The sequence below is a fragment of the Helicobacter sp. 16-1353 genome, assembly GCF_003288815.1.
Lineage (GTDB): Bacteria > Campylobacterota > Campylobacteria > Campylobacterales > Helicobacteraceae > NHYM01.
In genome coordinates this window covers 172,651-230,321 of sequence record NZ_NHYM01000001.1, presented here as the reverse complement: position 1 = coordinate 230,321, position 57,671 = coordinate 172,651, and the positions used below count along the sequence as shown (strand labels likewise).

Sequence of the window (57,671 nt, the reverse complement as noted above, 5' to 3'; positions counted from 1 at the left end):
GTCTCATCGGCGTCAAATAGGCTAATACTCGCATTTGGCAAGTCTCTTTTGAGTTTTGCGGCAAGTGAGATTCCCCCTAGTCCGGCTCCCATTATGGCGATATTTGCTTTGCTGTTTTCTATGCTTTCTGGCGTTTTATTTGTAGCGTTTTCATTCGCCAGATTTGCCGGATTTTCATTGCCTAAAGTCCCATTTGCCAGTAGCAAACTCGCTCCAGCCCCAAGTAATTTTATGGCATTTCGCCTTTTCATTGTGCCTCCTTTAAAATAAAAAGGACATCTTAGGTTAAAAGGCGGAATCTTATCTGTGATAATGTTACATTTGGGGGTTTTTATGGGGCGTTAAGGTGGAATTTAGCGGGATTTATGTGGGAATCTAAATGAGATTTTGCACGGAATCTAAAGCGGAATCTAGCTGGATTTATTGGGAATCTAAGCAAAATCTATGCGGAATCTAAGCACAAAAAATTAATCTTTAATAGTGATTTTGCTGCGTGAAATAGTGATTTTCCCAGCTTTTTCCATTTCTTTTAGGATTCGCGAAATCGCCTCGCGTGAGGAGCCTAGATTATTTGCGATTTCTTCATGCGTAAAGGCTACGATATTATTCTTTGCATTATCTCTTAAAAACTCCTCGATTCGCTCCGTTAGTGGGAGGAATAGGGCTTGTTGCATTATATTTATGCTTTGGGCGAATCTTTTTGAGAGGAGTTCTAGCGTGTAATTTGCCAGTTTGGGGTATTTCTCACGCATTTTGGAGAAAACTTCAGGAGGAATGGAGCAGATTTTTAGGCACTCCCGCACCTCTAAATTAATCTCCATTTGCAAGGAATCTGCCGTGCAAGTCGAGCATATAATGCACTCATCGCCCCTTTTTAGTGTGAAAATGGTGATTTCCTTGGCATTGGGGGAGAGCGTGTAGGCTCGAAGGACGCCATCAATGATTATGACAAATCCATAGCAAGATTTTTTGCTTTGATAAAGATTTTGCTTCGCTTCAAACTCGCTGTAGATGGCACTTTGGGAGAGCAACTCCAAGTCGCTTTTTTCCAAATCAAAGTGAGAAAATCTAGCCTTGATAATCGCCCCAATCTCGTCTTTTAACTCGCTTTTCAAAAAAATCCTTTGTGATTTAGTTACAGAAAATAAAGTTGGATTCTACATACAATTTCTAAAAATTTTCCAATTTCTAAAAATTTCTAAAGGCAAAAAATATATGAATAGACGAAATTTTATCAAATTTAGCGCAGTTGGATTCGCTAGTAGTGCGGTCGCTGAGGATTTAGCGAGTGTAGATTCGCGGAATCTAGATTCGCCAAATGCAGATTCCACGAAAATTATGAGTATCATAGACCTTGATTTATGCGATGGTTGCAAGGGGCTTGAAACTCCCTTGTGCGTGAGTGCGTGTAAGGAGAAAAATAAGGCTAATTTCCCCCAGCCAACGCACCCTATAATGGACTATTTCCCGCAAACTAAGCACGAGGATTACTCCAAAAATAAGGAGGATATAACTCGCCTAACGCCCTATAATTGGACTTATGTGGAGAGCGTGAAGGTCGCTAATAGGGAGGTTTTCGTGCCTAGGCGATGTATGCACTGCGACAATCCACCTTGCCAAAAGCTCTACCCCTTTGGCGTGATAAGCAAAAGTAAGGAGGGGGCAGTGGATATAGATAAGGACTTTTGCTTTGGTGGGGCGAAGTGTAGAGATGCGTGTCCGTGGGAGATTCCGCAGCGTCAAGCCGGAGTTGGAATCTACCTTAAAACCGCCCCAAAACTCGCTGGTGGCGGTGTGATGTATGAATGCGATATGCGTAAGGACTTGCTGGAGCGAGGGGAGAAGCCAGTTTGTGAGGTCAAATGCCCCAAAAATGCCATAAAATTTGGCAAGGAAAGCGAGATTTTAGAGCGAATCAAGCACGACAAACGCCATATTTACAGACTCGAAGAGAATGGTAGGACGGTGAGCGTGTATATTAGTAGCATAAAATTTGAGGATATAAACAAGGCGATTTTAGAAAAATATAACAACAAGCCCAAAATGGGGCGTCCACATATGGAAAAGGTGCGGAATCCACTGGAGAAGTCAGCAAATCTTGCCCTTGCTGTTACAATCGCCCCATTTGCGGCGTGCTTGGAGCGAGCTTTGCGGCGATAAAGAAAAAGGAGGGGGCAAAAAGGGGGAAATAAAGGGATTTGGGGGAATCTAGATTCTAGTGGGGTTTAAAAATGGCGTGGGATTTGGGCTTAAAATTGGCTAAAGAATTTGTGATGAAATGGCTTGTAAAAAGGGCGGTAGGCATTAAAAACTAATTATTAAAACTTGGGTTTAATAGTTCACAAAATAGGGGCGCTAGGCGGTAATATAGATTCGAGGGCGAAGCTTTCCAGCGAATAAAAACACTTAAGTTTTAAGTGAATCTAGATTTAAAAGGCAACGCCTTTATAAAATCATTTTTCCATAGAACCCCTGCTTTTCGTTTTTAAGCGTCTTGTTTAGTAAAAAAAAAGGGGGGGGGGGACAAGGGGGCTTGAATGATGAATTTGCCACTTCGTGGCAAAGGCGAAATCGCTCCCCTTATCCCCCCAATGCTAACGCACGGAGACTAAGAAATTTATGAAAAATTGCTTTAGCAATTTTTACAAATCTCGTGTGAGGCGTCAGCCTCACACATAAAAGGGTGGTGAGTGGGACAAAATAAAAATTATCCAAATTAATAAAAAACAGATTCGCTTAAAACTTAAGGCTTAAAAATACTGGAGGGCTTCGCCTTAATTTTACTTATCGCTTATATTTTGAGAGCATTACACTTTACAAATAAAGGAAAAAAATGAAAATAACTCGACAAAGCATTCAAAATCGAATAATCCACTGGGGCGTCGCCCTAAGTGTGGGCGGATTGGTCGTAAGCGGTATGTTCCAGCTCCCACTGGCAAAGCGATACAACATCGACAAGCTACTTGAGTGGAGCGGAGAGTATTTCGTGGGGTTGAGCGTGCATTATATTTTTGCGTTTTTGCTGGTATTTTTTGCGTTCTTTCACCTCGCCTACCACATTTTACGGGGCGAATTTGACATATTTCCCAAAAAAGGCGATATCAAAAATAGCTACCTTGTGATAAAGGCGATGATAACAGGCTCCAAAGAGCCTCCCTCAGGGAAATATCTCCCGGAGCAGAGGTTGGCATATCTTGCGATTGGCTTGACTTTGCTGTTACTAATTGTAACTGGGCTGGTTAAGACATATAAAAATCTTTTGGGTTTTGATATCCCAAATGGGCTGTATTTTTGGGCGGCACAACTGCATAATCTAGGGACGATTTTGATTATCGTGCTGGTTATTCTCCACCTTTTGGCGTTTATCCCAAAGGCAAATCGCAAGTTGCTCCCCGCGATGTTTGGCGGAAAAGTGGAAGCGGAGTATGCCCTAGAGCGACACTGCTTGTGGGAAGAATGCGTAAAAGAGGCGAGAAAGGGGGATTTTGGGGGAAATTTGGCGGAATCTAATAAAGCAGATTCGGTTGAATCCGTGCTAGATTCTAGGCAAGATTTGGCGGATTCTAGCAAACAGGATTCAGTAGATTCCGTGCGAGAATTTAGGCGAGATTCTAGCGATTCCAAAAAATAGATTCAGCAGATTCTACAAAAGATTCCGCGTAAGATTCTATGGCGGATTCCCCAGCAGATTCCACGAAAAGTGGAATTTTAAGCCAAATTGATAGAATCTAGTTTAAAAAAGATTTAGATTTTAGCATTTTAGCCCCCAAATAAGGGCAAAAAAAGATTAATAATTCACAAAAAAAGGAGCAAAAATTGAGTAAATTGGCAAATTTCCCCATAATGTTTTTTGCCGTAGTTATGGGGCTTGGCGGACTTGGCATAGCATATGGACGATTTAGCGAGTTAATGGGCTTTGGTGAGCTTGGCTTTATAATCTTGCGGGGCTTTATCTTGGCGGTTTTCGTGCTGATTTTGGCACTTTATTTAGCAAAAACAATCAAATATTTTAGCAAGGTAAAAGAGGAGTTTTCCCACCCAATCAAGGTCAATTTCTTTGCCACTATCCCCATTTCGCTCCTTATCTTGGCGAATCTATTCCAAAGCGGGAACGCCCTAATTTATGGCGTTTGCTTCTATCTTGGCGTAGTTTTGCAGACATATTTTAGCTTTCATGTAATCGCATTTTGGATAAATAATAATTTAGAGATAAAGCACTCAAATCCAGCGTGGTTTATCCCCATAGTGGGTAATCTCATCGTAGTCATCGCCGCGAAAAGCGTCGATTTTTGGCTTTGGTATTATTTTGCAATCGGCATGTTTTTTGGGTGGTTTTATTTAGCATAATTTTTTATAGGATTTTGTTCCACGACCAAATGCCAGCGAAATTTATGCCGACATTATTCATTATGATAGCCCCGCCGGCAGTGGGATTCTTGGACTATTTTAGACTCACAAATAGCCTTGATGCACTCGCCCTAAGTCTTTTAAACTTAAGCATATTTTTTAGCTTTTTGGTTATTTTTATGTATAGGAATTTTTTGAAATTGAAGTTTTTCTTGTCGTGGTGGGCTTTTACCTTCCCCACAGCAGCCGCAAGTATCGCATTTTTCAAAGCATATAACATCACAAATAGCACATTTTTCGCCACTCTTGCAATCGGCGCGTTTATAATTTTAATCTTAATGATATTTTTTATTTCACTCCATACGATTAAAAATATCCTAAATGGAGCAATTTTTATGGGTGATTAAAAAGCCCTAGAATCCAATCAAAGATAAAAGAATCTTATAGAATCCACTTTTTCTGCCCTATCTTTAAAATCTGGCGATATTTAGATTTTTTAGCTTATTTTAAAATAGAATCTAGATGCTTTTTCTCTCTTAATCTTGCATTTAGATTTGCTAAGCTCTCTACGCCAAAGGTGATAAATAAAGCTATCATAATCGAGGTTATTATCATAAAAAGCCAGATTTTATTGGAGTTTAGGCTTGTGTGCATTCGAAAAACATCACTAGATGCGATAGTTGCATATTCTGCTTGGGATTGGCGATTTTTATCTAGATAGATATAGTGCTTATTTACAGGACGCTTATCTAAAAATGTAAGAGTTGCATCCAGATTCCCCAAATGTGTGATAAAGCTCGTCGTGTCGCTTAGCATAGATTTTGCCACTGGATTTTCACGCATTTTATTTATAAATTCATCTATATCTATTTCATCTTCATAAAAAATCACATAGATATAATAGCCCGGATTATTCACATATAGCTTATAATCGCTAATCTCACTATCTTTAATCGCCCTTGCAAACATATCTCTAATGACATTATCCGGGATACTTTTTTGCACTTTTATTAGTGATGTTGGGAGATTTAGCTCTTTGTTTCGATTTGCTTCATTTGTCGCGATTGTGTTATTTATACTCTCTATTTGTTGCTTGGTTAGCATACTTCCACAAATAAGGCAAATCACTAAGCTTATTATAAATAGCTTTAGTCGCTTTTTTAGGACAAATAAAATGCTTAATTCATCATAATTTTTAAGATATTTTTTCATTATAAAACTCCTTGAAATAGATAGTAAAATGGATAAATGCCACTCTCTGGATACCAGAAAAAGAGATGAGTAGAAGTGTAATCTGTGGCTACATCAGGCGATATGAGCCATTTATACATTCTAAATATAAAATATGGGAAGAAAAAGAATAGCGTGAGATTAAAAAAACGCCTAAAGCTCACAAAAACCACGAAATAAAATAGCATATTAGTAAGCAAGAAAACCGAGCGAGACGGCAGAATATGTGTAAAATATATAAAAAAGCAAATTAGAATATACATCTTAAAATGCTTTAGAATCTTATCTTTTGGGCATAACATAAAGATAGAGAAAAGCACACATAGGCTTAAGATAAACTTCATAATTGGCATATACACGAAATAATAGGGCGTAAATCCTGCGTCATTTATATAATATGTAAAGTATGTGATGGCTTTATCTGGTAAAAATCCTTTTAGAAATAATGCTATGCCATTAATTGTAGCATTCACACTCGCGGAATCTTGCATAAAAAATAGCGTGAAACAAAGTAATAAAAATAGGCTAACTTTTGGAAAGTATTTAATAACATAAAACGTCGTAAATATAAATATCGCACTTATGTGAAAAATCATAGCAATAGCTAAAAATCCCACTCTACCACGCCAATCCTTGCTAGAAAATGCATATAATAAAAATATGGTGCTAAAACACTGCCTAGTCAGCCCGATAGTTTCCATAAAAATATCTAAGAACATACAAAATGCAACTAATGCGGCTCTCTGGTATGCCTTGAAATACTTTAAAATATACACTTCAAGCCAGATATAAAATAATAGACAAACGCTTAAAGCGGTAAAAAGTAGCACACTACTTGGGAGGAGTTTAGGGAACAATATGGATAGAATCTTATAAAACACTCCAAGCCCGATTTCAAATTCACCACCAAAATAAAACATTGCCCCGCTGATTCCATCATAAATATCAAGGTAGTTTTGATAATATCTAGTAAAATCATCATCGAAATCTAGCCCAACATGGAAACTTAACTTACTTGCATAGATAACTGCGATATTAAAAACTAGCGTTAGCCCAAGCAAAATCCTAAATTCTTTTGTGATAAATTTAGATAGCCCAATCATAACAAAAACGCAAGTGATATAGGCATAAAATGGCGAAAATGGCGTTAGGATAAGTGGAAGCAAAAATAGTGGATAAAGGATATGGTTTGGAGCTACTTTTTGGCGTGGCGTGGGGGAATTTGGATTGTGAGATTTATTTGAGTGGCGGGGATTTAAGAGATTTGATAGATTTAATAAAGTGGCTGGAATCCAACTCTTTATTTTGCTATAGAATCTAGAATCTTGCTTAGAATCTTGTGCCTTTTGGTGGGCTAGATTTAGAGTGGATTTTGCTTTACATTTTAGAGATTCTAGGACAGATTTTGCTCTAGATTCTAGAGTGTATTTTGGAGATTCTAGACTAGATTCTGCCCCCCCCCATAAACATTTTTACGAATATATTTTTTACTAAGTTTGCTAAAATTTTTGGTGTGTTTAATGAACTCCCAGCCCCATATTTCATTGTTTTCCCTCATCATATCTCTTTGTATTCTTTGCAAGTTATTTTTAAAAAGCATTTGAAAAAAAGTATAAACTCGAATTATAATCTTTTTGATATGTTTTTACAATAAAACCTAAGATAGATTTATGGGAGGAATAAAACTATTAAATATCACTCATTGTTGTTTTAAATAAGGAGAATCTGTGGCATATTCACTAATAGGCACTAGAATCCTGCTATACAAAGAAAAAATCAAGAGTAAATACAATGTAGATAATAAATATAATTTACTTATTTTGATATAATTTTGACAGATTTACTCTAGCGAAAAAGGAGAAATAATGCAACAAATAGCCACAGAAAAAAAGCTACAAAACCGATATAACAAATTGTTTGACGAAGCGAATAAGCTAGAAAACGAGATTGAATCAAAGAAAAAAAAATTGCTTTCAATTTTACAAGAACGTCAAAAAATCGCAGAGAGTTTAAACTTAATTTTAAAAGATGACATCGCAGAGAGATTGAGAAATGCTGAGACTATAGGCACTTATGATAATTTTGCAGAGTTTAGAAAAGAAATGGATAATGAATCTAACACTTAAAATCAAAAATACATTTAAAAAAGATTTTAAATCAGTTCAAAAGCAAGGTTGGGATTGTGAGGCGATTGACGAAGTAGTTTTCCAACTCCAAACTTGTGAGATTTTAGATTCTAAACTAAAAGACCATAAGCTTTTAGGCGAGTTTAAAGACTTTAGGGAGTGCCATATTAAGGGCGATTTAGTTATTATTTATAAGCGAGATGACAAATTTTTAGAGCTTTTCCACATAGGGCGTCATCAAGATTTATTTAAGGGCTATTAAATGGGAAACATTCAAAGCAAATGCTTCATTTCTTAGAGCAGAAACTCACACAAGATTCCAGCGTAGATTCCACAGAATCCACTTTCACAAAAGATTCCATAGAATCCACAAACCCTACAAAACCACGTAAACATGCTCTTTCTTGCAAACTCTTTTAACTTCTTTGTGTCAAATGACACATCTTAAGCAAACTTTAATAATTCAATTTTGATTTTCTTATAAACTTTTTCTGTTTTTTAAAATATTGAATAGAAAAAGGAGAATTACAATGAAAGTATTCTTAAAAATAGCACTTATGCTAGGCATTTTTGCGAGTTTTGGATTTGGGGCAAATGAGTTTAACGAAGCACAAACAATTATAAGCGGTGCAGATACAAATGCTAGGTCAGTATTAGGCACAGGCGTAAAATGGGCTTTTGCGGTGGCACTGCCTTTGATTTGTATCATTGCTGGAATGATTATGGGCTATTCCCAACAAAAGAAAAAAGCAGAGCAAGACACCAATAAAATCTACTTTGTAACTGCTATTGCTGGGATTGTAGGGGTTTTTGTGTATGTGATTATTGCGATGCTTATTAGTAGGGCATTATTTGGCGATACAAGCTATATTTTTAATGTGATTACTACATTTTGGAAAATTAAATATTTAGCGATTATTTCATACTTAAATGAATTACTTACTTTTTTTACGGAGATTGGGTTTTTAAGTGGCTTTTTAGGATTTATTTAGATTTGCATAATTTTAGAAATTCTCCAAAGAATCCGCAAATATTTTGTATAATTCCGTAAAAAATTTTATTATTTTCAATTATTTTAAGTATTTTAAGCAAAATTTAAAGGTAAAAAATGACAAACGGAATGATTGCCATTATGCTTGGTGTGTCCTTGTTGATAGGTCTGCTTGGGCTTATTGCATTTCTTTGGGGACTTAGGAGCGGGCAGTTTGATGATGAAAAGAAATTTACGCAAGGTCTGTTAATGGACGGTGTCGATGAGCTAAATGATGCTTATAAAAACGATTTAAAAACTAAGGAGTAATAATGAGTAAAATATACAATATCGCAATAATTGGTGGTGGTCCGGGCGGGATTGCATCTGCAGTTGAGAGCGTAATGCTTGGAATTAATGATGTTATTTTGCTTGAAAAAGGCGAAAACCACTCTACTACAATTAGGAAATTTTACAAGGATAATAAACGAGTTGATAAGGATTATAAAGGCAAGAAAATCGACCTAGAGGGCAATATCTACTTTATGGACGGCACGAAAGAAAGCACATTGGATTTGTTTGATAAGATTCTAGCGACTACAAATATCGATGCGAGATTTAACACAGAGGTTGAGAGTATCACTAAAGAGGGCGATATTTTCTGTGTTAGAACGGCTGGTAATGACGAGATAAAAGCAAAATATGCGGTGATTTCTATCGGCAAAATGGGTGTGCCAAATAAGCCCTCATATCCCATTCCCCCAGAGATTAAAAATCGGGTATTTTTCAACGCAAACTCAATCAATCAAAACGAAAAGGTGCTAATCGTAGGCGGTGGAAACTCCGCTGTGGAGTATGCCTACTTTATCGCAGAGAAAAATGACACAAAGCTAAACTACCGCCGAACTGAGTTTGCAAGAATCAATCAAACCAATAAAGAAATGCTTGAAAATAGCATAAATTCTGGGAAACTAAAAACGAAATTTGGCATTGATATTGTGAGTTTAGAGAGTGAAAATGGCAAGCCAAAGGTGAATTTTACTGATGGAAGTAGCGAGGTTTTTGATAAAATCGTCTATGCAATTGGTGGCGTGGCTCCGGTGGATTTCCTTAAAAAATGCAATTTAGAGCTAGATTCTGCGGGGGTGCCTATTGTAAATAGTGCGTGTGAAAGCTCAGTAAAAAATCTTTTTGTAGCGGGTGATTTACTTTTTAGAAGTGGCGGAAGTATCGCTTCAGCGTTAAATAACGGCTTTAGTATTGTTACAGAAATTAATAGAAGATTGGCGCTTTAAGCTAAAATTTTAAAAAAATAAATAAAATTATAGATTTATTTTAAAAAATTAAGGATTGAATATGGCAAAGAGATGTTTTTTTAGTGGTAAATCCCCAATGGTAGGGAATAATGTAAGCCACGCAAATAATAAAACCAAAAATCGACTCTATCCAAACCTAAGAACGGTAAGAATTAAGCTAGAAGACGGAAGTAGAGTAAAGCTCAAAGTTGCTGCTTCTACGCTTAGGACGATGAAAAAAAGCTCTTAGATTTAATTTTAACTTCCAATGGCTAAGGGGTTTTGGTTTCTAAACTTTGATAAAAGCAAGAAACCTGATATTGACTTAACTCCAGAGTTATTAAATGAATTATCTCGTTTTAGATTCCCACTCGTTGTAGTTCAAATATTTTTAATCATAGGAACACTTGGATATTTAGCATTAGAGGATTACACTCTTATCGAGGCTTTTTTCCAAGCCTCATATACTTTTACAAATACCGGATTTGGTGCTTTAAGAGAACATCAATTTAGCCCCATTACAATTATATTCACCACTATTTTAATGCTTATGGGTGCAGCTACAATTACATTTTGTGTTGCGGTTGTTGTAAATGTCATTATGGGCGGGAATCTAATATCCATAATAAAGGAGATAAAAATGATTAATAAGATAGCAAGACTTAAAAATCATTATGTTATTTTCTATCATAATGAATTTTCTATAGAGCTTTCAAAAAACTTTTTAGAGGCACAAATACCATTTGTAGTAATTGACCCAAATAAGGATTTTGAAAAAGAGGCATTAAAATATAAATATCCATATTATATTAATGACAATCCACATTCAATAAATGCGATTCTAAAAGCACATCTATCGTCTGCCAAAGGTATTGTTATTTTTTCAAAAAATATTACAGATAATATTGCATTGATTGTATCAATGAGGCTTTATCAAAATGAGCTTAAAAGATACCCTTATAATATTATGTCTATTGCAAGTAGTAATGAAGAAATCAATAGATTAAAAAAGATAGGTGCAGATTATATAATATCACCTACAAATCTCGCAGCCCAAAGGATTAGCTCGATAATATTACAGCCGGGAAGCGAGAATATCATAGAGCATTTTATGAATAAAAAAGAAAATTCACTTAGCCTAGAAGAGGTCATCGTCCCTAAATATAGTTGGCTTGTGTTTAAAAAGCTCAAAGAAGCACATTTACGAGAGGTTACAAAAGCCCATGTTATCGGCATTGAACAAAAAGATGGTAAATATATATCTATGCCTACAGGCGATGTTTTAATCACTAGTGAATGCAAATTATTGCTCATAGGTAGCTCTAGCCATATAAGGCAGACAAAAAGAATTATTATGAAGCGTGAAAAACCAGAGGAATTAAAATATGTTTGATATTATTAGCGTAAATGGTGGGATTAGTGCGGTAAATGGGGTATTTTGCGATGGTGTGAGTGCTGGGCTAAAGGGCGGACATGCCCTTGATGTGGCGTTTATCCATATGGATTGCCCTTGTGATATTAGTGCAGTTTTTACCAAAAATACCTTTCAAGCTGCCCCGATTAGGCACTTTCTCCAACATATAAAGGGCAAGAAATCCAACTTTTTTTTGATAAATACAAAAAACGCAAATGCGATGACAGGCGACAAAGGGCTAAATGATGTCTGCGAGGTTTTGGAGAATTTAAAGGCGAAGTTCTCGCAAGTCCAAAATCCAATAATGTCTAGCACAGGCGTAATCGGGCAGTATCTGCCGAAGGAAAAAATAATTGATTGTTTTAAAAAGTTTGATTTAGGGGCGAAAAATGGCACAAATGCGGCGGACGCCATAAGGACTACGGATAGATTTAGCAAGGAAGTGGCGTTTAGAGTGGATTTGGTGGGCGAAAATGGGGAATCTAGCGAATCTATAAAATCCATAAAATCCGGCGAGTTTGGCGAAAATGGGGAATATGGGGCGGATTCTGGCGTGGATTCTAGCTTAGATTCCAGCCCAGATTCCACATTCCACATTGGGGCGATGGCAAAGGGCGCGGGTATGATAGCCCCTGAAATGGCGACTATGCTTTGCTTTATCGCCACGGACGCGAATATCCCAGAGGGCGATATGGAAGAGATTTTGCGTGAGTGCCTAAGCGAGACATTTAACGCCATAAGCGTAGATGGCGACACCAGCACGAATGACAGCGTATTTTTATTCACCACTCGCAAATCACGGGCTTACGACAAAGTCGCCTTCAAAACTGCCCTAAAAATGGCGATGAAAAAACTTGCAATCGATATGGTGAGCGACGGCGAGGGAGCCACGAAGGTCGTGGCATTTGAGGTAAAAAACGCCAAAAATAAAAGTGAGGCAGTAAGTGCCGCAAAAGCCCTATCAAACTCGCTTTTAGTCAAAACAGCGATTTTTGGAGGCGACCCAAATTGGGGGCGAATCGCATCTACGATTGGGGCTTGTGGCGTGAGTAGCGACCCAAAAAAACTAAAGATTTTTATCGGCGAAAACTTGCTATATGATTGCGAAAAAATCAATTTTGAGGCGATAAAAAGTGCAGAAAAAACTATGCAAAAAGATAGCTTTAGGGTGGTTTGCGATTTAGGCATAGCGGAATCTAGCACGGAATCCGGGCTAGAATCTAACGCAGAATTCGTCGCAGAATCTAATTCAACTCTAAGCCCAACTTCAAGCGACTTCGATGAAAACGACGCATTTTCATACACCGCTTATGGTTGCGATTTGGGCTATAAATATGTAGAGATTAACTCGCAATACACGAGCTAAACACGAGCTAAGAGGCGGATTGAGATTTTATTTTGGGTATTTTTAAGTAAGAATCTCTCCAAAATAGCCACAAAATAGGAAATAGCAATTGAGAAAGCTAGATACATTCGAGCATTTAAGCGACGAGAAAAAAGATAGGGTAGTAAAGGCGTTAATAAAATGCTTTGGATTATACGGATACACAAAAACATCGGTAAATGACATAGCAAAAGAAGCGAGAATCTCCAAAGCATCGCTATTTTACTATTTTGAGACAAAAGAAAATATGTATATTTACATTAATGATTTTGTGGCAAATGAGCTTTTTAAGGCTGAGATTCCGCTGGAAAGCGACTTATTCCAAAGCCTATTTAATTATATGGAAGCCCAAGTGGCATTGAGTAAGAAATATCCTTATATACATTATTTTATCAACGACCAATTCAAAGCCAAATCGCCCATTATATCGGCACTTCAAGCCAAAAATGATGAAAAAAGCACAAGGAAAGTTTTGGCGAAAGTCAAGTGGGAAAAACTGCGAGATAATATCGCAAAAGATGAGGTTATACAAATCGCTACTTTGATTTTTCAAGGGATAATTAGTAGCGATATAGAGGCAAAAACGATTGATGAAATCTATGAAAATATTAAAGCCAAGCTAACAATATTGCAAAAAATGGTTTATAAAGATGAGTATCTATAAGTTGTTGTAATTATTCGTGTAGCTCGTAAGAATCCGCTCTAAATTTGCCAATCTGCAAGAATCTGCCAAATTCGCTCTCAAGGAGCTATAAATCCGCTATAAATCTAAAGATTGTTGTTTCCCAAATATATTGACCGATTTGGTTAATATATGCTATACTTCGTTATATTATAAAACAAAGGAGCACATATGGAAAACAAACTAAATGCAAAACTATCGCCAAGCCAAATCGCCACACAGAATAAAAAGCTAGACAAAAAAATCATATTAATAACTGGGGCGAATTCCGGCATAGGCAAGGAAACCGCCATAAGCCTAGCCAAAATAGGGCATAAAGTCATCATTCATGGGCGAGATGTGGAGAAAACAAAACAAGCAAGAGAGGAAATAATAAGCAAGAGTGGCAATAAAGATGTGGAATATCTATGTGCTGACTTGAGCTTAAAGGCTGAGATTCCGCCATTCGTCGATAAAGTCAAGCAAAAATGCGATTATTTAGATGTTTTGATAAATAATGCTGGCGGTCAGTTTGGCAACAAGAGAGAGGAGAGCATTGAGGGGCATGAAAAGACCTTTGCTATCAATACCCTAGCACCATTTCTATTGACACATTTATTATTGCCACTACTTCAAAAAAGCAAGAATGCCCGAGTTGTAACGGTATCATCGGAATCTTACAAAATGGGCGGAAAGCCACCTTTGGAGGATATCGAGCTAAAGCATAATTATTCGCTTTTTAAGTCCTATGGCTTGTCGAAATTGTATGTTTGGTGGATTATGCGTGAGTTTGTGGAATATTTGAAAGCACAAAATATCACTAATATCACCATAAATACAGTTGAGCCGGGCTCGGTGGAGAGCGGATTGCAGCGAGAAAGTGGCAAAGGAATTCTAATGAAAATAATCACCATACTTTGGAAGCCGATGATGTGGTCTATGGAAAAAGCCGCAGCTACAAGCATTTATATGGCGACAAGTAGCGAGGTAGAGGGCGTTACAGGCAAGTTTTATGGCGATTGCAAGGAGAAAATTATCAAGGACAAATATATCTCCCCAAAAGCCCAAAAAGCACTTTGGGATTACTGCCAAAAAGTCTGCGAGGGATATTTATAGAGATTTTGGTATTTTGGCTATCATTTTAAAATTGAATATGAAGCCAAAAGGACATTTATGCACTTTATCCCTATCAATTTGAGCGAGTTTTTAGAGCCATATAATATCATCACACCTAGCAAGCGGACTTTGGAGCGATTCCAAAATGCATTTAGTGAGTTTTTAGAAAAATCCATTCTCCAAGATAGCGAGGAGTATCAAAAGAACGAGATTTTGAAATTCTTAGGCGATTTTTATGGCTATGAGCTAAATACAAAAGATAGAATTGATTTGGCGATTTATGAGGATTCTTATGATTTGCACCCAGCGGTCATTTTTGAGATAAAATCACTAAGTAATAAGGCGGAGTTCCCAAGCCAAAATAAAGATTTTGAGCCAGATTCCGCCCAAACCTTAAAGCTGGATTTTAAAGATTTTAAGACGGATTCCAGCACAGATTCCGCCCTAGATTTAAAAACAGATTCCGCTCCCAACTCCCTAGAATCTAAGGCATTTTATGAATCCATTCTTTATTATTTGCGTGAAAGCAAAGCTAAAAATAATAACAATATAAAGCACATTATTCTCGCCACCGCACGAGAATTTTACATCATAGATTCCAAGCAATATGAGGAAAATTTCGCCAAAGATAAGCAAATCTTAAAGTTTTATAAAAACTGCGACTTAAAAGACGGAAGCGACACCAGCACGAAAAAATTTTATTCCAGCTTAGAAAATTACCTAAAAACCGCAGATTTAGAGATAGATTATTGCTATATCAATTTAGATTCTATCGCTAAATCAATCGCCAAAGATTCAAAAGATTCCACAAAATCCGCACACGATTCCGCGAAGCAAATCACCCAAGATTCAAAAACAGATTCCACCGGAGACTCCACCGCTCAAGCAAATCTATCGCTTTTATACCAAGCCCTAAGCCCATTTTGCCTTTTAAAGCGTAAATCCCAGCTTGACGCCAACACCCTAAATCAAGGCTTTTATAACGAGCTACTTTACATTTTAGGCTTAAAGGAAATTAGCGTAAATGGCATTATTAAAATTGTCCTAAGCGATACGTCAAACGCCCTTAGTGATAGCATTTCACGCATTTTTAAGCTTGATAGGAAAGCTGATTTTGAAGTCATTTTCGCGCTCCTCACCACTTGGAATAATCGCATTTTATTCTTGCGTCTTTTAGAGTCCATGCTACTTAGCTTTAAGCACATTGACAAGTCATTTTTAGATTTAGAATCTATTCCTAATTTCGCCACTCTAAACACGCTATTTTTTGAGATTTTGGCTAAAAAAGAGGCTGATAGAGCGGATTTAAATCTCCCTAAAATCCTACGCCAAATCCCCTATTTAAATTCCAGCCTTTTTGAAAAAACCGCACTTGAATTAGAGGGCAGGGAAATAAAGCTACTTGATTCTAATGCCTTAGCGATTTACCCAAGCTCAATTTTATATAAAACGCCCCTTGCAAAGACGCTTTTAAAGTCCAGCAAAGCCCCAAAACTTCCACTTTTAGAATATCTTTTTGCATTCCTAAACGCTTATGATTTCACCACCACGCCAAAAGATATTGAAAATCACACGAAAATAAACTTTGATAAGCTCATAAACTCCGCAATTCTCGGGCTTGTCTTTGAAAAGCTAAATGGCTATAAGGACGGCAGCTTTTATACGCCTAGCTTTATTACAAATTACATGTGCGAGGAATCTATCCGCAAAATCGCCCTTGAAAAATTCCGCGAAAATGGCTTTAAAATCGCCGATATATCGCAAGATTTGGCGAATCTAGATTCAGTGCATTCCCAAAACGCACCAGATTCTAAAAATCCGGCGGATTCCCAAACGCCACAAGATTCCGCAGATTCGGCAAATTCCCAAAGCACCCAAACCACCCAAAAACAAGCACTTCAAAATCTCTACAACCAAATCACCGACATTAAAAAAGCAAATGACATTATAGATTCTATTCGTATTTGCGACCCAGCTGTGGGGAGTGGGCACTTTCTAGTTTCCGCGCTAAATCAGCTCATTTTATTAAAATTTGAGCTTGGAATCCTATGCGATGAAAATGGCAAAAAGCTAAAAGATATCCGCCTAGAGCTAAAAAATGATGAAATCGTCATATACGATTCAAATAATGAAATCCACCATTACACGCACCCAGCGCACGAAAATATAGAATCTCACAAAATCCAAAAGGCACTTTTCTACCAAAAGCGTAAGCTTATAGAATCCTGCCTTTTTGGCGTGGATATCAATCCTAATTCATGTGAAATCACCAAGCTCCGCCTTTGGATTGAGCTACTAAAATACAGCTTTTACACAGATATCGCCCAAAAGCACCTTGAAACGCTCCCAAACATTGATATAAATATCAAATGCGGAAATAGCCTAATTAGCAATTTCTCGCTAGATTCTAGCCTGACTGGCAATGTTGGCATAAGACTTGGCTTTGCTAGGAATTTACAAGAGGCGATTAGAGAGTATAAAGCCCAAGTGGATTTATACAAAAATGCACTGGGGAATAAGCGGACAATCACGCAAAATATCAACAATCTAAAAGAGATTTTTAAAAATTACTTGCTTGAAAATAGCCCTATAAAAAGCAATCTAACGCAGAATCTAAAAAGTTTCGTGGAGACTTATGGCGATTTATGCTTTGATTTAGAAACGCCCTTTGGAATGGAGATGATAAAAATCGCTAGGAAAAATAACTATAAATTTCAGCCCACTTTGTATAAACTAGAACCCGAGAGCATAGATATAAAAGGGCAGAATCTACTAGATTCCATATTTAGAGATTATGATGCGTTAGAAAATATCAAAAATGCAGATACTTTTGAGTGGCGATTTGAGTTCCCGGAAGTTTTGGATAAAAATGGCGATTTCAAAGGATTTGATTTAATCATCGGCAATCCGCCGTATATTGATTATCGCCAAATTTCTTTTGAGACAATAAAGGGAACTAAAAACTACGCAGTCAATGTGGAATCTAAGCGACCAAATATATTTTGTTATTTCGTAGAAAAGGGAATCGAAGTTACCACACACAATGCCACGATAAGTTTTATTAACCCAATAGCTATGTTACAGGCAGATTTCGCATATGGGACACGAAAATTATTGTTGGATAAGGGGCATATTGATTTTATCGCCGATTGTTCTTATATCAAGGTTTTTGATTCAGCTTCTACTTATCCTATGGTTTGGGCTTTAAAAAAATCAAAAAAACAAGATTCTATTAGAATAAATTTGTGGCAACAAGATAGATTTGCATATTCACACAATATAAAAAGTTATGAAAATAACGATAAATTATCTATCAATATACAAAAAAATCAAATCAATTTCCTAAAAGTTAAATGCGACACTTTGGCGGATTTGGGGACGCTAAAATGGGGAACTTCAAAAAGTGGATATGGCAAAATGAAAATAAAATCTATTGATTTTGAATCCCTAGACAAAAAATCAAAAAAACTTTATGCACCAATCATACAAACAGCAGACATAAAAAGATATGCGATTGTTTGGCAAAAAGAATACATACCAATTGAAATTTATTCAAACGAAATAAAAAAATGTTTCAATAAAGAAAAAATTGTAATAGCAAGAATGACAAAAAATATTCAAGCTACTTTTGACACAAATAAATTTTTTGTAGGCAAATCAACGCTGATTGTAGATTTTGCGGTGAATCCAAAATATATACTAGGAATCTTAAATTCCAAACTTGCTGATTTTTGGTATAAACATTATTTCGGTTCAACGCATTTGGCGGGTGGCTATGTGAGATATGATATTCCATATTTGGAGAGAATCCCAATCCCACAAATCACAGAATCTAACAAAAAACTAGCCGATAAAATCATAGATTTAGTGGATAAAATTTTAGAGGCAAAAGCCCAAGATTCCGGAGAATCCACAAAAGAGCTAGAATCTAAAATAGATTTTTTGGTCTGTTCGCTTTATGGTTTAGATAAGCAAGAGACGGACTTTGTCATCAACTAAAATATATAGTTTAGGGCTACTCTTTAATATCGTTTTTGTTTTTTCGCCAAAAATACACCGCACTTGCTACTGCAAAAACCAATATAAAAGGCACGGCAACTTGCTTTGCCATGTTTACTTGTTTGCTAATATGTTTGCCAGTGGCACACCATACCGCAAAGTGTTCGCAATTGTTTTGCAAAAAATCGTATTTTGATTCGCCTAATTTGCTTGTAGCGTTTTTAAGTATTGAGTTTGTATCCAGTCTGTTTGAATGTTCGATTATTCTATAATTGTTGCCATTTAAAAAGTTTTCTAATGTATCTTGCTCGACAATTTTATTGCCTGAATAGTGAATTACTTGGTTGTTCCCAATATAAATTCCGTGATGAGTGTAATCTATCAAGTCGTAAAATTTTTTGCGGTCAACTTCTAAGTGTGAACCAATTTTAATATTTTCCATTGTTTCCTTGCTAAATTTAAAAAAATAAAATATTGTAATATTCTAGCATATTGCAAACTAACGCACCTTTAAAATTTTAAAGGCAACTGCCTTTATTAAAGCTAATCGAAAATCACCACGCAAGAATGCAAGATATACAAGATGACGATGATATTTTTAGCTAGGTGTTTAAAAAAAATATCATCAAGCAAAAATCACTCAAAGCGAGATAAAAATCATGGAAAATAAAAAAATCTAAGAGATTATCTGTAGTTTTTCACAATCCCATTTTGGCAAGTTTTTAGGCGATTTTTAATCGTATCCAAATAAATTTGATGATTAGATTCCAAGCAATCCTTGTTATTTTCCTTGTGATAAATGTGGTAGGCAATCCCGGCAAATTTCAGTCGCTGAAACTCCCCGCCATTAAACAAAAATCTCGCTACAAACTCGCTGTCCTCCCGCCCCCAGCTTTGAAAATCCTCATTAAAGCCATTGATATGTTTGCAATCCTCTTTAAAAAAGCTCATATTGCAGCCCCTAACGCCCTTTATAAAGTCCTTTTTGTCAAAAAATTTCGCATTTATTTTGGAAGTTTTGTAGATAATCGTAGATAGAATCTTGCATCGTTTCGCCTTAAGCGAACTTTGTTTAGCCAAAATTTTAGCGACTTCAATTCTAGCAACTTGATTTGTATCCTTTTGGATTCTATCTATTTGAATTCTACCTACTTGCTCCCCCCCCCATTATCTGCGTTATTTCCGCCATTTTCTCTTAAGCCATTCCCGCCATTTTGCGAAGTTAAAGCCAAGATTTCCTTACTCACTTTTTCATCTAGTATCACTCTACTTCCTTGCAAGAAAACGCCTTTCTTAGCCTTTTCCAAGTGGTCGCTTACAAAGTTTGGCTCTAAAATCATATCGCCATCGATGATAATGATATACTCGCCATTTGCGGAATCTATCGCCAAATTGCGAATGTGTGAGAGCCGAAAGCCCCTATCTTCGTGCCAGATGTGAATTAGCGGAATGTGGAATTTCGCCTTGTAAGATTCCACTAGCTCCCTCGTATCAGCCTTGCTCCCGTCATCGGCGATTAGAATCTCACTTGGCATTTTATTTAGTCGCAGTGTGGAATCCAAAACCGCCCTTAAAGATTCCTTTTGATTATAGGTCGTAATGATGAGCGAGACGGAGTTTTCACGCGTTTTTAGCTCATAGAGTTTCATATATTTGACCAGCACACCACTTGCATTAAAAAAGCTTATGATAAAGCCCTTGTAGCCGTATAAAAACCCCTTTTTGAAAAGATAATTCCGCACAAACGACCACATAGAGCGAACAATCGCCTTTAATGGCGTGGCACTTTTGTGAGCGTTATTTCTCGCCCAAAGTGTGCTGTAGAATTCCATTTTATGCGAGAGCTGGGAGATTGAGCCATAGGCATAGTGCTTGATATGGGAATCTAGCCTTAGAATCTTGGCGTTTTTAGGGATTGTTACGCTCTCATGCACCTCGTTATCATTAAATTTCGTAAAATTTTTATTAAAAATACGATTGACATAGTCCGGATACCAGCCACACGCCTTTATCCACTCATTTTTATAGAGATTTTTGCGAGAAATCGCATAGATTTCATTTTGCTTAAATTTTAGATTTTTTATCTCTTCTAGCAAGTCCGGCTCGGCGATTTCATCGCTATCAATGGAGAAAATCCACTCATTTTTAGCATAGCTAATCGCTAGATTTTTCATCGCCCCAAAGCCGATAAACTCCGTGCTAAAAATCCGCACATTTGGGTAGCTTTTAGCGATTTCTCTCGTCTCATCGCTAGACTCATTATCTAGCAAGATTATCTCATCAAACTCGCTTAAACTTTGCAAACACTCGCTTAAGTGTTTTTGGGCGTTTTTTGCTATGATTGTAACTGAAATTTTCACTTCAAAAGCCTTTCTTTTAGGCGAATTATAGCAAAGAATCTAGGAGTATGTGAGATGATAAAAGTGTGTATTTTAAGCGATTATAGGGAGGGCTTTAAAAGTCAAATTAAAAATCTCTCAAAAAATGGCGATAGCAAGTTTATCGCTCCAAGTGGGGAAGAGTTAAGTTTTGAATTCCGCGGGTTTGATGAAAAGCCCATTGACTGCGACTATGTGCTAATCATAAATAAGACCATAAAACCCCATAAGGTAAGGGCTAGGCGAGTTTTCGCACTCCAGCAAGAGCCGTATATAAAGGAATCTAAGCAGTATGGCATACCATTTAAAAACGAGTGGGCGATAAAGCCAGAGACTTACGCGCATTGCGATGTTGTATTTGCATTTAACGAGGGGCTTTTTAAGGCTCCTTGCTTGGAAAAAGTGGAGTTTAAAACTGCGTTGGATTCTGTGTTAGATTTAGATTCCGCACTAGATTCGAGTTTAGATTCTGCGGATTTTGCGTTAGATTCTAATGTGCTTAAATACGGCGGAAATAGCCAAAATGGGGGGGGGCAGCAGCTAGATAATACAAGATTCCAGCACTCAAACTCGCCTTTTTTAAACTCACCTGCGACAAATCCAAACCAACTTACAATTCAAGTCGCTTCAAATCCCCATTCACACGAAGTAGATTCGCCCCGTAAAGCAAAATTCCATAACACCATTTTCATCAAATATCCGCCGATGATGTATTTTCTATTCGCTCCAAATATGCCATATAACGAGCTTTGCAATCTCCCCATTCCACGCAAGATTAAGGAGATTTCTTGCATTGCGAGTTTTGATAAAAAGGCGTTTGCGGGGCATTTAGATAGAATGAAGTTTGTCAAAGCCCTTCAAAATAGCCACCTTGGGGATAAAATCGACTTTTATGGCAATAAAACGCCAAATGAGTTAGCGGAGAAAAAGGACGGGATTCTGCCCTATAAATACACAATTGCTATCGAAAACAACGCCCAGAGCGACTATTTCAGCGAAAAGATTATGGACGCTTATCTTGGCTATGCGATGCCGATTTACTTTGGGGCGGGGAACATCGAGCGGTATTTTCCAAAAAATTCGTTTATAAAAATCGATATTTATAATGTGGAAGATTCCATAAAGAGGCTAGAAAATCTCTTAGAATCCAACTTTTATGAAGAGCATTTTGGGGCGATTTTGGAGGCTAGAAGGCGGGTTTTAGAGGATTATTCAATGCTAGAATCTATGGGGAAAGAAATACTAAAAGATTATAAAACTCACAAAGAAACGCCCAAAAAAGAGATTTTCCTAAAGCCATATAAGAGGAGCTTAAAAACGCATATTTGGCGAATTGCTCTAATAATTTATTATTTTTTCCATAGGATTCTAAATAAGGGTGAAAGTAAGAATAAACTAAAAGATTTAAAGTCCCATCCAAAAGCCACTCTCTAAATTTTTAGCTTAGGATTTAAGTGAATATTTATCGTTTGCAAGATGTAGAGTCAAGGGGAAAATCCCCTTGCTATAAAGTGATAACCAAAAATCTATTATGGTATTAACCAAGGTATTACAAAAGCTATAAACGAAGTAAATAGCCCAATCACAATAACAAATATAATGGAATATTTAACCGTAAATCTAAATAATTCGGATTCTCGTCCCACTAGTCCAACCGCCGCACAAGCGATAGCGATACTTTGTGGGCTTATCATTTTCCCTACAACGCCACCAACTGAGTTTGCCGCTAGGAATAGCACTTCTGGAATGCCAAGCTGACGAGCTGTTACTTGTTGTAATGTGCCGAAAAGTAGATTCGAGCTTGTGTCGCTTCCTGTTAGGAATACGCCAATCCAACCCACAATAGGCGAGAAGAATGTGAAAGCATCGCCTGTAGAAGCTAGAGCTAAAGCTAGAGCTGCTGAGATTCCGCTATAGTTTGAGATAAAGGCAAAGGATAGCACTAGCCCAATTGTAAGGATTGCGAATTTCATCTCATTTAGTGTTTCGCCAAATGTTTTTACCGCATCGCCAACCTTAACCTTTAGCATAAACATGCTAATTATCGCTGTAACAAATATCGCTGTTCCAACGGTATTTATTAGATTCCACGAGAAAACGACTTTTATCGGTGTATCTTCGGCAACGACTGGAGCTACTTGCATAATATTACCATTGATTACAGAAATTGGTATATTGATAACTGTGCTTGCTAGGATTCCATCTCCACCAAATAGAGCCTTAAACCATCCTTGTGTCCAAATAACTATCATAATAATCAATACGATAAAAGGACTCCACGCTAAGGCTATTTGTCCAAAGGAGTATTTTTTTACTTCCAATGTTGCCTTTCCGCCTATTTCTTCGTCAAATTTGAATATATGCTTAGGTTTCCAAAACTTTAAAAACACACTTAATGCCGCAATGGAAACTACAGCAGAAGCAATATCTGGAAGCTCAGGTCCCATATAATTACTTGTGATAAATTGAACTAATGCAAAGCTAAGTCCTGTTACCAAAAGTGCTGGGTAAGTTTCTTTAATGCCTTTGAATCCGTCCATCAAAAATACTAAGAAAAATGGAATAAAAAGTGAGAGCGGAGGTAGCATTCGTCCTGCCATTGATGAAATCTCAAGGCTATCAACCCCAACAACTCCTGCCATCGCGATAATTGGGATTCCAACTGCACCAAATGCCACAGGAGCCGTATTTGCAATCATACAAAGCCCAGCTGCATAAAGTGGTCTTAAACCCATACCCACAAGCAATGCAGCGGTGATTGCCACAGGACCACCGAATCCAATCGCACCCTCTAAGAATGCCCCAAAACAAAATCCAATCAAAATGACTTGAAGTCGTTGGTCTGGCGTAATGGCGATGATAGATTCTCGTAAAATATCAAAATAACCAGATTTAACACTTAATTTATACAAGAATATTGCAGCGACTATAATCCACGCAATAGGCCACATTCCATATAAAAAACCATACAAAAAGCTTCCAAGAACCATAGAAACAGGCATTTGATATGCTACAACTGCAACAATAGCTGCTAGTATAACTGTAACAAGTCCTGCCGTGTGTCCTTTCATCTTAAACACAACAAGTGAAAGAAAAAATAATAAAATAGGTAAAAATGCGACCAACGCACTAAGCCAAACATTATTCAGCGGGTCATAGTTCTGTATAAACATCGCGCCCTCTCCTTTTTGATTTAATTTTAGATAGCGATAAATTTTAAAATAAAATGTAGAATATTGTAATGCCTTATGTCAAAATAATATAAAATAATTGCAATTTAGTAACATTCGTAACAAACATACATATCTAAAGCTAGATTTTTAAGATAGAATTCCAAAATAATTTTTTTAACTAATATATTTATAATAACACTAAAGGAAATTAATATGAAACTTGAGGCGGGACAAAAAGCACCGGATTTTAATGCTAAAAATCAAGATGGGATAAATGTATCAAGTAAGGATTTTAAGGGTAAATTTATAGTTTTATATTTTTATCCAAAAGATATGACAAAGGGTTGCACGATTGAAGCAAATGAGTTTAGTGAACTTTTAGATGAATTTAATAAATTAAATAGCGTTGTAATAGGCATTAGCCCAGATAGCGTAGAATCTCATCAAAAATTTATTGGTAAAGAGAATCTAAAACATATTTTGCTAAGTGATAGTGATAAAAATATCGCAAATGCATATGGTGTTTGGACAGAAAAAAGTATGTATGGAAGAAAATATATGGGGATTCTCCGCTCTACTTTTATTATAAAAGATGGCAAGATTCTAGAAGCATTTTATAATGTAAAATCAAGCGGACACGCAAAAAAGATTCTAGAATATTTGAGAAAATATCAATAATTATGGAATCTATCTAATAAGGTTATAGATGAAAACTGCTGAGATTCAAGAACTTATAGAATTTTTAATGGAATATTCTATTAGTATGCTTTCTATTGGCACATATACATCAAGAGTGGAAAAATGCGTTACTAGAATCGGCGAAGCATTTGGCTATGAAGTGCATATATCTATTTTTTCAAAAAATATTAGCATTAGTGTTTTAGCACCAAATAATTACTCCATTAGTAGAACTTATGTAAGAAAATACACCGAAAGAGGTATAAATTTCAATGTAATTTCGCGTTTAAGTGCACTTAGTTGGCATGCATATGATGAAAAAATAACATTTAAACAACTAAAAAAATTATATGAAAAAATCATACATACCAATCATTATAGTTACATAAGCACGCTATTATTAGTATGTTTTGCTAATGCTGCTTTTTGCCGACTCTTTGGAGGGGATTTTATCTCTATGCCGATAGTTTTTGTCGCTACTTTTATCGGCTTTAATCTTAGAAAAATATTGTTATTGCTAAATGCGGATATTAGATTTATATTTGTTGTTTGCTCTTTTGTGGCTTCTATGTCTGCACATATGGGAACGATAATCGTATCGACGAAAACGCCAGATGTGGCTATTGGAACAAGTGTGTTATTTTTAATTCCGGGAGTGTATTTAATCAATTCTGTTATAGATGTATTGGACGGGCATTCACTTATAGGATTATCTCGTGCAATAAGCACATTAATATTAATTTCCTGTATTGCCATTGGATTATATATTACGCTTAATATTACAGGAATGAGAATGGAATATTAATGGATATTGTATTTTCTGCGATTATTGATGGTTGTTTTGCTGCAGTGGCTGGACTTGGATTTGCCTTTGCTTGTAATCCGCCGATAAAAACATTATTTTTATCTGCATTACTTGCTGCTATAGCTCACGGCGGTAGATTCTATTTATTGCAATTTGATGTATTTGGTCTTGCTAGTGCGACCTTTATATCAGCATTCACTATTGGATTAATAGGGCTTATATTTGCAAAAAAGGTGCGATGCCCGATGGAGATAATAACATTTCCAGCGTTACTTCCTATGATACCCGGAATGTATGCATATAGAACTATATTATCTATTACATCATTTGCAAGTGAAAATGATTTAGAAAAACAATATAAATTACTAATAGAAATAACAAATAATCTTATGACAACTATTTCAGTTGCTTTTGCTATCGCTGTGGGAATCTCTATAACACTTCTTATATTTCACGAACAAAGCTTGATGATGACAAGAAAAGGATTCCAGCTAGAAGAATATCTAAAAAATAAAGAAGCATTTAATAACATAAAATAATTTTCTAAGATTAAAAGATATTAATGAAATTTTTGAATACTTGTATTACCATCCAATTTTGATATTTAAAAATCCACTATTTGTAATTGTTCTATCACCAAAATTTCCTAGATAATTTAAACCTAAAGTAATGCTAGAATTTACACTATAATTCACCCCAAATCCAATGTAGCTGATGAGCTTATCTACTCCAATATCATAATTTATAATTGTATTTAATAATGCCATTTTGCCTTGTGGATTATTAAATAGATATTTTACACCAAGCATTGAATCTAATCCAAACCCATTTTTAAATCTAATATTATAGTTTAGTCCTAAATCACCATAGAGTAGATTAGTAAAATCTCCAATATATTTGTGAGTGCCGATTTGCGTGTCATTAGTTTTAATCCCAAGTGGATTAAAGCCAATTTCTATTCCCAAGATTCCAGCATTTTTAAGACTAAAATCCTTACCAAAAGCTATATTTGCATTATAACCATATGAGTTAGAATTTACCTTGTATAATCCTAAGTCAAATGAATATTTTCCATCATTATTAATATAGATAAAATCAACTAAAGCTTTTACATACATACCATAAACTAAATCTAATTTATAGTGTAAGCCCAATAAAATATTTAGATTATTTATATCTATATTATTGGTTGATTTATTTCCATTCATAGAGCCGTAATTAAATCCAATATGAGTTCCTAAAGTGTGAGAATCTGCTAATTTTGCATTAAATCCACCTACAAAGCCATAGCTTAACCCACTAATATCACCATCTAAAATACTATGCGTTATAAATGGGGTAAAGAAAGTATGATAATTATGCGAATCATTAGAATTCAAATTAGAATCTAAGATAATGGAATCTTGTGTATTATTGTAATAGAATCTATCATTTTCTTTAAAATTAGATTCGCTGGATTTTGCTAGAGATTGCCTTATTTTGGCGATTTTCAAAGATTCTAATTCTTGTAATATTTCATCTCTTTTGCTTAGAGCTAATCCACTTCCGCCTAGATTCTTAAATACATTTGATTTAAGATTTAATGCTATATTATTGATATTTGTTACATTTGCCTTATTTTTAGTGTTTTGAATGGAGTTTGTTATCATTTGGTTAGTTGAGCTAAGAATATTCACCCTAAAAGATTCCCCATCTAACACTAAGGTTAAAAATGAGGCATCATATCCCAAAGCAGTAGAATCTACTATCTTCAAATGTGAAAATAATGTATTTAAGTTTATATCGCCATTATTTTCATAAGTTAATTTATATTGATTCCCATCTGTATTAGTTATTAATTTAGCCAAAGAATATTTCGTATTTAATTCAAAGCTTTTTCCTAAAGTTAGAAGAATCTTAGAGTTAGTGTCTTTTAATTTCACACCTTTTTTATTGCTTGAAGTGTCTTGTATGACTAGATGTGATAAGTCATAACTTTCGGCATTATATCCGCTAAAACTATTAAAATCACTAGCTTTTTTATCGATAACTAAATGGTAGGCTGAGATATTTATCGTTGCATTTTCTGTTATATTATTAATATGAGCGTAAATTTTCTTAATATCGCTGATGTCGTTATCGTTATTTATATTATGTAGCCTAATTTCGCCTGTGTTGTTTAGATTCGTGATTGTGGTAGAATTTTTTAGGCTGTTGATTTTTCCATAATTATTTAGAATATCGATTACTCCCCCGTTATAATTATCTAGATATTCTATTGTTCCATTATTTGTTAGGTTATTTATTGTTCCGTAATTATCTAGATATTGTATCGTTCCATTATTTTTTAGATTGGTGATTGTGCCTTCCTTGTAATTATCTATGTAATGGATTTGTGCTTTTTTATTATTTGTTAGATTAGTAATTTTGCTTTTCTCATTATTATCTAGTTGCTCTATTGTTCCATCTCTATCATTTGTTAGATTGTTGATTGTTCCGTAATTATCTAGATATTCTACTTTTCCGTTTTCATTAACTTTTAGATTGGTAATTGTAGATTCGTTAGTTAGATTTTTAATTGTAGATGTTTTTACATTTACTTCATTTTCAGCATTTTGTATTCTTGTATCATTTGCTGTAATATCTCTAGCTCTAGAACGAAGTGGGTTAAATACAAAAGGTGTGATTAATAAAACTATGAGAAAAAATTTCATTGGTTTTAGGAATCTTGTGGAATCTAAATCATAAGAAGCATTTGAGTTTGAGAATCTTATAAGGCTTTCTTCTCTAAATCCTTGAATCTCCTTTCCATAATCAATTCTATCTAAATGATAATTCACATCAATCTCCTAATATTAAAAATTTGCGTATTGTATTCAAATATTATCAAGAGAATCTCAATTTATAATGTTTAATATCCTAAAGCAAAGATTGGGGTAATTGGGGTAAAAGGTTAGAAAAGTAAGCTTAAGAGAGATTATCTCTCTTAAGATATTAGGTGATTATTTCCTTGAAGTTGGTGTATCGTGGGCTACAACTATTTCGCCTTTTATATCGCTAAGTATCGCACAAGCTGCCTCACTTGCACTTCCCATTGCAGCAGTTACCATAGAAGTAACTCCAGATGCGATTCCAGCGACATAGATTCCGCTTTTGACTTCCTGTCTGCCTTTGTATTCTAGGCGGATTTTATTTGGCTTATTCATTAAATTATGCTCTTTTACGATATTACCCAAGCCTTTAATATCAAACGCACTCGCTCCTGTAGCTAGGATAATGTAGTCGGATTCTAGATTGATATTTTCTCCAATCGCTTTTAAAGCTCCCTTGTCCCCGCTAATCTCATTGATTTTGCCATTTATATATTTTACTTTCAATAGAGAATCTACTTGCTCTTTTGTCTTTGCGATGATGTCTTTGCCGATTATCCCTTTTGGGAATAGTGGCACATTATAGATTGCCACAGCATTCAAATCTGCTTTACCCTCATCTATGATATTTATCTCAAAATCTAATTCATTATTTTTAGCCGATGCTAAAATCAACGCAGAGGTTAATCCTGCGATACTTCCACCGATAATTGTAATTCTTTTTTTCATGTTTTTTCCTTTAAATATAAGTTTTGAAATAATATTTTAGCTTATTTTATTGTTATTTAAAGCTAAAAATTCTCTTGACAATAGTTGTTAAATATTGCTATATTATCATTTATAATTATTATCATTAAAAATTATAATAATTATAAAATACTATATAAAGGAGATAAGATTTACTTTATGGCAAAAAGTCGACAAAGAATATATAATTTCATCTAAAAAGTTTATTGTGTTGGAAATGTATTATGAATGTTAGTATTTATCAATGTATTGGATTCTTGGCTACTGGGCTTAGGGAATGTGTATCAAAGGAGTTTAACAAACGAATTCAGCATTATGGCATTACATATCCACATGCTGGAGTTTTGTGGATTTGTAGTGAGTCTGAAAATTCGCAAATTAAGCTTTCATCTTTTATCCAAGTGGATAAAAACCATATACGAGTTATAATCGATGATATGGAGCAAAAAGGATATTTGTATCGTAAAAGAAATCCTAAAAATCGTAAAGAGAATCTAATATTGCTAACTGAAGAAGGGGAAAAAATCGCCCAAGAAACATTTCAAATAATGCTAGAAACACATGCTGATATGCTTTTGCCACATATAAGCGAAGATGAAATGGCGACCTTACAAAATATTTTATATAAAGTATTTGTCGGCTTATCGCAATCGAGTAAATTAAAAATAATGGAATGAAGAAAATATTAATTTGTTTATATTTTGTAAGTGCGGTATTTGGAAGTAACAATATAGAGATTCCAACTAGTGATAATTCCCTAAAAGTAAGCAATAATGGGATAAAACGATATGTAGTTGATAATAGCTCATATATTGGCTTTAAATCTCATAAATTTGCATTTGTTGGTGTAGAGGGGTATTTTAAAACCTTTAGTGGGAATCTAGCTCTAAATAGCGATGGAAGTATAGCTTCACTAGATGGCGAGATTATCATCAAGTCGGTTTTTAGTGATGATGAAGAGCGAGATGCTCATCTATTAGAGGCAGATTTTCTAGATGAAGCGAAATATCCAAAAGGATTTTTGCAAAGTAAAAAAATAGAGGTAACAGATGGTAAAGTTCATATTTTATGTGATTTAACACTGCATGGAAAGACACAGGAAGTTCCATTTACAGGCGTAATAGGTGAGAAAGATGGTAAATTGTCGCTTGATTTGGAGGCAAAAATAGATATTAGGGATTTTGAAATACAAGGAAGTGCAATAGTTAGCGATTCCTTAAGTATTATCCTTAAGACTTTGTGGAATGAGATATAAGGCATAAATGGGGAAGTCAAACTTCCCTTTAAATTTTAATTCTTGAGAATCTCTATTAATATTTTTTATTAAGTAGAATCCCACCTCTACTATTTTCTAGTTTTATATAGGTAATACTCGAATCTTGTCAAATAATTGCTCTTGCAGAATGGATTCTATGGCAAAGAGTGTCCCGCTATATCCACTCGCACAGCCACTACAAGCCCCCAAATAGCGGATATACACATCGATATACCCATCGCTTGTCTCCTTAATATCGATGATTTCCATATTTCCGCCGTCCATTATTAGCATTGGGCGGACATTATCATCGATGATTTTATCAATCGCTTTGACCTTTTGCACGGTAGTCATATCTTTAAAGCTAAGCTCACCAAGCGATGATTTTATAACATTATCCTTTAGCTTTTCACTTTCCATTTCCGCCCTCGTATCACGCAAAATATCCTCTAAGTAATACTCTCTTTCCTCGTGTCCCCCGGGCTTTATACAGCTTTTACAAAATGCCCCTGCTTTGGTGTAGTTTGTAATATCTTCGACTGTTTTTAAGTCATTTAAGCGAATGACTTCTTTTATCGTCCCAAGGCTCACTCTAGCACACTCGCACACGATAATTTCATCTTCAAAATCCTCTGGATTTTTTCCCAGATACATTCCAGCGGCTTTTTTAATCACATCGTAAGCCATAACCGAGCAGTGCATTTTCTGCCCCGGAACCGCTGGGGTGTCTGGGTCGTCCCTAAGGGCGAATTCCACATCTAAATTGGTGATTTTGACGGCGTCTTGCACCTTTTTCCCAAGACAGAGTTCCACCATCATATCACTACTTGCAATCGCCGTCCCACAGCCAAAACTTTTAAATTTCGCGTCGATTATCGTGTCGTTTTCATCGATTAGCCAGTAAAGCCGCACAGCATCGCCACAAGCTTCCGCGCCGTAATCTGCGATGATTAGCTTGGCGTTTTTGGCGTCCGCTGTCTCTTGAGTTATCACGCCAAGATGAGTTGGATTATCCATTCGCTCTTGGACTTTTTTTGAGTAGGCGTCCCATAGGGAACCGCCGATTAAAGTATCTTTTCCCATTGTTTATGTCCTTTTATTTTAATTTTTACTTCGCAACGAAGCAAAGCCCCGTTTTACGACGAAAGGCGTTGCCCTTTACAGGAAACTTCGCTATCGCTTGTTTTCGAAACCCCTAAAGCTTCGTTTATTAACGAGGAAACTTCGGCTAAAGCCTTGTTTTCTGCTACGCAGAAAAAACGAGAAGTTTTTAGTGGAATCTCGCTTGGTTATTCGCTAATCTAGAATCTTAAAAATTCAAAAAGTGGCGATAAACCATAATTTATTTTTTTAATTATATCTTTTTAATTTCACAAGGGAATAATCCCATTTTCAAAAAACCGCTATGCGATTTTTAATAAACTTCTTAATTTCCGTGCGTTAGCACGGACACCGCAAGAAGTGTCATCGGGGGTTAACAGGAAATTGGCTAAAGCCAATTTTACAAGAATCTCCGCTTTGGGGTAATTGCATGGTTTTGAGAGCGAACTTCGCTTTTGCCTCTGGCAAATCATCATTCAAGCCCACTTGTCTCCCCTTTACTAAACAAATCACTTTAAAAATAAAAAATAGCGTTTTTATGAAAAAGTGGCTTTAATAAAGGCTTACCTTAAATTAATTGTCCCCAAATCCCCAAAAAGTCAAGCCTTTTATTAAATTAATACGAGCTAGAAATGCTTCGTAATCGCTTTATTGCCTTATCTAACGCATTTATCGTATAATCGATATCCTCACTAGTGGTAAATCTCGATAGCGAGAGGCGAACCGCCGTGTGGGCTAGCTCCTTATCCGCACCAATGGCACTCATAACTGGATTTGCTTCCAAGTCCTCACTAGCACAGGCACTTCCAGTAGATGCACCAATCCCAGCTTTATTTAAATCCCATAGCATTGCCTCGCCTTCAATCCCCCTGATACTCGCTAGAATCGTATTTGGCACTCTTTGAGTATCCTTGCCAATTACCATAACATCGCCCATTTTAATTAGCTCATTTTCCAGTCTATCGCGAAGCTCTCGAATCTTATTTTCCTCGTAATCCAAATAATTATTCGCTAATTCCATCGCCTTTCCCATGCCAATTATATATGGCACATTTAGCGTCCCGCTTCGGCGTCCGTGCATATGCTCTCCGCCGTGAAATAGGGGCGTTAGCTCGACGCCTTTTTTGATGTAAAGTCCGCCAATGCCCTTTGGTCCGTGGAATTTATGTGCCGAGAAGCTCAAAAAATCCACATTTATATCTTGCACATCGACTTTTAACTTGCCGATAGCCTGAACTGCATCCGTGTGGAATAAGATTCCCCGCTCCTTGCAGATTTCGCCAATTTCTTTTATGGGGAAAATTACACCTGTTTCGTTATTCGCCCACATTATGCTTACTAGTGCCGTATTTGGGCGAATAGCCTCTCTTAGGGAATTTACATCGATATTTGCCTTATCATTAACTGGCAAATATGTAACCTCCACGCCCAAATCCTCTAAAAACGCACAAGTTGAGCTAATCGCTGGGTGCTCGACTTGGGTGGTTATGATGTGATTTTTGCCATTTTTTAGCACCTCATCAAAGTAGATTCCCTTTAAAACCCAGTTATTGCTCTCCGTCGCACACGAGGTGATGATAATATCATCTTCCTCCCTCGCATTTATTCCAGCATAAAGTTGGTCGAATGCCTTGCGTAAGGGCTTGTGTGTTTTCGTGCCGAAGTCGTGGAGCGAGTTTGGATTCCCATAATATTTACAGAAATAATCCTCCATAACTTCCATAACTTCCCTATCAACCATTGTTGTAGCGTTGTTATCCAAATATACTTCTCTCAAGATTCTATCTCCTAAAATTAAAATTATAAATGTTTAATTAATAAAAATTATTATTTAGCATTGCATTATATATTAAATTTTTAAAAAATGAGATATAAAAATATATCCTTTATTTGAAAATTTCATCTAATTTTGTATAAATTTCCTTAAAATCTAGCATAGTGGTAGAATCCTGCTGCAAAAATGCCTCTAATTTTTCTTTTTTGCTTAATGCGTAATCTAGCTCTTTATCGCTTCCTTTTTGATATGAGCCAATGCGGATTAAGACTTCATTTTCTTTTAAAAGTGAATATATTTTTCTAAATTTTATGACATTTTCTCTATGTTTTTTGTCTATTATATCGTTCATAACCCTTGATGATGATGCAAGGATATTGATTGGTGGGTAGATTCCAAACTCGCTTAATTCACGACTTAGCACGATATGTCCATCGAGTATGCTACGACTTTGGTCGGCTATAGGGTCGCTTAAATCATCGCCCTCAACTAAGATGGTAAAAAATGCCGTAATTGAGCCTTTGTTTTCCTCTTTTCCGGCTCTTTCCATTAATTTTGGCAAAAGGCTTAAAACAGATGGTGGATAGCCTTTTGAAGTGGGTGGCTCACCTAGAGAAAGCCCAATTTCTCTTTGTGCCATTGCAAATCTAGTTACAGAATCCATAATAAAAAGCACATCTTTACCTTGATTTTTAAAATATTCTGCAATTGACATCGCACTAAATGCCCCGTATTTTCGCATCAATGGAGAATCATCGCTCGTAGCAACGACTATAATCGTATTTTTTAAATCATTTCCAAGATTTTTGGCGATAAATTCAGGCACCTCCCGCCCTCGTTCCCCAATTAAGGCAATAACCTTTATCTCAGCACTAGAGCCTCGAACAATCATTCCTATTAGTGTAGATTTTCCCACGCCACTTCCAGCAAAAATCCCCATTTTTTGTCCTTTGCCACAGGTCAAAAGTCCATCTACACTTTTCACTCCAACGCTAAAAACCTCATCGATTAGCCCACGATTCATCGCTTTTATGGGGGTGTTTAATATGGAAATAGTAGAATCTTTTTGTATTTCCCCTAGATTATCAATTGGATTTGCCAAGGGGTCTACAATTCTCCCAAGAAGTCCATTTCCAACGCCAATTTTTAAACCTTTTTGGCTTATAAAAACCTTATCACCTACTTTATATCCTTGTGTTGAGGTAAATGGAATAATAGAAAAATAATCTCTCTCAATTGCACTTACTATGCCTGAAATATCGTTATCAATACCCTTTATGCTTACAATATCTCCAATGGAAGTTTTTAATCCATTTGCTTTAATGGTGTTTGCATAAATTTGTGTTATTTCACCAAAATGTGGTGATAATTCGATTTTTCGTTCTAATTTTAATCGTAATTTTTCTAAAGACATCTATAAACCCTAAAATATTATTATGGAATTGTATGTTTTTTTGTTAAAATACATACTTAAACTTAATAAGCCTTTTTAATATGTAAGGAAAATGAAAATGAGTGTAAAATTAATAGATAATGCAAATATTTTACTAGAAGAAGTGTTACAAAATGACAAAATACAACAGAAAAAAGTAAAAATTGCACAAAATATAAGTAAAAATATTAAAGTTGATGGATTTAGAAAAGGTAAAGTGCCTTTAAATGTAGTTGAGAGTAGATTTAAGGATAGAATAGAGCAAGATAGCCAAAATGAGGCATTAAATGAATTAATACTAGATTCTCTAAAAGAGTTGAATATCGAGGCAAATCAAGTTATCGGGAATCCTATCATAACAAAATATGAGAAAACAGATAAAGGTATAGAAGTCGAGGCAAAGATTGGAATATTTCCTAAATTTGAGATTGACGATTATAAGCAATTAGTTCCAGAGGTGAAACTCGAAGAAATTACTTCTAAAATGGTAGATGATAGGATTAAGGAGTTAGCAAAATCAAGCGGGGATTTGAGCGAGATTAAAGAAGAAAGAGAATTAGAGATAAAAGATATTGCAAATATTAATTTCGAAGGATTCTTAGATGACAAAGCTTTTGAAGGCGGAAAAGCAGATAATTATGATTTAGAAATAGGCTCTAAAAGTTTTATAGAAGGATTTGAAGAACAATTACTTGGAATGAAAAAAGGTGAGAATAGAGATATAAAAGTTACTTTTCCAGAGAATTATAATTCCCCACATTTAGCAGGAAAAGATGCTAGATTCAATGTAACATTAAATAAGATTCAATGTAGAATCGAGAGTAAAATCGATGATGATTTTGCTAAGAAAATGCTTCCAAGTGATAGCAATGCGACATTAGAAAGCTTAAAAACATATACTAAAATGCAATTAGAGAATGAATCTAAAAATAAGATTCTAAATGGATTAAAACCAAAATTAGTTGATAATCTATTGGATAATATTAATTTCGATTTACCTGATAGCATTGTAGAACAAGAAATTGATGTGATATTTAGAAATAGTTTGCAAAATATAAAACCAGAAGAATTAAAAGAACTACAAAATGATATATCTAAAGCTAAGCAAAAACGGGAATCTTTTAGAGAAGAGGCACAAAAAAGTGTGAAGCTAACCTTTATCGTCGACCAATTAGCTAAGAAAAATAATCTTTCTGTTAGTGATAATGAAGTCTATCAAGTGCTTTATTATGAAGCAATGATGATGGGTGCTAATCCAAAAGAAGTGTTAGATACCTATGAAAAAAATAATATGATTCCAGCACTTAAAATGACGATTTTAGAAAATAAGGTATTAAACAATCTTTTAGAATCCACAATCAAAAAAGATGATAATCCAAAAGAATCACAAGTAAAAAAAGAGAAAGATAAAGAAGTAGCAAAAGCTAAAAAACCAAAAGCGGAGGATTAATTGAATTATATTCCTTATGTTATAGAGAAAACAAGTAGAGGTGAGCGAAGTTATGATATTTATTCGCGACTTTTAAAAGATAGAGTGGTGATTTTGAGCGGTGAGATTGATGATAATGTGGCTTCATCTATCATCGCACAATTGCTATTTTTAGAGGCAGAAGACCCGCAAAAAGATATTTATATTTATATAAATTCCCCCGGTGGCGTGGTTACGAGTGGATTGAGTATATATGATACGATGAATTATATTAAGCCGGATATTTCGACTATTTGCATAGGACAAGCGGCGTCTATGGGAGCGTTTCTCTTAAGCAGTGGCACAAAGGGGAAGAGATATGCACTTCCAAATGCAAGGGTTATGATTCACCAGCCATTAGGCGGAGCAAAGGGACAAGCGAGTGATATTGAGATTCAAGCAAAAGAGATTCTCTATATCAAAAAGCGATTAAATGAGATAATGGCAAAAAACACATCTCAAAGCATTAAAAAAATATCAGTTGATACGGATAGAGATTTTTTTATGAGTGCAAATGAAGCAAAAGTTTATGGTTTAATAGATGGTATTTTAGATAAGAGTCTAAAATGATGGAGATAAATTTTGATAAGATTGCAAAAAAATGAATCAAACAACATAGAATCTTTAGAAGAACTAAATGAAAAAGATATTGATTTAGATAATCTAAATATAGATGAAAATCCAAGTGATACAAACGAGGATTCTATGCAACAAGGTAGTTTGGATTCTTTTTCAAATGAGGTTTTAAAAGAATTAATCAATAAAAATATACCTCCACTCCCATCAAACTATCAAACATTTTTTGAACAAATGTTAAATAATTGTGATTTGGACTTTCAAAAAAAGATTTATGATTTAATGGAGGCTGATACAAAAAACGATGATAGAAATATTATCATTGAAAAGAATATTCATTTAGCTTTTGTGAAAACAAAAGACCTTTTAAAATGCACTTCTTCGATATATAAAAACTTTATATTTATGAGCGAAACTCAACATAAGCTACTCACTCATTCCACAGATAATATGAAATTTTTACAAGAAACAAAGCAGATTCAAGAGATTATAGATAAGCAAATAGGACAACTTAAGCTCTTATATCAGCAATGTAATAAGGTTCTTGAAAATATTAATATAAATACAATGTATGATTCCAAATTTGATGTTTATAATAAAAGGTATTTTATACAATTAGTCCAAGAAGAGGCATTAGCAGTGCAAAAATTTCAGCATACTTCTACTATTCTTATGATGACTTTGCCCTATAGTGTTACTCAATACCTAAATAACGACCAAATGGCAATAATTATTATGAAAACAGTAGCAAAACTCCTACTTAAAACCTCAAGAAGAAGCGATATGATAGGCTATATCGGTAATGGAATCTTTGGAATGCTACTAAAACACTCTAATATCTTTAGTTCTAAAAAAGCGAGTGAAAGACTTGTTGAATTGCTTAAAAATACAAATATTTTTATTGGAAATAATGAAATCAATCTTGATTTGAATATCGGCATCGCAAAAATCACTCCAACAAGGAGTGCAGAAAATGCTTTAAATTACGCTATTAGTGCGTTGCGTTTGGCACAGAAAACGAAAGTGGAGTATGTAATTTACAAGGAGGATGTTGAATGATTGAAAATATTGTAATATACCCAGATAAAAAACTAAGAGAAATCTCGCAAGAAGTGGTAGAGTTTGGAAGTGGCTTAAAAGAAACATTGGATAATATGTATGATACTATGATGGATAAAGGCGGGGTTGGCTTAGCAGGTATTCAAATAGGGAAAACACAAAGAATCCTAATTGTAAATATACCGCGTGAAGATAAGATTCAGTATAAAGAGGATTTACTTGAAGTGATAAATCCAGAGATTCTAGAATCTAGTGGCGAAATACTATTTCAAGAGGGTTGTTTGAGCATCCCAAATTTTTATGAATATGTTCGTAGGGCAAGCTATATAAAGCTAAGATTCCAAAATAAAGAAGGCAAGAGTGAGATTATTGAAGCGAGAGATTATTTAGCAGTTGCTTTGCAGCACGAAATAGACCATTTGAATGGAATCCTATTTATCGATAAACTCTCTATTTTAAAGAAAAAGAAATTTGAAAAAGAGTATAGAAAAAATTTTAAAGCTTCATAGATTACCTACTTCTATAAATTAAAGGTTTTAGTAGATGTTATGTATAAAAATATTAATTAATAAATGATTGGCTATGGTTAAAAAACTTCTTTGTGCAACGAGATTTGGGATAGGTGCAAAAATAGTCCAAGTTGAGGCTACATTTCAAAGAGGTTTGCCTACCTTTACTATCACAGGATTAGCAGGAAATTCCATACAAGAGGCTAAGCAGAGGATTAGCGGTGCATTAGCAAATAATAATTTTGAAAGCCTAAACTTTAAGATTACAATAAATCTCTCCCCCTCAGATATGCAGAAAAATGGTAGCCATTTCGACTTACCCATAGCACTTTTAATTGCATTACAAAAGCAAGATATTGATTTATCAAATTGGTTTGCATTTGGTGAATTAGGGCTTGATGGCATTATAAAAGATTCCCATATTATCTATTCACTTTTATTGGAAATATCTCAAACCTATCCAAATAGTAATGTTTTACTTCCAAAAGAAGGTGAGAATCTCTACTCAAATATCCCTAATCTAAATATTTATTATGCTTCAAATCTACTTGAATCAATAGAAGTTCTTAAAAATCCACAAAATAAAGCAAAACAATATGATTTTAGTTTTAAACATATAAAAGTAAATGATACAAAATATTATTATGATGATAATTTTAAAGAGGATTTTTATGATATTAAAGGTCAGGTTATAGCCAAAAGAGCGGCATTAATCGCGGCTACAGGAATGCATAATATAATATTTGAGGGCAGTCCGGGTTGTGGTAAGAGTATGATTGCAAAACGAATGCGATATATTCTCCCGCCCGTGAGTTTTGAGGAGATGTGCGAGTGTGTAAAAATTGAGGCATTAAATAATAAAGAAAGCATTTATTCCCCAAATCGCCCTTTTAGGAATCCACATCAAAGTAGCTCTAAGGCGTCTATACTAGGCTCAGTTTTACAAAATGAGGCACGACCGGGCGAGATAAGTTTAAGTCATAATGGGATTTTATTTTTTGATGAATTACCCAATTTTAATAAAAGCATACTAGAATCTTTACGCGAACCACTAGAAAATAATGAGCTTAGCATATCAAGAGTTAGCGTTAAATTTACCTATCCCTCATCAATTTTATTTATAGGTGCGATGAATCCTTGTCCTTGTGGGAATCTCTATAGCACAACTAAAGAGTGTAGATGTAGGGATAATGATATTAAACAATATAAAAATACAATCTCTGAGCCATTTCGCGACCGTATTGATATTTTTATAAAGATGGAAGAAACGCATAGTAATGAAAGAATAAGTTCCAAAGAATTATTTCAACAAGTTTTAGATGCATTTATTATGCAAAAAAATCGTTTCCAAACTAAACCAAATGGAAAACTAAATGATAGTGAAATCGATAAATTTTGTATATTGGATAACGATAATATAAATTTCTTAAATCTAGCCACCCAAAGATATGGTTTAAGCAATCGCGGAAGACAGAAAATCATCAAACTTAGTAGAACTATAGCGGATTTATCTAAAAGTGTTGATATTAAAAAAGAGCATTTATTGGAAGCATTATCATATAGGGCTATATAAGTTTTATGATTATTAAAAAATATTTAAAGTAAAATATTACAATCTAAAATAAAGAGGAAATTTTTAAGATGGAATTTGAAGTAAAGTCGCCAATACTCGGGTTTGAGAATGTTAGTAAAATGAAATTAGAAAAAATAGATGATATTTTTATGAAACTAACTAATGCGAATGGAGATTCTCCGGCTTTTACGCTTGTCAATCCTTTTGCACTTCGTGAATATAGTTTTGAGATACCAACTGCAATACAAGTTTTGTTAGAAGTCGATGATACGAAAAGTAATATATTAATTGCAAATATTATGGTGGTTTATAAGGAAATTCAAGATTCTACGATAAATTTCTTAGCCCCACTTGTATTTAATTTTGATAATCAAACTATGGCACAAGTTGTTTTAGATGTAATGAAATATCCACAATATAATATATCAGAACCAATATCGCGGTTTATAAAAGAAGATTCTAAGGGAGAATAAATGATTACGATAATTGGGTATGGGAAAATGGCAAAAGCTATTGCCTGTGGTTTGAATGGTAAATTTGAGCTTGAGATTGCAGGTAGAGATGAGTATAAAATACAGGATTTTATAAAGGAAAATTCTCTTAAAAATACCTCAATATCTCACATAGAATCACAATTTAATGTAAAAGATAAAATAATTATTATGGCAATTAAACCATATGCATTGGAATCTTTCAAGTATAAAGATAAAGCACATAGCGTATTTAGCCTTATGGCTGGGATTAGCATAGCACAATTAAAAAATGTTATAGATTCTACTTCTTATTGTAGAGTTATGCCAAATATTGCATCATTGCTTGGGGCTGGAGTTAGTGCAATATATGCACAAGATGAAGAATCTAAAAAATTAGCAAAAGAGATTTTTGATACACTTGGAATGAGTGTTTTTGTGGATAAAGAAGTTTTGATAAATAGTGCTGGGGCATTATCTGGAAGTGGTCCTGCATATCTTGGAATAATAGCAGAAGCATTGATTGATGCTGGGGTTAGAGAGGGATTGAGTTTGGATACTTCTAAACAGCTTGTAAAAGGTCTTTTTAATGGATTCTCTAAACTACTTGCTATAAAAGACCCAAATGAAATAAAGCTTGATACTACAAGCCCGGGTGGAACAACTGCCGAAGCCATACAAATCTTAGAAGCAAGAGCTATTAGAGGCATATTAATGGATGCTGTCCATAGTGCAAATATTAAAGCAAATAATATGCTTTAAAATATATTTTGAATGCAATTATAGGAGCAACCGCAAGTGGCAAAAGCTCACTTGCCTTTTATTTAGCAACAAAATTTAAACTTGATATTTTTTCAATAGATAGCTTAAGCGTTTATAGATATATTGATATTGCCTCGGCAAAGCCAAGTAAGGCTGAATTAAGCCAAGTAAAGCATTATGGTATAGATTTATTAAACCCAGATGAGAGATGTAATGCAAAGATATTTTTTGATTTACTGCAAAAGGTCGCAAAGCCAAATATTCTTATCGTTGGCGGAAGTAGCTTTTATCTAAAATCGATTGTTGAAGGTCTATCTTTTATCCCTAAAACAACAGCATTTGTAGAATCTTATTTATTAGATGCATTACAGAATAAGGCAGAATCTTATAAGTTTTTGAATAAAATAGACCCCATTTATGCCTCTAAGATAAACCCAAATGACAAATATAGAATCCAAAAAGCCCTAGAAATTTTTTTATTAACCAATCAAACACCAAGTGATTTTTTTGCCATAAATAAACGACAAAAACTACCTTTTAAAATCAATATTTTTGAACTCATAAAACCAAAAGATAGTTTGATTAACGATATAGTTATACGAACAGATTTGATGTTTAAAAATGGCTTGATTGATGAGGTTAGATATTTGATGGATAATTATCCTAATTCTCAAAGTTTAAAAGCTATAGGAATAAAAGAAATAATATCTTTTTTAAATGGCGAAATCTCGCAAGAAAGGGCAAGAGAGCTTATAATAAAAAATACCATTGCTTTAGCTAAAAGGCAAACAACATTTAATAAAACACAATTTAGCCAAGTCCAACGCGCCACATTTGATGATTTGAATACAATGCTCACAGATTTATATAAAAGAGATGAGAATGGAAACAAGTAATTTTAGAAAAAAAGTTCGCCAATACGCCATAGAAATCAATAAAAATCAAAAATCGCAGAGCCAAAAAGAGCAATTTATATTGAAATTATCGATGTATATGGCACTAGCCTTAGCCATACTTGGAATCTTATTTGGAATCGTAACCAAAACTCAAGCCATTATTTTTGATGCTTTTGTGGCACTTGTGAGCGTTGGTCTTGGGTATTTGAGTGTGGTTACTTCACGATATATATACAAAGATGACAATGATATTTTTCAATATGGTTATGTTAGATTCGAACCAATGGTTAATCTTTTTAAATCATTAATCCTTTTAATTGTATGTGTTTATGCGTTTGTAAATGCTATTAGAGGGATTGTAAAAGGTGGATATGAGGTCGATTTGGGTGGTGCGGTAGTTTATAGCATAATCGCATTTTTTATTTGCTTAGCGATGTTTATAATCACTAGATTTTATTCCAAGATTCTAGAATCTGATTTAATAAAAGTTGATAATATAGAATGGAAGATTGATTGTGTCCTTTATCTTGGGGCGATTATTGCATTTGGATTTGTATTTATATTTGATAGGAATCAAGATTCTATGATGTCAAGATTAATAGACCCAGCTTTGTTGTTGGTTTTATCGGCATTATTAACTATATCTCCATTAAGAATTGCAATAGCAAATTTTAAAGATTTAATTATGGTAGCTCCTAATGATATGGACGAAAAAATAACGCAAATTATGGAGAATCTATCAAATGAATATCAATTTGGCGATTATGATACACATATTGCTAAAAGCGGTAGATTCTATATGATAGAAGTAAATATTTTAATTAAGGATTCTAAAGATAGTAAGATTTCTAGTATTAAGGATTTTGATTGTATTCGTGAAAAAATAGAATATTCACTAAATATTCCTAGTTATAAGATTTGGCTTGTAGTGAGCTTTACAGGAAATCCAAAGTGGTTGTAGCATAGGATTCCAAAGAATCCTATAAAGCTAAAATATAAACAAAAATGAACGAAGTTTGGGGTTGTAATATAGGATTCTAGGGAATCCTATATAAAGCTTAGTTGATTTTAAAAGGGTTTTCAACTACATTTTTAGTATCGATTATATATGGTATTAATGCCATATGTCTAGCGCGTTTAATTGCCACTTCGACCCTTTCCTGCCATTTTTTGGTGTTGCCTGTTAGTCGTCTTGGCATAATCTTATATCTTTCAGATAGGGAATATTTAAGCATTTCAATATCTTTATAATCTATAAAATCAATCTTTGCCTCTGTGTATCTACAATATCTTTTTGAATATCTCTTTTTTTCCATCATTTTTCTCCTTAAAATGGTATTTCATCATCACTTATTTCAATGTGCTGTGTGTTATTGTTTTGATTATAGTTTTTATTAGAATTATAATCACCGCTGGAATTATCCATAGAATCACTAGTTACATCACTACTTTGAGATTTGCCTAGCATTTGCATAGATTCTGCTGTTATGGTGTGTTTGGATTTTTTAGCACCACTTGAATCCTGCCAACTCTCTAGCGTAAGCCTACCTTCTATTAGCACTTGTGAACCTTTTTTTAAGTATTGATTGGCAACTTCTGCTGTTCTCCCAAAAAGCTTAACATCTACAAAACATACTTCATCTACTTGGGTTCCATCTTGCTTTTTATATTTTCTATTTGATGCAAGCCCGATGGTGGCTAATGCACTGCCACTTGGTAGATACCTAAGCTCTACATCTCTTGTGAGATTTCCAATTATTATTATCTTATTAAACATAATCTATTCTTTTATGGTAGATTCTTCACTATTGGATTCTGGATTATTCGAATCTATACTAGAATCTTTGTTTTCATCATCTATTTTTGTCTTTAACTTCGGCTTTTCTTTTTTAGGCTCGACCTTGCCATTTGCTCTATCTACTAGCGTTTGCCAAGTTTTCTGCTCTCTTTTATTTTTATAATTAATAACAATAAATCGTAATATATCTTCTGTTATTCTATAATTTCTCTCTAGCTCTTTTATAAGCGTAGCAGGAGATTTAAAATAAATAACAAAATAATATCCGCGTTTATTTTTCTTAATTTCATAGGCTAGATTTCTCATACCCATATTAATACAACCATCGATAGTGGCGTTATTATTTAGTAGAATGTTTTTGAAGAATTCAATTTTTGCGTCAATTTCTTCTTGTGTGAGAGTAGGTTTTAGAATAAACATAGTCTCGTAATATCTCATATTTTCTCCTTATGGATTCTGCCTTGGAAAGTAGTGTTACCCCAAAGCAAGGATTTTAAAATTTAAAAGTTAATATTTTATTTAATTATTGCTTGAATTTTTATTAAATTAGGAAAACAATTCTTATCTTTTCCGCTTACACTTAAGAATCTCCAATTATTTAATGTTCTAAAGATTTGCAAATATTGGGATTCTCGTAACCTCGTAGCGAATCTTATATATTTTTCTTCTATATCTCTTGGAAGTGCGTATCCAAGCACATCTTTTGAGCTACATCTGCCATTTGATTTAATATAAGAAAAAAATAAAAATAAGCGATAAAAATAGTTATGCATAGCAGTTATTATATCTATATCGGTGATTCCTTTTTCTTCAATCTTAGTGAAAATCTTTACATAATCCCCACGAAGTAGCATAGTATCGCAAAGCTCATCAATGCTATTTGTAAATAATCCATAGCAAAGCTCATCAATAGTGGCTTTTGTAATCTCCTTATCAAAGATGGTAAATTTTTGTAGCTCATTTACACAGATTCCAATTTCATTATTTTGTATTCCATAAAGATATAATAGATTTGTTTGATTTATATTTATCCCAAGCTCGTTTGCACAATTTTGTAGAATCTCTATCGCTTCTTTTTGGTTTGGATTGAAAAATCGAACATTGATAGAATCTTGCGAATTAAATAAAGCACTCAATGTTTTTGTATCTCTTTTATAAGCCATTGAATTGTCATTATAAAACTCGATTATTAGGTAGTTTGCAGTATTAGTTTTGAGAATCTTTAAAAATTGCTTAATATCATCAGTTTTTGTTTTTCTTATCCCTAATTTTAAGGAATCCATTTTGATGATAACCAAACTTGTATTTGAAAATAGTGATGGTTGGCTAAAAATATCATTTATCGCTTTTGAATTATATTCATCAAAATAAAATGAAAAAATATCCACACTTTCCTTTTCTATAATCGCATTTTTTATTTTTTTACCATAATAATCAATTAAAAAATTGCATTCCCCGTATAAAAGTGTGGCTTGTGGGATTCTGCTTTTAAGTAAATTATCAAATTCTTTTTTATACACATTTAACCCCATATATCCTATGAAAAGTAGATTCTAGGATATTATCTATTTAGCTTTAGGCTCTCTAAAAATGCCGCTTCATCATCATTTTCTACATCTATTTCATTAGAATTTGTAGGATTCTGCATCGCTTGGGCTTCTTTTGCTTTTTTTTGTTCATCTTTCAATTTTAATTTTAATGAATATTTTACCACTTTATTTCTACCTGTTTCTTTTGCCTCATACAAAGCCAAATCAGCTTGATTTATACACTCCCAAACATTGCGTGAAAAGTCTGGCATAGCGGACATTCCAATACTCACTGATTTTTGAAAATTTAATTCCATCAAAGAGCATCTTTTTGCCATCGCAAACATATTTCTTATTTTCTCTGCTATCCTTTGTGTTTCATCTATATCATATCCCTCCAAAATAACAACAAATTCTTCCCCGCCATATCTAAATAATTTATCAGTTGGCTTTATGCATTTTTTTACCGTTTCTGTTAAAAGCACGATTCCAGCGTCTCCTACAGCGTGTCCGTATGTATCATTTACTTTCTTAAAATGGTCAATATCAAGCATTAAAACACCAAAATTTATATGTTTTTGGAGTTTGGATTCCGCACTTAGTGCGTATTTTTCTAGATAAAGTCTATTATATGCTTTTGTAAGTGGGTCAGAATATGATGCTTCCTCAATATTTTTTACAAGTATAATATTTTTTATTATAGGTCTTGCTTCCCTAATGTAATTGTAGATTCTGCTTATAGAGTTCTCTTTTTCCAATAATTCTTTTTTAGAATTCATCATAATGGAGTAATAAAGCACAATATCTTGCGAAATAAATATTTTTAAATCTATCACATTTAGTTGCTCTATAGATGTAGATATAAATAAACAGCCTTTTTCGTCATTGAATAAAATATTTGGATTTGGATTTTCTAGTCGTTTTTCTATGCCTCTTACATCTCCTGTGGAGATTTTCATTTCAGTTTCACCCTCTAGCTTATATCCACTTACAATCTCATTATTTATAATCTCTGCAAATATCATATATCTATATTTTATATATTTTGAAATAACAGCTTGTAACTCCCTATATACCTCTTTATTTGCCCTTGCAGTTTCTATCTTATTTTTAAATAAAAATAGATTTGTAAGCTCTGCTATTAGCTCTGTTATCCTAATGAGTGGATTTTTACTATATAGATTTTTTTTGTAGATAAAAATAGTTGCTATTTTTTTGTCAATGGAAGTAATGCTTTTATCAAGCACTTCTAAAAGTTTGTTTGCTAGTTTGGTCGCTTCGCTAAAGATTCCAATGCCTTGACTTTTGATACGAATTGAGAAATTACCTTCAATGGCACTTTGAATGGCGATTTTCATACTATAAACAAGCTTTGTAAAGGAATTTACACTAAACATCATAACAATCATAAGAATTATTGAAGCTATAAGTATTATCCCCATAAGCTCAACTTTCATTGTATCATATATCGCCATAATGCTATCATTTATAGTAAATCTTGCATTTACACTTCCAGCCACATCGCCTACTTTTAATCCCGTATGACAAGTAAGACAGGATTCATTAGTATTAATTGGAACGGAGATTCTAGCGTCTTGATTATTGGTGTTGTCGATTTTGGTTAGAGCGTGCTCTTCTATTCTTGTAACATAAGTTTTTCTTTCTATTACATCTCTAAGTGATGTTTTTTGTTTTCCTAATTCATCACTTAATTTATCATTTCTGCTAATCCATAAATCTTTCATATTTGATTGATTTTTTATCGTGTCTAATAATGCTAGATTGTGCACCGGGGCATTATCTACTATATGTGTAGTATCAAATATAAAATCAGTAATACTCGATAATTGTGATGATAATATACTAACTGCTTGATTCTTCACATAAGAATCTAATTTGTATAGTAAAAAAAAGCTAAATCCAGATAGGATTATTATCGACAATAATATTATTTTTAATCTAATAAAAAACACAAAAATTCCTCTCTATGGTTTATTCAACAGTTACACTTTTTGCTAAGTTTCTCGGCATATCGACATCATTTCCAAGTCGTATGGCAATCTCTAATGCTAGAATCTGCACTACAATCATCATCGCAAAAAACTCCTCCATATAACTCTCATATTTATCAATTAAGACTACATCATCAGCCACATCGCTACATTCTTGTGAGATAACACAAATAGTCGCATCTCTTGTGCTTAGCTCTTCCGTATTATTTTTAATCTTTTCGTATAATAAATGTTTTGGCATTAAGCTAACGCAAAAAAGCTCACTATCAGCTAATGCAATTGGTCCGTGCTTCATCTCTCCACCCGGATAGCCCTCAGCGTGTAGATAGCTGATTTCCTTTAATTTCAATGCCCCTTCTAAAGCCAACGGATAGAAAACATCTCTTCCTATAAAGAAGAATCCATGCCCATGTAAATATCTTTTTGAAAGTTTTTTTAATCTATCGTGAATCTTAGTATTAACTTTTGTTGCTTTGAGTGAATTATACATATTTTTAATTTGTTTTTGAATGGAATCTTTGGAAATATTATTCTTATTTTGTGCTATGTAGATTCCCAATATCCAAAGTAGCATAACTTGCGAAGAAAATGCTTTGGTGGAAGCTACTCCTTTTTCGATTCCCGCACGAGTTAAAAGGCTATATTTCGCTTCTCTAACAATGGAGCTATTTTCTACATTACAAATGGCTAGGGTTTTTAGATTATTTTTATTTGCTAGTTTTAGGGCTTCTAATGTATCGGCTGTTTCGCCACTTTGTGAGATTACTATAAAAAGCTCATCTTTTTCCATAATTGGATTGGAGTATCTAAATTCACTTGCAATTATTACATTTGTTTTGATTTTTGCTTCTCTCTCGAAAAGATATTTCGCACTTAATCCTGCGTGATAGCTAGTCCCACACGCACAAATGGTGATTCTATTAATATTATCAATAAAATTAGATGGTAACTCCAAAGATATGCCATCATTTAAGATTCTGCCTCTTATGGTGTCTTGCAATATCCTATGTTGTTCGTATATCTCTTTTTCCATAAAATATCTATAACCATCTTTTTGTGAAGAGATTTTTTCGCCATTCATTGGCTGGACATTTTTTAATGTTTTAAAATTATCCTTATTTATATATCCATTATCGCCATCTTCAAGATAACAAACCTCTTTTACTAAGCCGATTAACGGCGTAGATGAACTAGCAAAAAATACTTCATCTCCATTTATCCCTATAAGCAATGGAGAGCCATTTTTCGCATAGAATATTCTATCTGGAGCTTTTTTTGTGATGAGTAAAATAGCATAAGAGCCATTTAATCTATCAATAGTTTTTTTAAACGCACTTAGGGGATTTTCTACTGATTTTAGATTCTCTTCAAATAGATGCACTATGACTTCTGTATCAGTTTGACTTAGGAAAGTCCAGCCTTTATTTTCTAATTCATTTTTTATTTCTAGGTAGTTTTCTATGATTCCATTATGAACTATGCTACTTTCTTCGCTAGAGTGTGGGTGCGCGTTTATCTCTGTGGCTTTTCCGTGTGTAGCCCACCTTGTATGTCCTATGGCAATCCCAAATCCATTTGAAGTAAAATCTTTACATTTTGTTTCTAGGTTTATTAGCTTTCCTGTTGTTTTAAAAGTGAATAATTCATTATTGCTTAAAATGGAGATTCCAGCACTATCATATCCCCTATATTCAAGCTCTTTTAATCCATCAAGCAGAATCTCTTTTTTCTCTCTATTGCCTATGTAGCCGATTATTCCACACATATATTGTCCTTCTTAATGTGTTAGAGTGTGTATATTTTCATAATTCTACCTAAAATAATTTATGATTCTAACAATAAAATATGTATTAAATATTTAGATTCTAATTATTTTTCATATTAATTTTTATTAAATTTAAGTTTAAACTATTTACAATACTAAGCTAAATTTAGATTTAAGGGTTTTATTGCGTTATTTAATTTGTCTATTATTTGCTTTTTTTACTATATATGGAGATGAGATTAATAGTGATGAAGAGCAAATGCCAAACTATGAATTTCCTAAATATACAGATTTGAGTTTTGCAAATAGTATGATTGAGCGATTTTCACTCTACAATGAAAACTACTTTATTCCGCTTTATTACTCTATAAATGGCATTCGAGCACCATATAAACCCTTTGAAGTAAAGCTACAAATAAGTGCGAAAATCAATCTTGCGAGTGATTTATTTTATGGAATTGGGTTATTTTTTGGTTATACCCAAGCATCGTTTTTTCAAATGTATTCAAGGGATATTTCCTCTCCGTTTAGAGATAATGACTATATGCCCGAAATAATGTTTTATAGAGCATTAAATTGGAAGCTATTTGGTGGAGAATTCTACAATATCCGCTTTGGTTATAGGCATCTTTCAAATGGAGAGACTAAAGAGCGGTCTCGTGGAACTGATAGGATAGTAGCGGAGATTATGTATAGATATAGCGATTTTACAGCACATCTTAAGGCTTGGGGATATATTAGGAGAAGTCCATCTAATATAAATAAATATATGGGATATAGTGATTTGATATTGAGTTATAAATTTTTAAATAGAAATCATTTGAATCTTACTATTAGCAATCTCTTTCATAATTATACAAACTACAAAGGAAGCGTTTTGCTTGAGTATAAATTTGATTTAGAAATACTTAGTGTTTATGTGCAATATTTTTATGGTTATGGGGATAATATCTATCAATATAATATAAAAACGCATAATATAGGCATAGGATTCTCGATAGCAAAATAATATTTGCCATTTGGATTCTGTATTAGAAAATGTGGTAGCTAATCCAAAGATAAAATAAATCGAATCTATATTTTATGGGGTGATTTTAGTAGGGTTTCTGCTTCATTTAGTAATGTTGCAAGATTTTCATAATGTTCTATTATTTCTTTTTCACCCCATTCATTGTTATTTTCAGTGATTTTGTAGATAATCTGGCGATTTACTCCCATATTTTTATCTTTATAAAACTCTGCTTTTTCTTTTGGTATTCTATCGCTCAAGCGAGAATTGACACTTTTGCTGATTAGATATAGATTGCCTAAGGAGTCAATCTTATCTGTTCTTTGTTTGTTTTTGTTTTGAGCTAAATGATGCTCTACTGAGTTCCAATACTTAAAGTCAAAATCTTCGATTTTAATATCATCAATTTTATTGTCATTATTGCGTGATTTAATATAATATAAATAGTCAATGAAGTTAAATAAAAAGTGCGGAGTTTTTGTCCCTAGTGAATATTGATTTTCTTTTGTTATATTAAACTTTTCCTTGTAGTAGCTAAGAATCTTTTCATCAAGAAATTTTATATATTCATCTGCACTAACTTCTATATTTTTTCTATTTTGAAAATATCTTAAAACATCTTGTAACCAATTTTTATAGATTCTACTTCTAAAGCTTACTTGAAGCATCGATAATGCTTTGATAACCCTCTCTTGCTTCTTGTTATCATCAAAAGAATTTTTATATATTACATTTTGTTTATCGTTTTTTTCCGGTTTTTCAAGAACCCATTTTATTTTATCTTCGCTTTCCTCATCATCAATAGTTTTTATTATAAACCTATCAAAAACTACACGATAAAAAAAGAGTTTTTCAATAAATTCCATCGAATCTATTGAATTTCTTGTATCATAAGTGTTTATTAATTCATTATCATTTAATGGAATCTCTTTATTATACTCTAGCTTAAAAATATGCATTAAGAAATTTGGAAAATCAATTATTGTTTTATATGTAGATTCATCATTAGATTTATCATCATTTATTGTTTGCATATCAGTATTATCTTTTAATATTTCACTAATAGATTTAGATTCTGTAGATTCTGTAGATTCCTCTGCTTTTTTGAAATTAAAACCATTATAATCTTCCTCAAAATATTCTTTTCTTTTATCATTATCAAATAGTGTTTGAATTGGTATATCCATCTGTGAGCAAGCATCCCAGATTTGAGCGAATTGCTCTTGATGTGCTCTATTTTCATTCTCTTTTGTGATTTTTTCAATCATTTGAGCTTTTAAAATCTCATGCTTTTGGAGTTGCTCCCCTCTATTATTCATTATCTCAAAATATGAAGCTACATCAGTGTCTACAGGAACTTCAACTCTTATCAAAATTACATTTTTTTCAATAAATTCCTTAAATTTATCTTTTTCGTCCCATTTTTCATCACCAATATATGGACTATTATCGCAATCTTTAGCATCGAGTTTAGCCTCCTTAATATAATCAATTGCATTTTGAAAGTCTATTATTTCTGGATTATTTTCGCTTTTTACACTATTAGGGTTTGCATAAAATAATTGTAAAAATCCCTCCACTTCTTTGCGTGAATCGTAGCTTAATTGCAGGGTGTTATTTATATTAAGAATCTTTATCATTAGAGATAAAACGGTCAATCTTTGCTGTCCGTCTATTATCTCAAAGATTCCATCTTTTCTTTTTAATACTACCAATGTTCCTATGAAATAATTACTTTCTTTATCTTTCTTAAAACTTTCATATATATCCTGCAAAAGTTGAGTTATTTCTATTTCTTCCCAAGCAAAATTTCGCTGATATAGTGGCACTATATATCTATCATTAAAAATTTCAGCGATTGTTTTGTTTAGATTAGCCATTTATATCCCCATTTTTTATAAAATTATAAATTTTTACATCTTTTATTTTTTCATTTAACTTATTTTCACCCTGTAGTTTTTTTGTTAATTCTTTTTCTAATTGCACTAAATCACCTAAATCTTTTGCTTGATAAATTATAGAAAAATAATCTATAGGTAACTTTATTGTAGTCCTATAATCAACCCTCTTTTTTATTAAGCGATTAATATAAATCAATCTATATAATATTTTATAGTAGCGATTTAAGCCTTTTTCACCAAATTTATCAAATAGCACAAAAACCAATGATTTATAAACTTCTTTTAAATATGCATCCCCCTTTCTTTTAGCACCGTTATAATGTAAGCAATATTCGCTATAAAACTTTTTAAACTCACTAAGGTGATATGAATGGTGATATGAATCCAAGCCAAACATTCTTTTATATATTTCCACATAAGTAGCTATATAATCAAAGAATTGTTTTCCATTTATAATAGGCTGATTTATATTTACAAATGGGCTGATAATCTCTCCATCTCCATTTTTAAATCTACTTTGAGTGCTGATAATTTCCTTAAGTGTATTATCATAAATTTTAGTCGTTAGATATTGCAGTAAATATGGATTTTGAAATGGAAATTGAATCGGATGATTTCTATCAATATTAAATCCCTTAAATTCATCAATATTCTTTTTAGAGAATTTACCAGCTTCTAATCTCTTACTCCATTTGCGACTACGATAAAGTTGCTCGTTAAAAAGTTGTTTTAAGATATTAATTCCACTTTCATTTTTTATAGCTTTTTCCCAGCTACGGTCGCAGAGAATCCTTTCATCTTGAGAGCATTCTTCCATTGCCCTTATATGATAAGCCTTAAGCAAATTATAAGCTTCTAACTCCTTTCCTCGTCCATTTTGCGAATCAAACATTTGAAATGCTTGATTTAGGTCATCAACAATAATCTCCACAAATTCACAATCATTATTTATATAATCCCAGTATTTCTCCATTTCGTTTTTTGCAATATTATTCTCAAGCCATTCTTTGATAAATTTAAAATTTGCTTTAATATGTTTATGTGAATCTATGTGATTATATTTTAAATCTGGCAAATTTGATGAATCTAAAATTGCCTTATTTAGTAGTATTATTGTAGTAAGCCTTTGTTGTCCATCGACTATATCAAGGGAATATTTATCTTCATTATTGTTATGATTATTGTGTAAAATCACGCTTCCAATGCGATAGCTGTTCTTTTCTTCTTTCCAGCTTGTGTGAATATCATCTAGTAATTGATAGACATTTCGTTCGTCCCAGCGATAAGGTCTTTGATAAGGTGGAATCTTTAAATTTGATTTTTTTAAAACCTCATTTACTTTTTTTATTTCTACTTTTATTGTCCCATCACTCATATTCCCTCTATTTATTTGCTTTAGGAAGTTAAATATTATAGTTCTATCTCATACATTCTTTTGCGTTCGCCGGAGCTTGCGATATTTAGCTGTTTGCGGTATTTGGTGATGGTTCGTCGCACCATTTTTAGTTTAAATTCTATTTCTATTAACTCAAGTAGTTTTATATCACTAAGTGGATTTTTTCTATCTTCTTTTTTGATACATTCTAAAATAAAATCTTTGATAGATGTATTTGATGTATCTTCTGTGATTGCGGTGGTAAAAAAGCTTTTTATAGGGTAGATTCCGCGATTGCATTCTAGATATTTATTTGCTATTGCCCTAGAAATGGTGCTTGGATTGTGTCCTAACTCTATAGCTATATCTTTTAATTTTAGCGGTTTTATATTGCCACCTGTAAAAAAATCATATTGATATTCTAAAATCATAAGCCCGATTTTTTTAATCGTGCTTTTTCGCATATTTAGTGCATCAATCAAATCTCTAGCTTCCTTTAGCTTTGTTTTTATCGCATTTTCTTTGGAATCTTGGGCTATTTTATGGATAATAATATTTGGATAATAATCATCATTTAGATTTACTTCAAATCCTCCATCTATATTATTTATAAAAATATCTGGAATGATTTGGGAATCTTTTGGAAAATAATCTGCCGCTGGGGGATTCTTTAATCGTGAGATTAGTTTCATAGAATCCTCATAGAGTGGATTTTTTATATGCTTTTTATGGTTTTTTAAATCATTGATAATATTGAATGATAAATCATATAGCTCACCACTTATATCAAAATCATCAAGTTGGAAAATCATAGATTCTATGGGATTTATCGCTGCAATCCCGGGTGGGTCAATCTTACTAAATCTTATTCTAATATTTTCTACAATATTAGATTCTACGCTACATATTTTTGCAATCTCATCTATATCCCCTTCGAAATAACCTTCATTATTTATATTATCAATGATTATAAATGCTATTTTTTGGCTTATTGGCGTTGGAAATAGTGGCGGGACAATCTGGGATTCCAAAGTCTCATACAAACTTTTTTCATAAATGCTAAGTGCCTCAATCTTATCACTCATATATTTTTTTGAATTTATATTCTGTTTGAATGATTGTTTTACGGGTATTGTGGGCGATGGTAGGCTTTCTTGGATATTACTTTGAATATCAACAAATGGATTTTGTTCTATAAACTCATTTAAGATATTTTCTAACTCAAGAGTGGAGCTTTGCAATATTGGAAACCAGCTTTTTAGTGTTGGGCTTAATTTAGTTTTGAGATTCTGGCTTTGCTTTAGCTTCATATCTTAAAGTTTTCCCCAAGATAGTGGATTCTAACTAATTCATTATCATATATTTCATCACTACTTCCACTTGCAAGCAAACTTCCGCTTTTGATTACATATGCTCTATCGCATACAGATAATGTTTCTCTAACATTGTGGTCTGTGATTAAAACGCCTATATTCAAATCAATTAATTTCTCAATTATCCTTTGTATATCGATTACTGCAATGGGGTCAACCCCCGCAAATGGCTCATCAAGCAAAATAAACTTTGGGCTTTTGATTAATGCTCTTGCAATCTCAACCCTCCTTCTCTCACCTCCACTTAGGGATAAACCTTTTCTTCCACGAATAGGCTCTATATTAAATGCTTCTAACATTTCTTCTATTCGCTTCGCTCGCTCACTAGAATCTTTGATTGACACTTCTGCGGCAAATTCTAGATTTTCTTCCACACTTAAATCTTTAAATATACTAGATTCTTGCGGGAGATAGCCTATTCCCAAGTTTGACCTTTTATGTAAAGGTAGATTTGTAATATCCCTATCGTTTAGAAAAACCTTTCCATCACTTGGCACTAAAAGCCCACAAATCATATAGAATGTAGTTGTTTTCCCAGCTCCATTTGGACCTAAAAGCCCGACTACTTCGGCACTACTCACTTCTAATGAGATATTATTTACAATCTTAGTTTTTTTTATTTGTTTGCTTAGATTCTGGGCTTTTAGCGTATCCACTTGCTTCCTTTTAATTAATCAAATTCATATATTCTTTTATTATTGAATTTTTTTATTTTAATAAATTTTATATCCAAAAATGCAGATTCTAGAATCTTTTGTAAGGATTCATTGCTCCATTCGACAAAATGAATGCCCTCTTCTTCGAGTAAATCCAAGATTCCAAGTGCGAGTAAATCATCTTGTGAGCGATTATATAAATCATAATGAAAAATCTTTCCACTATATTCATTCATTAGGCTAAATGTGGGCGATGTAACGCAATCATTAAGCCCTATAAATCTTGCATATTTTTGGATTAATGTTGTTTTTCCAGCACCAATATCACCATAAAGTAAAATAATAATATGATTTTTACCTTTTATTAGATTATCTAATGCCTTGCAAACGATATTTATCTCGTTTAAATTAGCTTCTATTTTCATCTCTAAAAACTTTTTTATCAATTATTGGGAATATGCTTTCTATATCTTTTATTATTTCTGGTTCATTGTTGGGTTGCTTGGAATCTTGCGTAGTTGGCAAATTTGCCGCTTTTATTTTGGTATTTGCTCCAAAAACTTCACAAACAAGCTCTTTAATAACCTTTGCATATTTTTTTAAGATTTCTTTATCTTTCTCATTTGCCTTGCTCTCCCAAGTAAGCGTAGAATCCTTAAAATCAACAAAGGAATAGTTTTTCTTAAATAATTCACCTAGCATATAATCCCTATTGTAAATCTTATCGATGAGTTGCTCGAATTTTGATTTCACAATAGAATCTTGGGAATCCTTAGAATCTTGCGTTGCAATATTTTCATTATGATTTATGCTAGATTCTGGATTATTAGATTCTATGGGTTTGGTGGATTCTATATGTTGTATTTGATTTGCTGTATTTTTAGAATCTTGTAGATTTGGTGCATTATTGTGTTGTAAGATTTCTTGTTCAATCCTTGCAATCATCTTATCTAATTCTTCTATATTTAATGATTCTTTAAATTTTAATGTCATAAGAAGTAGGACAAACGATGATTCTGCATTTAGGCTAAGCATATTTTTTGCCTCGCCTAATATCCTAAAAAATCTATCAATGATAATAATATGATATTTAGAATCCTTATTAAGCATCTTATTTTTTAGAAAAATTATCATCTCATCAATGATATTTTCAACCTCATAAGATTCAAATTCAAGTAATAATTCATCTATTTTGGAATCATTTTTTGTCAAAATATTATTAAAAAATTCTTCAATAATACTTGGATTTAATGCCCCTAGCATACTTGATACACTTTGTAATGTAACATTTTCTTTAGAAAAAATTATTGATTGTTCTAATAGCGTTAGTGCATCTCTCAAGCTCCCGCCACAATTTCTTGAGAGTAAATCAATAGCCTCATCTTCAAATTTCACATTCTCCAATCCTAAGATTCTCTTTAAATGCGTAGCAATAGCGGAATTTGGAATCTTTTTGAATCTAAAATGTTGCGTTCTACTTAAAATAGTAGATGGCAGTTTTAGTGGGTCAGTTGTAGCAAGGATAAATTTTACATATTCTGGCGGTTCTTCTAATGTTTTTAAAAACGCATTAAATGCTGGTGGTGTAAGCATATGAACCTCATCAATAATAAATATCTTAAATCTTCCATATGCAGGTTTATATTGAATTTGTTCAATCAAATCTTTTATATCATCAATAGAGCGTGAAGATGCGGCGTCCATCTCGATTATATCCATATGTGTGTTATTTAATGCACTTTTGCAAGATTCACATTCGCCACAAGGTATGCTTGTTGGAAATTTATCACATTGCAACGCCCTAGCAAAGATTCTAGCACTTGAGGTTTTGCCACTTCCACGAAGTCCAGAGAATAAATATGCGTGAGAGACCTTATTTAATTCAAGTGCTAAAGACAATGTCTGTGATACAGAATCCTGTCCTATTAAATCACTAAATTTTGAAGGACGATATTTTAATGATAGTGCTTTTGGCATTTTTACCCTTTATACGCAAACTAAATTCTTAATTTTATTTTTTTTAAGCTTTATTTACACTATATGTTTATTATAATCATACAGATTATTTTAAAAGGAGAGATATGCCTACTACAACTACAAGCAAAATGACAGGCTCTAAAATGCTTATGGAGGCATTTAAGAATGAGGGGGTTCAAGTTGTTTTTGGATATCCGGGTGGAGCGGTTTTGTATGTTTATGATGAGAT

The 57,671-nt window shown here is 33.6% G+C and carries 56 protein-coding genes and 1 pseudogene (2 of these 57 only partly in view); 33 read left to right on the top strand and 24 right to left on the bottom strand.

Going from position 1 to position 57,671, the window contains the following annotated elements; translation table 11 throughout:
- A protein-coding gene (locus CCY99_RS01095; protein ID WP_112059569.1) for an FAD/NAD(P)-binding oxidoreductase crosses the window boundary here: on the bottom strand, positions 1–251 show its 5' portion. The gene continues 1,111 nt to the left of window position 1, outside the view; the window shows 251 of its 1,362 coding nt (coding positions 1–251); it begins with the start codon at positions 249–251; its stop codon lies off the left edge, out of view.
- Positions 252–467: 216 nt separating this feature from the next.
- Positions 468–1,115, bottom strand: coding sequence for a Crp/Fnr family transcriptional regulator (locus CCY99_RS01090; protein ID WP_112059568.1), 648 nt, complete (start codon positions 1,113–1,115; stop codon positions 468–470).
- A 100-nt stretch (positions 1,116–1,215) separates the two neighbouring features.
- On the opposite strand from CCY99_RS01090, the gene CCY99_RS01085 reads away from it, so the two are divergent.
- From CCY99_RS01085 to CCY99_RS09780, 4 genes are all read left to right on the top strand, one after another.
- Positions 1,216–2,160 carry a 4Fe-4S dicluster domain-containing protein gene (locus CCY99_RS01085; protein WP_112059567.1) on the top strand — a complete coding sequence of 315 codons (945 nt, stop codon included), beginning with the start codon at positions 1,216–1,218 and terminating at the stop codon, positions 2,158–2,160.
- Positions 2,161–2,833: 673 nt separating this feature from the next.
- Positions 2,834–3,631: a cytochrome b/b6 domain-containing protein gene (locus CCY99_RS01080; RefSeq protein ID WP_112059566.1), complete on the top strand. Its 798-nt coding sequence runs from the start codon at positions 2,834–2,836 to the stop codon at positions 3,629–3,631.
- A gap of 185 nt (positions 3,632–3,816) precedes the next feature.
- Positions 3,817–4,347, top strand: a complete 531-nt coding sequence (locus tag CCY99_RS09785; RefSeq protein ID WP_258442885.1) for a hypothetical protein — start codon at positions 3,817–3,819, stop codon at positions 4,345–4,347.
- Positions 4,329–4,754, top strand: coding sequence for a hypothetical protein (locus tag CCY99_RS09780; protein WP_258442929.1), 426 nt, complete (start codon positions 4,329–4,331; stop codon positions 4,752–4,754). The genes CCY99_RS09785 and CCY99_RS09780 overlap by 19 nt, the downstream gene beginning before the upstream one ends.
- Before the next feature lie 94 nt (positions 4,755–4,848).
- Here the strand turns inward: CCY99_RS09780 and CCY99_RS01070 are convergent, their stop codons facing one another.
- A complete protein-coding gene (locus CCY99_RS01070; protein ID WP_112059565.1) occupies positions 4,849–5,559 on the bottom strand; it encodes a hypothetical protein in 711 nt (236 codons plus the stop codon).
- Complete coding sequence (locus CCY99_RS01065) at positions 5,559–6,743, bottom strand: hypothetical protein (RefSeq protein WP_112059564.1); 1,185 nt, start codon at positions 6,741–6,743, stop codon at positions 5,559–5,561. The genes CCY99_RS01070 and CCY99_RS01065 overlap by 1 nt, the downstream gene beginning before the upstream one ends.
- On the opposite strand from CCY99_RS01065, the gene CCY99_RS09405 reads away from it, so the two are divergent.
- From CCY99_RS09405 to CCY99_RS01005, 12 genes are all read left to right on the top strand, one after another.
- Positions 6,734–6,898 carry a hypothetical protein gene (locus CCY99_RS09405; RefSeq protein ID WP_181646782.1) on the top strand — a complete coding sequence of 55 codons (165 nt, stop codon included), beginning with the start codon at positions 6,734–6,736 and terminating at the stop codon, positions 6,896–6,898. The genes CCY99_RS01065 and CCY99_RS09405 overlap by 10 nt on opposite strands.
- 544 nt (positions 6,899–7,442) lie before the next feature.
- Entirely contained in the window at positions 7,443–7,703 is a 261-nt protein-coding gene (locus CCY99_RS01060) for a hypothetical protein (protein WP_112059563.1), read from the top strand.
- Positions 7,687–7,965: a type II toxin-antitoxin system YafQ family toxin gene (locus tag CCY99_RS01055; protein ID WP_112059562.1), complete on the top strand. Its 279-nt coding sequence runs from the start codon at positions 7,687–7,689 to the stop codon at positions 7,963–7,965. Before CCY99_RS01060 ends, CCY99_RS01055 begins: the two co-directional genes overlap by 17 nt.
- A 268-nt stretch (positions 7,966–8,233) precedes the next feature.
- A complete protein-coding gene (locus CCY99_RS01050) occupies positions 8,234–8,695 on the top strand; it encodes a hypothetical protein (protein ID WP_112059561.1) in 462 nt (153 codons plus the stop codon).
- Positions 8,696–8,811: 116 nt separating this feature from the next.
- Positions 8,812–9,003, top strand: a complete 192-nt coding sequence (ccoS, locus tag CCY99_RS01045; protein ID WP_112059560.1) for a cbb3-type cytochrome oxidase assembly protein CcoS — start codon at positions 8,812–8,814, stop codon at positions 9,001–9,003.
- A 2-nt stretch (positions 9,004–9,005) separates the two neighbouring features.
- The gene (locus CCY99_RS01040) at positions 9,006–9,968 is read left to right on the top strand and encodes an NAD(P)-binding domain-containing protein (protein WP_112059559.1); all 963 of its coding nucleotides are present in this window, start codon (positions 9,006–9,008) and stop codon (positions 9,966–9,968) included.
- A gap of 61 nt (positions 9,969–10,029) precedes the next feature.
- Positions 10,030–10,218 (top strand): 50S ribosomal protein L28, encoded by a 189-nt coding sequence (gene rpmB / locus CCY99_RS01035; protein ID WP_112059558.1) that lies wholly within the window; start codon positions 10,030–10,032, stop codon positions 10,216–10,218.
- A gap of 18 nt (positions 10,219–10,236) precedes the next feature.
- On the top strand, positions 10,237–11,361 hold the full coding sequence (locus tag CCY99_RS01030) for a potassium channel protein (RefSeq protein ID WP_112059557.1): 1,125 nt from the start codon (positions 10,237–10,239) through the stop codon (positions 11,359–11,361).
- Positions 11,354–12,748 carry a bifunctional ornithine acetyltransferase/N-acetylglutamate synthase gene (locus CCY99_RS09775; protein WP_258442878.1) on the top strand — a complete coding sequence of 465 codons (1,395 nt, stop codon included), beginning with the start codon at positions 11,354–11,356 and terminating at the stop codon, positions 12,746–12,748. Before CCY99_RS01030 ends, CCY99_RS09775 begins: the two co-directional genes overlap by 8 nt.
- A gap of 88 nt (positions 12,749–12,836) precedes the next feature.
- Positions 12,837–13,430, top strand: coding sequence for a TetR/AcrR family transcriptional regulator (locus CCY99_RS01015; protein WP_112059556.1), 594 nt, complete (start codon positions 12,837–12,839; stop codon positions 13,428–13,430).
- A 189-nt stretch (positions 13,431–13,619) separates the two neighbouring features.
- Complete coding sequence (locus tag CCY99_RS01010) at positions 13,620–14,543, top strand: SDR family NAD(P)-dependent oxidoreductase (protein WP_112059555.1); 924 nt, start codon at positions 13,620–13,622, stop codon at positions 14,541–14,543.
- A gap of 57 nt (positions 14,544–14,600) precedes the next feature.
- Positions 14,601–18,542, top strand: coding sequence for a TaqI-like C-terminal specificity domain-containing protein (locus tag CCY99_RS01005; protein WP_112059554.1), 3,942 nt, complete (start codon positions 14,601–14,603; stop codon positions 18,540–18,542).
- Between the two features lie 16 nt (positions 18,543–18,558).
- Here the strand turns inward: CCY99_RS01005 and CCY99_RS01000 are convergent, their stop codons facing one another.
- Both CCY99_RS01000 and CCY99_RS00990 read right to left on the bottom strand, forming a co-directional pair.
- Positions 18,559–18,984 (bottom strand): lecithin retinol acyltransferase family protein, encoded by a 426-nt coding sequence (locus CCY99_RS01000; RefSeq protein WP_112059553.1) that lies wholly within the window; start codon positions 18,982–18,984, stop codon positions 18,559–18,561.
- Between the two features lie 242 nt (positions 18,985–19,226).
- Positions 19,227–20,902: pseudogene (locus CCY99_RS00990) on the bottom strand (glycosyltransferase).
- 54 nt (positions 20,903–20,956) lie between these two features.
- Between CCY99_RS00990 and CCY99_RS00985 the strand changes: the two are divergent.
- Positions 20,957–22,354, top strand: coding sequence for a glycosyltransferase family 10 (locus CCY99_RS00985; RefSeq protein WP_112059550.1), 1,398 nt, complete (start codon positions 20,957–20,959; stop codon positions 22,352–22,354).
- 95 nt (positions 22,355–22,449) lie between these two features.
- Here the strand turns inward: CCY99_RS00985 and CCY99_RS00980 are convergent, their stop codons facing one another.
- Positions 22,450–24,093 carry a lactate permease LctP family transporter gene (locus CCY99_RS00980; protein ID WP_112059549.1) on the bottom strand — a complete coding sequence of 548 codons (1,644 nt, stop codon included), beginning with the start codon at positions 24,091–24,093 and terminating at the stop codon, positions 22,450–22,452.
- A gap of 213 nt (positions 24,094–24,306) precedes the next feature.
- Here CCY99_RS00980 and bcp point away from each other — a divergent pair, with 213 nt between their 5' ends.
- From bcp to CCY99_RS00965, 3 genes are read left to right on the top strand one after another with little or no spacing between them, the layout of a single operon-like run.
- Entirely contained in the window at positions 24,307–24,771 is a 465-nt protein-coding gene (gene bcp / locus CCY99_RS00975) for a thioredoxin-dependent thiol peroxidase (RefSeq protein ID WP_112059548.1), read from the top strand.
- A 28-nt stretch (positions 24,772–24,799) separates the two neighbouring features.
- The gene (locus CCY99_RS00970) at positions 24,800–25,576 is read left to right on the top strand and encodes a threonine/serine exporter family protein (RefSeq protein ID WP_112059547.1); all 777 of its coding nucleotides are present in this window, start codon (positions 24,800–24,802) and stop codon (positions 25,574–25,576) included.
- Positions 25,576–26,115, top strand: a complete 540-nt coding sequence (locus CCY99_RS00965; protein ID WP_112059546.1) for a threonine/serine exporter family protein — start codon at positions 25,576–25,578, stop codon at positions 26,113–26,115. Before CCY99_RS00970 ends, CCY99_RS00965 begins: the two co-directional genes overlap by 1 nt.
- A 45-nt stretch (positions 26,116–26,160) precedes the next feature.
- Here the strand turns inward: CCY99_RS00965 and CCY99_RS00960 are convergent, their stop codons facing one another.
- Together CCY99_RS00960 and CCY99_RS00955 are read right to left on the bottom strand one after the other, a co-directional pair.
- Positions 26,161–28,395: an autotransporter outer membrane beta-barrel domain-containing protein gene (locus CCY99_RS00960; RefSeq protein ID WP_112059545.1), complete on the bottom strand. Its 2,235-nt coding sequence runs from the start codon at positions 28,393–28,395 to the stop codon at positions 26,161–26,163.
- 162 nt (positions 28,396–28,557) lie between these two features.
- On the bottom strand, positions 28,558–29,154 hold the full coding sequence (locus tag CCY99_RS00955) for an FAD-dependent oxidoreductase (protein ID WP_112059544.1): 597 nt from the start codon (positions 29,152–29,154) through the stop codon (positions 28,558–28,560).
- 242 nt (positions 29,155–29,396) lie between these two features.
- Between CCY99_RS00955 and CCY99_RS00950 the strand changes: the two genes are divergently transcribed.
- Positions 29,397–29,849: a MarR family transcriptional regulator gene (locus tag CCY99_RS00950; RefSeq protein ID WP_112059543.1), complete on the top strand. Its 453-nt coding sequence runs from the start codon at positions 29,397–29,399 to the stop codon at positions 29,847–29,849.
- On the top strand, positions 29,846–30,427 hold the full coding sequence (locus tag CCY99_RS00945; protein WP_112059542.1) for a YceI family protein: 582 nt from the start codon (positions 29,846–29,848) through the stop codon (positions 30,425–30,427). Before CCY99_RS00950 ends, CCY99_RS00945 begins: the two co-directional genes overlap by 4 nt.
- 102 nt (positions 30,428–30,529) lie before the next feature.
- Here CCY99_RS00945 and CCY99_RS00940 read toward each other — a convergent pair whose 3' ends face one another.
- From CCY99_RS00940 to fliI, 3 genes are all read right to left on the bottom strand, one after another.
- Positions 30,530–31,510: an iron-sulfur cluster assembly scaffold protein gene (locus tag CCY99_RS00940; RefSeq protein ID WP_112059541.1), complete on the bottom strand. Its 981-nt coding sequence runs from the start codon at positions 31,508–31,510 to the stop codon at positions 30,530–30,532.
- Between the two features lie 634 nt (positions 31,511–32,144).
- Positions 32,145–33,308 carry a NifS family cysteine desulfurase gene (locus tag CCY99_RS00935; RefSeq protein WP_112059540.1) on the bottom strand — a complete coding sequence of 388 codons (1,164 nt, stop codon included), beginning with the start codon at positions 33,306–33,308 and terminating at the stop codon, positions 32,145–32,147.
- A gap of 106 nt (positions 33,309–33,414) precedes the next feature.
- Positions 33,415–34,716, bottom strand: a complete 1,302-nt coding sequence (gene fliI, locus CCY99_RS00930; protein ID WP_112059539.1) for a flagellar protein export ATPase FliI — start codon at positions 34,714–34,716, stop codon at positions 33,415–33,417.
- 97 nt (positions 34,717–34,813) lie between these two features.
- Here fliI and tig point away from each other — a divergent pair, with 97 nt between their 5' ends.
- The 9 genes from tig (at position 34,814) to CCY99_RS00885 (ending at position 43,008) form a co-directional block, all read left to right on the top strand.
- Positions 34,814–36,184 (top strand): trigger factor, encoded by a 1,371-nt coding sequence (tig, locus tag CCY99_RS00925; RefSeq protein ID WP_258442876.1) that lies wholly within the window; start codon positions 34,814–34,816, stop codon positions 36,182–36,184.
- Positions 36,185–36,772, top strand: coding sequence for an ATP-dependent Clp endopeptidase proteolytic subunit ClpP (gene clpP / locus CCY99_RS00920; RefSeq protein WP_112059537.1), 588 nt, complete (start codon positions 36,185–36,187; stop codon positions 36,770–36,772). It begins immediately after the preceding gene.
- 12 nt (positions 36,773–36,784) lie between these two features.
- The gene (locus CCY99_RS00915; protein WP_112059536.1) at positions 36,785–37,837 is read left to right on the top strand and encodes a diguanylate cyclase; all 1,053 of its coding nucleotides are present in this window, start codon (positions 36,785–36,787) and stop codon (positions 37,835–37,837) included.
- Positions 37,834–38,346, top strand: coding sequence for a peptide deformylase (def, locus tag CCY99_RS00910; RefSeq protein WP_112059535.1), 513 nt, complete (start codon positions 37,834–37,836; stop codon positions 38,344–38,346). Before CCY99_RS00915 ends, def begins: the two co-directional genes overlap by 4 nt.
- A gap of 73 nt (positions 38,347–38,419) precedes the next feature.
- Positions 38,420–39,919 (top strand): YifB family Mg chelatase-like AAA ATPase, encoded by a 1,500-nt coding sequence (locus tag CCY99_RS00905; RefSeq protein WP_112059534.1) that lies wholly within the window; start codon positions 38,420–38,422, stop codon positions 39,917–39,919.
- Between the two features lie 68 nt (positions 39,920–39,987).
- Positions 39,988–40,392, top strand: coding sequence for a flagellar assembly protein FliW (gene fliW / locus CCY99_RS00900; protein WP_112059533.1), 405 nt, complete (start codon positions 39,988–39,990; stop codon positions 40,390–40,392).
- Entirely contained in the window at positions 40,393–41,151 is a 759-nt protein-coding gene (proC, locus tag CCY99_RS00895; protein ID WP_112059532.1) for a pyrroline-5-carboxylate reductase, read from the top strand.
- An 8-nt stretch (positions 41,152–41,159) separates the two neighbouring features.
- On the top strand, positions 41,160–42,047 hold the full coding sequence (gene miaA / locus CCY99_RS00890) for a tRNA (adenosine(37)-N6)-dimethylallyltransferase MiaA (RefSeq protein WP_112059531.1): 888 nt from the start codon (positions 41,160–41,162) through the stop codon (positions 42,045–42,047).
- The gene (locus CCY99_RS00885; RefSeq protein WP_258442875.1) at positions 42,034–43,008 is read left to right on the top strand and encodes a cation transporter; all 975 of its coding nucleotides are present in this window, start codon (positions 42,034–42,036) and stop codon (positions 43,006–43,008) included. The genes miaA and CCY99_RS00885 overlap by 14 nt, the downstream gene beginning before the upstream one ends.
- A gap of 97 nt (positions 43,009–43,105) precedes the next feature.
- Here CCY99_RS00885 and rpsR read toward each other — a convergent pair whose 3' ends face one another.
- The 6 genes from rpsR to glmS form a co-directional block, all read right to left on the bottom strand.
- Positions 43,106–43,363: a 30S ribosomal protein S18 gene (gene rpsR, locus CCY99_RS00880; RefSeq protein WP_112059620.1), complete on the bottom strand. Its 258-nt coding sequence runs from the start codon at positions 43,361–43,363 to the stop codon at positions 43,106–43,108.
- An 11-nt stretch (positions 43,364–43,374) separates the two neighbouring features.
- Positions 43,375–43,824, bottom strand: a complete 450-nt coding sequence (locus CCY99_RS00875) for a single-stranded DNA-binding protein (RefSeq protein ID WP_112059529.1) — start codon at positions 43,822–43,824, stop codon at positions 43,375–43,377.
- A gap of 3 nt (positions 43,825–43,827) precedes the next feature.
- Positions 43,828–44,283, bottom strand: coding sequence for a 30S ribosomal protein S6 (gene rpsF, locus CCY99_RS00870; RefSeq protein WP_112059528.1), 456 nt, complete (start codon positions 44,281–44,283; stop codon positions 43,828–43,830).
- A gap of 77 nt (positions 44,284–44,360) precedes the next feature.
- Entirely contained in the window at positions 44,361–45,365 is a 1,005-nt protein-coding gene (gene holA / locus CCY99_RS00865; protein ID WP_181646781.1) for a DNA polymerase III subunit delta, read from the bottom strand.
- Positions 45,366–45,406: 41 nt separating this feature from the next.
- Positions 45,407–47,347 carry a GGDEF domain-containing protein gene (locus CCY99_RS00860; RefSeq protein ID WP_112059526.1) on the bottom strand — a complete coding sequence of 647 codons (1,941 nt, stop codon included), beginning with the start codon at positions 47,345–47,347 and terminating at the stop codon, positions 45,407–45,409.
- Between the two features lie 19 nt (positions 47,348–47,366).
- Positions 47,367–49,151 carry a glutamine--fructose-6-phosphate transaminase (isomerizing) gene (gene glmS / locus CCY99_RS00855; RefSeq protein ID WP_112059525.1) on the bottom strand — a complete coding sequence of 595 codons (1,785 nt, stop codon included), beginning with the start codon at positions 49,149–49,151 and terminating at the stop codon, positions 47,367–47,369.
- 184 nt (positions 49,152–49,335) lie between these two features.
- Here glmS and CCY99_RS00850 point away from each other — a divergent pair, with 184 nt between their 5' ends.
- Positions 49,336–50,160 (top strand): phospholipase A, encoded by an 825-nt coding sequence (locus CCY99_RS00850; protein ID WP_112059524.1) that lies wholly within the window; start codon positions 49,336–49,338, stop codon positions 50,158–50,160.
- A gap of 65 nt (positions 50,161–50,225) precedes the next feature.
- Here CCY99_RS00850 and CCY99_RS00845 read toward each other — a convergent pair whose 3' ends face one another.
- Genes CCY99_RS00845 through CCY99_RS00820 form a run of 6 tightly spaced genes read right to left on the bottom strand, consistent with a single transcriptional unit; the run spans position 50,226 to position 57,442 of the window.
- Positions 50,226–52,040, bottom strand: a complete 1,815-nt coding sequence (locus tag CCY99_RS00845; RefSeq protein ID WP_112059523.1) for a DUF262 domain-containing protein — start codon at positions 52,038–52,040, stop codon at positions 50,226–50,228.
- Positions 52,033–53,436, bottom strand: coding sequence for a DUF262 domain-containing protein (locus CCY99_RS00840; protein ID WP_112059522.1), 1,404 nt, complete (start codon positions 53,434–53,436; stop codon positions 52,033–52,035). Before CCY99_RS00840 ends, CCY99_RS00845 begins: the two co-directional genes overlap by 8 nt.
- 35 nt (positions 53,437–53,471) lie before the next feature.
- Positions 53,472–54,746, bottom strand: a complete 1,275-nt coding sequence (locus CCY99_RS00835) for an RNA polymerase factor sigma-54 (protein WP_112059521.1) — start codon at positions 54,744–54,746, stop codon at positions 53,472–53,474.
- Positions 54,743–55,465: an LPS export ABC transporter ATP-binding protein gene (gene lptB, locus CCY99_RS00830; protein WP_112059520.1), complete on the bottom strand. Its 723-nt coding sequence runs from the start codon at positions 55,463–55,465 to the stop codon at positions 54,743–54,745. The genes CCY99_RS00835 and lptB overlap by 4 nt, the downstream gene beginning before the upstream one ends.
- Before the next feature lie 14 nt (positions 55,466–55,479).
- Complete coding sequence (gene tsaE / locus CCY99_RS00825) at positions 55,480–55,890, bottom strand: tRNA (adenosine(37)-N6)-threonylcarbamoyltransferase complex ATPase subunit type 1 TsaE (RefSeq protein ID WP_112059519.1); 411 nt, start codon at positions 55,888–55,890, stop codon at positions 55,480–55,482.
- A complete protein-coding gene (locus CCY99_RS00820) occupies positions 55,874–57,442 on the bottom strand; it encodes a DNA polymerase III subunit gamma/tau (RefSeq protein ID WP_112059518.1) in 1,569 nt (522 codons plus the stop codon). The genes tsaE and CCY99_RS00820 overlap by 17 nt, the downstream gene beginning before the upstream one ends.
- A 104-nt stretch (positions 57,443–57,546) precedes the next feature.
- Between CCY99_RS00820 and CCY99_RS00815 the strand changes: the two genes are divergently transcribed.
- Positions 57,547–57,671: the beginning of an acetolactate synthase large subunit gene (locus CCY99_RS00815; protein ID WP_258442874.1), read on the top strand. Its footprint extends 1,573 nt past the window's final position; only the first 125 of its 1,698 coding nucleotides appear in the window; its start codon is at positions 57,547–57,549; its stop codon lies off the right edge, out of view.

Excerpts from the sequence above, each read along its gene's own strand:
- CCY99_RS01040 (WP_112059559.1), top strand. The coding sequence starts at position 9,006 with ATGAGTAAAATATACAATATCGCAATAATTGGTGGTGGTCCGGGCGGG.
- CCY99_RS00945 (WP_112059542.1), top strand. The coding sequence starts at position 29,846 with ATGAAGAAAATATTAATTTGTTTATATTTTGTAAGTGCGGTATTTGGA.
- CCY99_RS00905 (WP_112059534.1), top strand. The coding sequence starts at position 38,420 with ATGGTTAAAAAACTTCTTTGTGCAACGAGATTTGGGATAGGTGCAAAA.
- def (WP_112059535.1), top strand. The coding sequence starts at position 37,834 with ATGATTGAAAATATTGTAATATACCCAGATAAAAAACTAAGAGAAATC.
- CCY99_RS01060 (WP_112059563.1), top strand. The coding sequence starts at position 7,443 with ATGCAACAAATAGCCACAGAAAAAAAGCTACAAAACCGATATAACAAA.
- CCY99_RS00845 (WP_112059523.1), bottom strand. The coding sequence starts at position 52,040 with ATGGCTAATCTAAACAAAACAATCGCTGAAATTTTTAATGATAGATAT.
- tsaE (WP_112059519.1), bottom strand. The coding sequence starts at position 55,890 with ATGAAAATAGAAGCTAATTTAAACGAGATAAATATCGTTTGCAAGGCA.
- rpmB (WP_112059558.1), top strand. The coding sequence starts at position 10,030 with ATGGCAAAGAGATGTTTTTTTAGTGGTAAATCCCCAATGGTAGGGAAT.
- glmS (WP_112059525.1), bottom strand. The coding sequence starts at position 49,151 with ATGTGTGGAATAATCGGCTACATAGGCAATAGAGAGAAAAAAGAGATT.
- tig (WP_258442876.1), top strand. The coding sequence starts at position 34,814 with ATGAGTGTAAAATTAATAGATAATGCAAATATTTTACTAGAAGAAGTG.
- CCY99_RS01085 (WP_112059567.1), top strand. The coding sequence starts at position 1,216 with ATGAATAGACGAAATTTTATCAAATTTAGCGCAGTTGGATTCGCTAGT.
- proC (WP_112059532.1), top strand. The coding sequence starts at position 40,393 with ATGATTACGATAATTGGGTATGGGAAAATGGCAAAAGCTATTGCCTGT.
- CCY99_RS09775 (WP_258442878.1), top strand. The coding sequence starts at position 11,354 with ATGTTTGATATTATTAGCGTAAATGGTGGGATTAGTGCGGTAAATGGG.
- ccoS (WP_112059560.1), top strand. The coding sequence starts at position 8,812 with ATGACAAACGGAATGATTGCCATTATGCTTGGTGTGTCCTTGTTGATA.
- rpsR (WP_112059620.1), bottom strand. The coding sequence starts at position 43,363 with ATGGAAAAAAAGAGATATTCAAAAAGATATTGTAGATACACAGAGGCA.
- CCY99_RS00970 (WP_112059547.1), top strand. The coding sequence starts at position 24,800 with ATGAAAACTGCTGAGATTCAAGAACTTATAGAATTTTTAATGGAATAT.
- CCY99_RS00875 (WP_112059529.1), bottom strand. The coding sequence starts at position 43,824 with ATGTTTAATAAGATAATAATAATTGGAAATCTCACAAGAGATGTAGAG.
- CCY99_RS00840 (WP_112059522.1), bottom strand. The coding sequence starts at position 53,436 with ATGAGTGATGGGACAATAAAAGTAGAAATAAAAAAAGTAAATGAGGTT.
- CCY99_RS01000 (WP_112059553.1), bottom strand. The coding sequence starts at position 18,984 with ATGGAAAATATTAAAATTGGTTCACACTTAGAAGTTGACCGCAAAAAA.
- CCY99_RS01055 (WP_112059562.1), top strand. The coding sequence starts at position 7,687 with ATGAATCTAACACTTAAAATCAAAAATACATTTAAAAAAGATTTTAAA.
- CCY99_RS00950 (WP_112059543.1), top strand. The coding sequence starts at position 29,397 with ATGAATGTTAGTATTTATCAATGTATTGGATTCTTGGCTACTGGGCTT.
- CCY99_RS00820 (WP_112059518.1), bottom strand. The coding sequence starts at position 57,442 with ATGCCAAAAGCACTATCATTAAAATATCGTCCTTCAAAATTTAGTGAT.
- CCY99_RS00955 (WP_112059544.1), bottom strand. The coding sequence starts at position 29,154 with ATGAAAAAAAGAATTACAATTATCGGTGGAAGTATCGCAGGATTAACC.
- CCY99_RS01070 (WP_112059565.1), bottom strand. The coding sequence starts at position 5,559 with ATGAAAAAATATCTTAAAAATTATGATGAATTAAGCATTTTATTTGTC.
- CCY99_RS00940 (WP_112059541.1), bottom strand. The coding sequence starts at position 31,510 with ATGGGAAAAGATACTTTAATCGGCGGTTCCCTATGGGACGCCTACTCA.
- CCY99_RS00885 (WP_258442875.1), top strand. The coding sequence starts at position 42,034 with ATGGAAACAAGTAATTTTAGAAAAAAAGTTCGCCAATACGCCATAGAA.
- fliW (WP_112059533.1), top strand. The coding sequence starts at position 39,988 with ATGGAATTTGAAGTAAAGTCGCCAATACTCGGGTTTGAGAATGTTAGT.
- rpsF (WP_112059528.1), bottom strand. The coding sequence starts at position 44,283 with ATGAGATATTACGAGACTATGTTTATTCTAAAACCTACTCTCACACAA.
- CCY99_RS01030 (WP_112059557.1), top strand. The coding sequence starts at position 10,237 with ATGGCTAAGGGGTTTTGGTTTCTAAACTTTGATAAAAGCAAGAAACCT.
- CCY99_RS01010 (WP_112059555.1), top strand. The coding sequence starts at position 13,620 with ATGGAAAACAAACTAAATGCAAAACTATCGCCAAGCCAAATCGCCACA.
- CCY99_RS01050 (WP_112059561.1), top strand. The coding sequence starts at position 8,234 with ATGAAAGTATTCTTAAAAATAGCACTTATGCTAGGCATTTTTGCGAGT.
- CCY99_RS00980 (WP_112059549.1), bottom strand. The coding sequence starts at position 24,093 with ATGTTTATACAGAACTATGACCCGCTGAATAATGTTTGGCTTAGTGCG.
- CCY99_RS00965 (WP_112059546.1), top strand. The coding sequence starts at position 25,576 with ATGGATATTGTATTTTCTGCGATTATTGATGGTTGTTTTGCTGCAGTG.
- CCY99_RS00985 (WP_112059550.1), top strand. The coding sequence starts at position 20,957 with ATGATAAAAGTGTGTATTTTAAGCGATTATAGGGAGGGCTTTAAAAGT.
- fliI (WP_112059539.1), bottom strand. The coding sequence starts at position 34,716 with ATGTCTTTAGAAAAATTACGATTAAAATTAGAACGAAAAATCGAATTA.
- CCY99_RS00835 (WP_112059521.1), bottom strand. The coding sequence starts at position 54,746 with ATGAAGCTAAAGCAAAGCCAGAATCTCAAAACTAAATTAAGCCCAACA.
- CCY99_RS01080 (WP_112059566.1), top strand. The coding sequence starts at position 2,834 with ATGAAAATAACTCGACAAAGCATTCAAAATCGAATAATCCACTGGGGC.
- CCY99_RS01005 (WP_112059554.1), top strand. The coding sequence starts at position 14,601 with ATGCACTTTATCCCTATCAATTTGAGCGAGTTTTTAGAGCCATATAAT.
- bcp (WP_112059548.1), top strand. The coding sequence starts at position 24,307 with ATGAAACTTGAGGCGGGACAAAAAGCACCGGATTTTAATGCTAAAAAT.